This window comes from Salegentibacter haimaensis (assembly GCF_054121495.1).
The window spans coordinates 2,540-58,871 of record NZ_JBSYGH010000008.1 but is presented as its reverse complement, the minus strand read 5'-3'; the positions used below and the strand labels follow the sequence as shown (position 1 = coordinate 58,871).

The window sequence follows — 56,332 nt, the reverse complement described above, 5'->3', positions numbered from 1 at the left end:
TACCTTATGATACTCTATAACCTTCTGCATCATGAGTTCCAGCCAGGAGGGAATTCCGCTAAGGGCACCGATATCCCAATTTTTGGCATTTTCGGCAATGCGTTGAACTCGTTCATCCCATTCTTCAATTTTTGATATTTCTTCCCCGGGTTTGTAGTACCCCCTGAACCAAAACGGAATATTACTCGCACTTATCCCGCTAATCTCCCCTTCCTGGTGATCGCCTTCCTGATGCAAATCGGTAGAGCTGCCCAGCATCATGATCTCTTTTTCAAAGAAATCGGCCGGAAGATCGAAATTGCTCAGGGCACTCACCTGTTTTATCCCAGATTTGCGAATGGCTTCAACCATTTCATCGGTAACCGGAATTCGCTTACTGCTTTTCCCGGTGGTACCCGAACTCAAGGCAAAATAAGGGGGGCGCCCGGACCAGGTGATATCGCTTTCTCCTTCGTGTACTCTATGCCACCATTCTTTTTCAAGTTTATGATAATCGAAATAGGGTACTTTTTCAGCAAAACTTTTCTCCACATCATCGGCCTCCAGTATGGCTTCAAAATTATAATGCTTTCCAAAAGCAGTGTCTTTTGCTTTCTTCAAAAGTGAGATTAAAACCTGTTTTTGAGCATCTTTGGCTTCAGGATCTGAAGTAAGAGCACCGCCAAGGTCGATAAGGCTTTTTATAAGAGAACCTACTATGGGCATAGATTTAATTATTGATGGTTAGAATTAAAACCTGAAGATAGTCAATCCCAATCGCCAGAGATAATTGCTGCCGGGGATTATAAAATTTTTAACTAGCCCCAAAAGACAAGTTTTACTATTCCCAAAATTTCCTTAAAAAGCCTGCCATAAATTAATTGGGAATATATTTGTATTTTCCTACAAAATTAAACCCCATGTCACAAACTACCCCAAGCGCTACCACGGCTCGTTATCCTCTCGTTTCTTACCAGGAAGCCCAGCCCGAAGTAAAAGCTATCTACGATGATGCTATGCAAACCTTACAGCTTCCTTTCGTTCTTAACTGGTTTAAATGCCAGGGAAGCAATCCCACACTATTAAAAGGAAACTGGAGCAAGCTAAAACATACCCTTATGGAAGGCGATGTGCCAAATGTTTTAAAACAGCTTATAATTTACAATGTTTCCACTCAACGCGGTTGTGAATATTGCGCCCACGCCCACGGAATCTTTGCCGATAGTATGAGCTCCATGATTTCTGAAGAAGAAGGCTTCAAGGCTACCGAGCATATCGATTCTCCCTCGATGCCCGAAAGTTACAGGACAGCCCTGAAAATTGTAACCAAAGCAGCTCTAAATCATAAAAATATTAGCGATGAAGATTTTAAAGAGCTGGAAGATTCAGGCTTTACCAATGCTGAAATCCAGGAGCTAATGGCCCAGGCCGACCTGGTTAATATGCTCAACACCATCGCCGATGTCTCTGGGATAAAGATAGACAACGAGCTTATGGAAACGCCTGAATAAATGCAGGGCACTGCCAATCAAACCTATAGAATCACTTACGAAACCTATTCTAAATTTGCCAACAAATTAAATCGTTGTTCAAGTTTAGACGAGGTGGCTGCTGTTATGCAGCAATATTTAAAATATCTGCTGAATTTCCAGGTTTTACGCCTTGCAATTTGGCAGAATGAAACCTACCTGGTTTTTACAGCCTATCAGAATAAATTGGACTATTTCTCAATCCCTGCCGGGGAGTTATTCTCTTCGGAAAAAGATATCCTGGAAAAGCAAATTCCGGTAAAAACTTCAAAAATACCGCAGGAATTTTCAGAATATATTGATCTGAACCAGGCTAAAAATGCTGAATTATGGGCCTGGTTTTTCAGGAAAAAAGAAACCCATATTCTAACCAGTTTAGTTGCCGATGATCGCAAAAGTTTCAAAGCAGGAGATGTAGAAATCTTAAAACTTATCGTAGATTCGATCGAGACCAAAGCCAAAGAACTTTTCCTGAAAGAGGAACTTCATCATAAAAACCAGTCTTTGCTACAGGCACTTGATGTGATTCAAAATCAAAACAGGGAAATTAAAAACATCGTTGAAAATCAGCAGCAAATCATCGAAAAACGCACCAGGGAAGTCGTGGAAAAAAATGAAAAACTATTGCATATTTCGGCCTTAAATGCACATAATTTACGTGAACCTTTGTCGCGAATTCAGGGAATTATGCAGCTCATAGAAATTGTAGATGATAAAACTTGTAGGGAAGAATTAGTTCCTATGCTAAAAACTTCGGCTTCAGATATGGATGCTGTTTTAAAAGAAGTTATCGAAATGGCTTCTACCGAGTTGCTGGCGCTTAAAGCAAATGAGCTATGAGTAGAATCATTCTAATAGACGACCAGCCCATTGCGAATTTCATTACGCGAAAACTGCTAGAAATTGAAGGTTTTGATGACCGGGTTGAAGATTATACCGATGCCCGGCGGGCTCTGGAAAGTTTAAATTCAGAAGAGTTTAGTCTTATTTTCCTCGACCTTAATATGCCCGAAATGAACGGCTGGGAATTCCTGGATGCGTTAGAGCAGCATAGCCATAATGCAGAAGTTATCGTACTTACCTCAAGTACCAGCCAGGTCGACAAACAAAAAGCAAAAACCTACCCTGCGGTGATAGATTTCATCGAAAAACCGCTGAATAAGGCCAGGCTGGCCTCTCTTTCAGCCCTGCAAAATTTATAAGAATTTGAATCAGGAATTTCAGCAGAAAATATTGATCGAACTGGCTCACGCAAAAATGCCCTTCGGAAAATATAAAGATTATTACCTTAGTGATATCCCCGAATATTATATGGTGTGGTACCGGCAAAAAGGCTTCCCTGCAGGTAAGCTGGGAGACCAAATGCAACAGGTTTACGAATTAAAAGTAAACGGCCTGGAGCCTATGCTTAGAAAGCTAAGAAAGCTGTATCCCAAAGGCTGAAATATTCGATTCGAATTTCAGGCGGGTTTCTATTCTTCTTTGTATTTTAGCGCCCTGAATAAACAACGCAACAAATTCTTCTAAAATGGCCGAAACCAAGTACATTTTTGTCACCGGTGGCGTATCTTCTTCCCTTGGAAAGGGAATAATCGCCGCTTCGCTGGCAAAACTACTCCAAGCCCGCGGATTCAGGACAACTATTCAGAAATTAGATCCCTATATCAACGTAGATCCGGGTACCTTAAACCCTTACGAACATGGCGAGTGTTACGTAACCGAAGATGGGGCCGAAACCGATCTCGATTTAGGGCATTACGAACGTTTTTTGAATGTTAACACCTCCCAGGCCAACAACGTAACTACCGGAAGAATTTATCAAAGCGTTATCGAAAAGGAAAGACGCGGCGAATTTTTAGGAAAAACCGTACAGGTGGTGCCGCATATCACCAACGAGATTAAAGAAAGGATTCAAATTCTTGGCAAAAGCGGGGAATATGATATCATCATTACCGAAATTGGTGGTACTGTAGGTGATATTGAATCATTACCCTATATTGAAGCCGTTCGTCAATTAAAATGGGAACTGGGCGATAACAATGCCCTGGTGATTCACCTTACCCTGGTCCCTTATCTTGCAGCTGCAGGAGAGCTAAAAACCAAGCCTACCCAACACAGCGTAAAAACCCTGATGGAAAGCGGTATTAAAGCCGATATCCTGGTTTGCCGAACCGAGCACGAACTCTCAGACGATATTAGAAGAAAACTGGCTATATTTTGTAATGTGCGGCAGGAAGCGGTGATTCAAAGCATCGATGCCGATACGATTTATGATGTGCCCAATATGATGCTTAGGGAAGGCCTGGATGCTGTGACCCTGATAAAATTAAATTTACCCAACGACACCACGCCAAATTTAGATCACTGGAATCAATTTTTGCTTCGTCATAAAAATCCCAAAGCCGAGGTTAATATCGGTCTTATCGGGAAATATGTAGAATTGCAGGATTCTTACAAATCTATTCTTGAAGCCTTTATTCATGCAGGAGCCGCTAACGAGGTGAAAGTGAATATTGAAAGTATACATTCAGAATTTATCAATGAGAATACGATCAATCATAAAATTGCACATCTCGACGGAATTTTAGTTGCCCCCGGATTTGGGGAACGCGGAATAGAAGGAAAGATCGATGCAGTAAGGTTTGCCCGTGAAAAAAATATTCCGTTTTTAGGGATTTGCCTGGGAATGCAAATGGCTGTGATTGAATTTGCCCGCAATGTTCTTCAGCTTAAAGCTGCCAATTCTACCGAAATGGATGCAGGTACAAAATACCCGGTAATCGATATCATGGAAGAGCAAAAGGAAATCACCCACAAAGGTGGCACTATGCGTTTGGGATCCTGGGATTGCCATTTGGAAGAAGGAAGTCTAATTCATCAAATCTATGGTAAATCTGATATCAAAGAACGCCATAGACATCGCTACGAATATAACAACAAATACAAGGAACAGCTGGAAAAGGCCGGGATGATAAGTTCTGGAATTAACCCCGAAACCAAATTGGTAGAAGTTGTAGAATTAAAAGATCATCCCTGGTTTATCGGGGTGCAATACCATCCGGAATATAAAAGCACCGTGGCCAGCCCACATCCCCTGTTTGTAGCTTTTATAAAAGCCGCATACGATTATTCCAAAAAACCAAAGACTGCCAGCCTGGCACAAAAAAATTAATGGTCGGTTTTTTGACTAAAGCAAGATTAGAGTTTAAATAGTACAATGGAAGAAAAGAAATTTGACGTTCAATCCTTAATTGGATTTATACTTATTGGAGGAATTTTACTTTGGATGCTGTATAACAATACCCCATCTGAAGACGAAATCCAGGCAGAACAAAACAATACCGAACAGGTAGAAATCCCCGGAAATACCGATTCCAACACGCCCCCGCAAACTTCGGCTGAAGTAGACTCTACTGCCCTGGCAGCGGCGCAGCAGCAGCTGGGTGCCTTTGGTTATTCGGCAGGATTGGCTTCTGCAACAAATAATACCACGACCATTTCTAATGATGTACTGGAATTAAAAGTAGATAATAAGGGGGGCTACATTTCTGAAGCCCGAATGCTTAATTTCAAGACATTTGATAGCGTTCCTGTGTATCTTATCAAAGATGGAAACGCTTCCTTCAATATCAATTTCACCACTACCGATGGCAGAACGCTGGATACCGAAAATCTCTATTTTGAGCCGGAAGTAAGCCAAAATGGCGATAACCAGGTGCTTTCTATGAAACTTAAGGTTTCTGAAGATCAGTTTCTTGAATATCGTTATGTGCTGAAGCCGGGAGAATATATGCTCGATTTCAGTATACGTTCCCAGGGTCTTGCCAATGTGCTTAATGCCACCCGGGAGCCGGTGGTAGACTGGAAACTTAAAGGTTATCGTCACGCTAAAAGTATTTCATACGAAAATCGTTATACGGATCTTATATACGAATATGGCGGTGGTAAAGATGACAACTTAGGTCAAAGTGATTTTTCTGATGATGAAGAAGAAAACATCACCTACATTGCCTATAAACAACACTTCTTCACTTCAATTCTGTTAACCGATACCCCTTTTAAGCGAGGAAAATTTACTTCAGAAAACCTGGTGCAGGATGAAGATATAGATACGGTGTATACCAAGCGATTTACCTCTAGTTTTCCGCTGGAATTAAAAGGAGGCGAGTTGAACTATAATATGAACTGGTACTATGGGCCTTCAGATTATAAAATTCTAAATGACTATGACCGTAACCTGGATGAAATTATGCCACTGGGTTGGGGAATTTTTGGATGGATCAATAAATATGTATTCATCCCGTTTTTTAGCTTTTTAAGCGGTGTTCTTCCCAGCTACGGAATTGCGATTATCGTAATGACCATCGTAGTTCGAATTGTGCTTTCTCCGGTGACGTATAAGTCTTACCTCTCCCAGGCCAAAATGAAGGTATTAAGACCTGAAATTAACGAGCTTAACGAGAAGTACAAGGATAACCCTATGAAAAAGCAGCAGGAAACCATGAAGCTGTACAGCAAGGCAGGAGCCAGCCCTATGAGTGGTTGTTTACCGGCGTTGATGCAGATTCCTATTTTCTATGCGCTGTTCCAATTTTTCCCAAGTGCATTTCAGCTTAGACAAAAAAGTTTCCTTTGGGCCGATGATCTTTCGAGTTATGATACTATAGCCGAATTGCCTTTTAGAATTCCGTTTTATGGAGATCACGTGAGTTTATTCCCAATTTTGGCTTCTATCGCTATTTTCATTTATATGATGATGACGACAGGCCAAAGTATGCAACAGGCACAGCAACCCGGGATGCCAAATATGAAATTCATAATGTATCTCTCTCCCCTGCTTATGTTGTTCTTTTTTAACAATTACGCCAGCGGACTTTCACTGTATTACTTCACCTCAAACCTTATTACCATTGGGATTATGCTGGTGATTAAATATGTGATTATCGATGAAGATAAGATTCACGCCAAAATACAGGAGAATAAGAAAAAGCCTAAGAAGCAAAACAGGTTCACCCGTAAGATGCAGGAAATGATGGAGCAGGCTGAGCAGCAACAAAAACAGCAACAAAAGAAAAAGTAAGCCTCCAATAGGCAATTATACAAAACCCGGCTGAAGAGTTTCAGCCGGGTTTTTTTATGGTTTTAACTGAAGTAAATTAATGCTGAAGAAGTAATATCAGGGCCAACCAGCCAGCTTTGCATTCTTATCCAAAGACTGATATCTAAACCCCCAGGACTAAAAAAAGGCCCTAAGCGGGCCTTAATCAGTGTAAAAAATTATGAAAAACAAAGTCTATCTTTTTATGAAAATCTGGGTGAAATAATTGCGGCCCTCTTCGTCGATCTCTACGGCCACTCCAAAATGGGTATGAGCGCCTTCTATATTTTTTTTATGCCCTTCACTATTCATCCAGGCTTTCACAACAGCTTCGGCGGTGCGATACCCGTAGGCTACGTTTTCGCTCACTGCCTTCGCTCCCACTCCACTTACCAGGGCTGAATAGCGATTCCCAAAATTATCGTGATTAACGGTTTTATTTTCGGCCATATAGGCACTGTGCTCATAAGCTTCTACAGAAATTTCGGCCAAAGGTTTTAATTCTGTAAGGCCCTCTGAAACCCGGTGTGCATTTACTGCCGATAAGATTCCGGATTCAATTTCTGAATATTCGTAAGAAGAAGTCTCAACCGTATGGTCTATGCTTTTTAGCTCTTCGTCGATAGAATCGGCAGCACAGGAGCTCAGTAAAACTCCAAAAAACAGGGGTAAAATCAATCTAAATGTACCTTTTCTCATAAGCCAGATTTTAGCGAAACGAGATAAAAGTACATTTTTTATCGTCTAATTACACTGATAAACAGGTCATTCGTCGATTTTAAGATTTTTTTAACATAAAATGTAAGGCTAGTCCTACGTTATTGCCGAATGGCGTATTCCAGATGTAAGATTGTAAGAATTTTCGGAGGCACTAAATTATTTGAAGGAAAATACCTTCCCATCATCGGCCAACTGCACCTGGGGAAAGATTTCAGAAGCTTCTTCAGCAAATTTATCAATGCTGGAGTAGCGGGTAGAAAAATGGCCTAAGATTAATTCTTCTACGCCCGCAGCAAGTGCAATTTCTGCCGCCTGCTTTGCTGTGCTGTGTTTGGTGGGAAAGGCAAGCTCTTTATGTTCTTCCAGGAAAGTAGCTTCGTGGTATAATACACTTACTCCTTCTATCTGTGGTACTATGGCCGGGTCAAATACCGTATCACTGCAAAAAGCATAAGATTTTGGAGGCAGGGGATCGCTGGTAACCCACGAGTTAGGAATAAGTTCTCCGGTTTCAGAAATCACATCTTTTCCTTTTTTTAAACTTCGGTAGAGACTTATATCGATCTTATATTTGGCAACTTCAGAAATAATCAATTTCCGGTCTCCCGGCTTTTCCCGGAATAGAAATCCGTTGGTATAAACCCTGTGTTTTAGCGGAATACTTTCCACACTAAGCGACTCGTCCTCAAAAAGTATCTGCGGCTCCTTACTGCTTAATTCATGAAAATACAGCGGATAATTAGTCCAGGAGTTTGCGAGTTTTAATTGAAGTGTAATAATTTCTTTAATACCCTTTGGGCCATAGATATGCAGTTCGGTCTCCCGGTTTAAAAGCCTGAAGGTAGATACCAAACCCACCAGACCATAAAAATGATCTCCGTGAAGATGAGAAATAAAGATGTGCTTTATTTTTGAGAACTTAATTTTATTACGCCTAAGCTGCACCTGGGTGCCTTCACCGCAATCTATAAGAAATAAATGATTTCGCATCTGCAAAACCTGCGAAGTGGGATTCGTAAAAGAACGTGGAGTGGCTGCATAGCAACCCAAAATTGTAAGTTCCATTAAAATAGTATTCTTAAAATCCGAGATCCCGCTGAATATCATCCATCTGGATCATATCCTCTGCCTCCTGAAGGCTGGGCACCACAACAAGCTCTTCGGGTAATTCATCGATTTCCACACCCCGGCGCACAATCACAAATGACCTGCCTGCTTCTCTATACAGATTTGAAATCTCCATAAAGCCCAATAAATCCTCATTTTCCAACTGTCCGGCATCCTGCATATTGACTACGATATTTTGCTGCTTATATTTAGAATACGCCTGGGTTAAATGGGAAACAAACTGGGTTACCGACTCATTCCCCGGTTCAAAAAGGCTATAATTCTCTTTTTTTTCGATGTTCATAGCTGATGCTTTTTTAACTAATTACCCGATGATCGGGATTTTATGTTTTCAAACTTCACCCGAAGTTAAGGTATTATATTTAAATGCGGGTTGTGAGCTTAGACCTGGCTTATGGCTCAATCTATTGCTTAATTCGGGACGCCAGCAAATAAATTACTGCCATTCGTATAGCCACTCCATTTTGCACCTGGTCCAGGATAATTGCCTGTTTAGAATCGGCCACATCGCTGGTGATTTCAACTCCCCTGTTTATCGGGCCCGGGTGCATTACCACTATTTCCTTATCGAGATTGTCGAGTATTTTCTTATTTAAACCAAATTGTTTGGTGTACTCCCGGGTGCTGGGAAAATAGCTTATGTCCATACGTTCATTTTGAACTCTTAGCATATTGGCCACATCACACCAGTTTAAAGCCTTAATCAAATTGGGCTCCACCTCTACTCCAAGACTTTCAATATGTTTGGGAATTAGCGTTTTGGGGCCACACACCTTCACTTTCGCTCCAAGCTTCTGCAAAGCAAAAATATTTGAAAGGGCTACCCTGCTATGCAGGATATCCCCGACGATAACCACATTTTTACCGGCCACTTCGCCCAGTTTTTCTCTTATGGAATAGGTATCCAAAAGCGCCTGGGTGGGATGTTCGTGAGCGCCATCGCCCGCATTAATGATGCTTGCCTTTACGTGTTTTGAAAGAAAAATTCCAGCGCCGGGATTTGGGTGTCGCATCACCACCATATCTACTTTCATAGACAGGATGTTATTCACGGTATCGATAAGGGTTTCTCCCTTTTTTACTGAAGATGAAGCCGCCGAGAAATTAATCACATCGGCGCTAAGTCGTTTTTCTGCCAGTTCGAAAGAAAGTCGCGTTCGTGTAGAATTTTCAAAAAATAAATTAGCAATGGTGATATCTCTAAGGGAAGGGACTTTTTTAATAGGCCGGTTAATTACTTCCTTAAAATGATCGGCGGTTTTAAAAATAAGGTCAATATCTTCTGGCTTGAGATATTTTATACCTAATAAGTGGTCTACACTAAGTTCACTCATTATTTTTTGCTTTTTCTGTCTTTATTTTGAAACCAGGAAAACCACGTCTTCCCCTTCGTTTTCTTTCCAGCAAACTTTTACTTTTTCTTCATTAATCGCATCTACCTGCCGGCCATTATAATCTGGCTGAATGGGGAGGTGCCTGCTAAACCTGCGATCTATAAAGCTAAGCAATTCTATTTCCCTGGGCCTTCCAAATGATTGCACCGCGGTTAGCGCGGCTCTAATACTTCTTCCGGTATATAAAACATCGTCTATGAAAATCACCCGCTTATCTTCAACCACAAAATCAATATTGGTTTTATTAGCTTCCAGGGGCTTCTCACTTCTTCTAAAATCATCCCTGTAAAAGGTGATATCCAGCTTTCCATAGGGAATATTGCTTAAGCCATAATCCTGCTCTAAGATCTTCAGAATTCTATCGGCCAGGAAAACCCCTCTCGGCTGAATTCCTATGATCACAGAATCTTTAAAATTGGTATGGTTCTCTACGAGTTGACAGGCCAGGCGATGTAAAATGATCTCTATTTCTTTGCTGTGAAGCAAAACTTTCTGGCTCATAGGTTACAGGTAAGAAAAAGTTAGCTGCACAAAAGTAAGCTTTTTTATTTTTCTGAAAATGCTATCGCTTATTCAAACGGGAAAAATCTTTGGCTTTTTCGGCTTTCAATCTTTTATGAAGCCGCCTTAAAATCCTTATGATAATTTTAAAATCTTTTAGATTCTTATTGAGTAACTTCAGCAATAAAACCAAAAATTATGAGCTATTATTTCACCACCACGCTAAAAGATATTTCGTTTGACCAGGCCATCGAAAAAGTAACTGAAGAACTTAAAAAAGAAGGTTTTGGCGTACTTACTGAAATTGACGTCAAAGAAACCCTGAAGAAAAAAATCGATGTAGACTTTAGAAAATATAAAATTCTGGGAGCCTGCAATCCACATTTTGCCCATCAGGCTTTAAGCAAAGAGAAAAAGATAGGTGTTTTTCTTCCCTGCAATGTTGTGGTAGAGGAAAACGATAATAAGGAGATCGAAATCACCGCGGTAGATCCTATCGCATCGATGCAGGCGGCCGAAAATGATCAACTTGAGGGAATTGCTGAAGAGGTAAAGGAAAAACTTAAAAACGTGATTTCCAGACTCAACTAATTCTCTCCTTATATTTTAAAGGGCTTAACCCGTAATTTTAGGATTACAGGCTTAAGCTCTTTTTTTATTCACTCATTTAGAGTAAATTAACAGGTATATTCAATTGATGTCCTATGAGCGCACCAAAAAGTTACGATACCGCCAGTGAAGCCATAAACGACCTGATAAGACGTGGATACAATACCGACTTCAGAATACTAATTGAGGAAAATTGTATAATCTGTAATTCCAGTTCGCGCCAACTTGCTCCAGAAGAATTTGAAATCGATGAAATTTATCGATTTGAGGGACCCACAGACCCCGGTGATGAAATGATAGTTTTCGGAATTTCTTCCAGGGAAAACGACCTTAAAGGAGTTTTGGTCAATGCCTTCGGAATGTACTCTGACAGCAAAACTTCAAATATTACAGAACGATTATTCAAGCATCTTTAGAATTTAACTCACCGCTTTAAACAACTTTTAAATGTATGGCAAACAGGCTATATACATTCACTGGTTTAAATGCTACTCAGGTTGAGGAATCACGAACAAAATTTGGGTCTAATAAATTAGAGTTTAAAGAAGATACTGCTCTTTTAACAGCCTTAAAAAATGCTCTAAAGGAACCAATGATCCTGCTGCTTTTAGCAGCGGCTACCATCTACTTTATACTCGGGGAATTTGGCGACGGAATTTTTCTAAGCCTGGCTATAATTTTGGTGGCCACTATCTCGGTATTTCAGGATTTTCGAAGCAGGCGGGCTTTAAGCGAATTAAAGGAAATAAGCCAGGGATCGGCCCGGGTGATTCGGGAGGGAAAAGAAGTTTCTATTCCAGTAGACGAGATTGTAATTGGCGATCATATCCTGGTGGAAGAAGGTAGCCTAATCCCGGCCGATGCCCTTATTCTTCAATCCAACGATTTTTCTGTAAATGAAGCCTTATTGACGGGAGAATCTCTGCCGGTTTCAAAAGATGTAGAAAACGCTGAAATTTTTCGAGGCTCCCAGGTTACAGGCGGCCTCGCCATTGCCAGGGTTGTCGCCGTAGGCAACAAAACCAAACTCGGCAAAATAGGAAAGAGCATAGAAGACATCACCGCCGAACCCACTAATCTTGAAATTCAAATCAATGATTTCATCAAAAAGATGGTGTTGGCAGGAAGCTTGATTTTTATTTTGGTATGGATTTTAAATTTTCTGAAATCCCGCGACATTCTTGAAAGTTTGTTGTACGCGCTCACCCTGGCTATGAGTATACTTCCCGAAGAAATTCCCGTGGCATTCACCACTTTTATGGCGATGGGCGCCTGGCGATTAATGCGCGAGGGAGTTATAGTGAAACAAATAAAAACCGTGGAAAGCCTTGGGAGCGCAGGCATAATTTGCACCGATAAAACCGGAACACTCACCAAAAACAAGATGAGCCTTGCCGCTATTTACACTCCTGAAAATAAGGTGAGAAAGGAATTGAAGGCAGTTTTGGAAAATTCAGAAATTGAATTGCTCACCACCGCTATGTGGGCCAGTGAACCGGTACCCTTCGACCCTATGGAAATCGCTTTACACGATCAATATAGCCGCATTGCCGAAAAAGACAGGCGAGGTGATTTTAAAATGTATTTTGAATATCCGTTGGAAGGCAAGCCTCCTATGATGACTCATATTTTTGAAAATTCGGAAAAAGACCGAATCATTGCCGCCAAAGGTGCTCCCGAAGCCATCCTGAAGCTTTGTAAACCTGGCACCGCATTGCAGCAGGAAATAGAACAGGTATTAAATAGTTTGGCAGGCAAAGGTTACAGAATCCTGGGAGTGGCAACTTCAAACTTTTCAGAAGAGGAATTTCCTGAAAAACAACAGGAACTGCCTTTTGAATTTTGTGGACTAATCGCATTTTATGATCCGCCGAAAGAAAATATTGCCGAGGTACTTCAGCAACTTTATGGCGCCGGGATCGAGGTGAAAATCGTAACCGGCGACAATGAGCTTACCACCAGGGCCATCGCCGGTCAAATAGGCTTTAAAAATGCCGAAAGACATATTTCGGGGCAGCAATTGGTGAACCTGGAGGAGTCTAAAGTTTACGAAGCCGCCAGCGAAAATTATATCTTCACCCGTATGTATCCCGAAGCCAAATTAAAACTGATAAATGCGCTTAAAAAGCATAATGGAATTGTGGCCATGACAGGCGATGGGATTAACGATGCTCCCGCTTTAAAAGCGGCACATATCGGGATTGCGATGGGCAAAAGAGGTAGTGAAATTGCCAAAAATGCCGCCTCTCTGATTCTTGCTGAAGATGATTTAGGTAAAATGCTTACCGCAGTTAAGCTGGGACGCAGAATTTATACCAATTTAAAAAAAGCCATTAGGTATATTATTTCTATTCATATTCCCATCATCCTTATCGTTTTTCTACCATTGGCCCTGGGTTGGATCTATCCGAACATATTTTCTCCCATTCATATTATTTTCCTGGAACTTATTATGGGCCCCACCTGTTCGATCATTTTTGAGAACGAACCCGCCGAAAAAAATATTTTGCTAAAAAAACCCCGACCCTATCAGGATACATTTTTTAATAATAAAGAATTGGGCGTAAGTATTCTTCAGGGACTGGTTATTACCGCAGCCTGTTTGCTTGTTTACCAAATTTCAGTGAATTCGGGGGGCAGTGAAGCTTTAACCCGCACGCTTGTATTTAGCTGCCTTATTTCGGCCAATATTTTTCTTACCCTGGTAAACCGATCTTTTTATTTTTCGGCCTGGGAGAGTTTGAGATATAAAAACAGGCTAATTCCTCTAATTTTAGGAGTTACAGTATTTCTGCTATGGCTTTTACTGTATGTTGCTCCCATTACCGAATTTTTCGAATTTGAGACTCCTTCAGCGAAATATCTAAGCCTGGCTTTGCTGGCAGGATTTATATCGGTATTCTGGTATGAACTGGTAAAACTGTTTAAAAGATTTTCATCAAAACCGTAAACCAGGTTTTCTCCAAAATCTAATTTATAAAAGCTTTAACCCGGAGCAATCCAAATATTTTGTTTCTTATAAGTTTTAATTTCCTTGCTATGAAAAATAAAATTCTCGGGTTACATCACATTACAGCTATTGCCAGCGATGCACAAACCAATTATGATTTTTATACCAAAATTCTGGGCTTAAGAATGGTGAAAAAAACGGTGAATTTTGACGATCCGCAAACCTACCATTTTTACTTTGGCGATGAAATGGGAAGCCCAGGGACAATTCTAACCTTTTTTCCCTGGCCGGGAGTAAAACGAGGCAGACTTGGTGCCGGGATGGCCACCGAAATAGGTTATTCAATTCCCGAAGATAGTTTTGAATTCTGGCAAAATCGCTTTGATAAATACAATGTGACCTACGGAAGAATCAGAGAGGAATTTGGAGAAAAAGTAATGCCGTTTGAAGACCCCGATGGGTTAAAGTTAAAATTAATCGCTTCAGCCGGGAAAGACAGCCGGGAAGGTTGGGAAACTTCCGAAGTGAAAAAAGATAATGCCTTAAAAGGATTTCATAGCGTGAGCTTAACGCTATACAATCAGGGGCCCACTGCCGATATTTTAACTTCCATATTTGAATACGAACTCAGGGAAAAAGAAGGGAATAGGTATAGATATATCACCCAGGCCGTAGAAAGTGCAGCGATTGTTGATATAATCGAAGAACCCTCGGCCGAACGGGGCTTAAGTGCAGCCGGCACCAATCATCATATAGCGTTTAGAGTGAAAGATGAAGAAACTCAAATGGCCTTCAGAAAGAAAATTGTTGAGAAAGGTCATAATATTACCGAGAAAATAAACCGTGATTATTTCTATTCGTTGTACTTCAGAGAACCGGGCGGGGTACTTTTTGAAATAGCCACCGATAACCCCGGCTTTACCAGAGATGAGAAACTCGAAGACCTGGGTACCAGCTTAAAATTACCTGACCGTTACGAAAATGTACGGGATAAAATCGAACAGGTTTTGCCAAAAATTAAAGAATAGCTATGCATTCAAGAAATATCATCACCGCCGGCACCGAACTGCGGGACGCAAAAAAAGCCATTATTCTGTTACACGGCCGCGGGGCAAGCGCGCAGGATATCTTGAGTTTGGGAAATCATCTAAAAACTCAAAATTTTGCCCTGCTGGCACCTCAGGCCACTAATCATACCTGGTATCCCTATTCATTTCTGGCACCACGAAAAGAAAATGAGCCCTGGCTTGGCTCTGCACTAAACATCCTTGAAGAACTCGTACAGGAAGTCAAGGAAATAGGAATTTCTTCTGAAAATATTTATTTCGCAGGTTTTTCCCAGGGGGCCTGCCTATGCCTTGAATTTGTAGCCAGAAATGCTGAAAAATATGGAGGCGTGGTCGCTTTTACCGGCGGGCTCATTGGCGAAGAACTCAATTTAAAAGATTATCACGGAGATTTTAATAATTGCCCAATATTTATCTCTACCGGTGACCCCGATCCTCACGTGCCTGTAGAGCGGGTGCAGGAAAGTGTTTCAATCTTAAAAAATCATCATGCTCAGGTAGAACTCAAAATTTACCCGAACAGGCCCCATACGATAACAGCTGAAGAAATCGAACTGGCTAATAAGTTTGTCTTCGAATAAATTCTCAATCTTAGGAGATCAGCTTCATATTACTTTCTTACCGAAATGTAATCATAGTCACTTTTTAAGCCTTAAGAAGCCATTAAATTTGCTTAAGGTTTAAAAGGGATGATGTGGTTTAAAAAACAAAAATGGATTTTTTCGGGCTTAATTTTAGGAGCAATTGGGGGCTTTCTATACTACTCCTTTATAGGTTGTAATTCTTCCTGTTCTATTACTTCAGCCCAATAATTTCAGGTTTGTATGGTGCTTTTTTGGGCGGTATTCTTTTCAGCGATTTCAAGAAGAAACCTAATAAATAATGGCATATCTAGCTATAATTTCATCCTCAATCTACTAGCAGCTAATATGAATTATTAACGGGAAATTTTCCCAACTAAACTATCTATACTATGTCTAAACACTATTATAATGTAGACCTGGAATGGACAGGCGGCCGAAAAGGTCTAATGTCTTCCCCCGAATTAAATAATCAAATTGAGGTAGCCACTCCCCCCGAATTTCCCGGCGGGATCGAAGGAATCTGGTCACCCGAACATTTATTTACCAGCGCTGTTTTAAGTTGTTTTATGACCACTTTCCTGGCTATTGCCGAAAATTCAAAACTGGAATTTGGTGAGTTTAAATGCAAAGCCAGCGGAACCCTGGACCGGCCCGATAAAAAATTTGTAATGTCTGAAATCACCCTGAAACCAGAACTTGTGATATTCGATCAAAAAGATGAAGACCGGGCTTTGCGCATTATGGAAAAAGCCGAAGCTGCCTGCCTCATTACCAATTCAATCAATTCTACTGTACATTTAGAGGCGAAGGTAGTGCTGGCAGAAAGGGCCTAAAGCCACAGGCATAAAAAGAAAAACCCTCCGGAAATAGACTCCGGAGGGTTTTTTATTGATAATTGGAAAAGATTAAGGCTCCTGGCCTTCGTCTTATTTTCCTTCCATTTTATCTTTCAAAGCCTGAAGATCGGCATTAACATCACCAATTGTGGTTTTGTCGGCGTTTTGCGCAGCAGCTTTTTTAGCGGCCTGCTTAACGATTTGCTGTTCTTCTTCTTTGTGAATAGCTGTATGAGAAGCTACTACACGCTTAAATTCCTTATTGAATTCAATAATTTGGAATTCGGCGCTTTCACCTTTCTTAAGCTTGCTTCCATCTTCTTTCTCAAGATGTCTCTGCGGAATAAATGCAGTGATATCTTCATTAAATTCGATAGTTGCACCTTTGTCTACGATTTCAGAAATCTCGGCAGTATGGGTAGTCCCTACAGCAAATTCTGTTTCGTATTTATCCCAGGGGTTATCCTGAATTTGTTTGTGACCAAGGCTTAGTTTTCTACCTTCTACATCTAATTCAAGAACCACTACCTCAAGCTTGTCTCCTACATTGGTAAATTCAGATGGGTGCTTGATTTTCTTGGTCCAGGAAAGATCTGAGATATAGATAAGTCCGTCGATACCTTCTTCAAGTTCAACAAAAACTCCGAAGTTGGTAAAGTTACGTACAATACCTTCGTGGCGTGAACCAACAGGGTATTTAGAAGTAATATCAGTCCATGGATCTGGAGTTAATTGCTTAATTCCAAGAGACATTTTACGATCTTCGCGGTCTAAGGTTAAGATCTGAGCTTCAACCTCATCTCCAACATTCACGAAATCCTGAGCTGAACGCAGGTGCGTGCTCCAGGACATTTCAGAAACGTGGATAAGACCTTCAACACCATCGGCAACTTCGATAAACGCACCGTAATCTGCGATTACAACTACTTTACCTTTCACCTTGTCTCCAACCTTAAGGTTTTCGTCAAGAGCTTCCCAAGGGTGTTTGCTTAATTGCTTAAGACCTAATTGAATTCTTGTTTTAGCCTCATCAAAGTCAAGAATTACCACGTTTAGCTTTTGATCTAGCTCAACGATCTCATTTGGATGGTTGATACGAGACCAGCTAAGGTCGGTAATGTGAACAAGTCCGTCAACTCCTCCAAGGTCAACAAATACTCCGTAAGAAGTGATGTTTTTAACAGTACCTTCAAGTACCTGACCTTTTTCAAGCTGACCGATAATTTCTTTCTTCTGCTCTTCGATATCGGCTTCGATAAGCGCTTTGTGAGAAACCACAACGTTTTTGAATTCGTGGTTGATTTTCACCACTTTGAATTCCATCGTTTTCCCTACGTAAGCATCGTAATCGCGAATAGGCTTCACATCGATTTGAGAACCTGGCAGGAAAGCCTCGATTCCAAATACGTCTACGATCATACCACCTTTGGTACGACATTTAACGAAACCATTAACGATAAGACCCTCATCGTGTGCTTTGTTAACACGATCCCAGGCCTGGATTACACGAGCCTTACGGTGAGAAAGTACCAGTTGCCCGGTAGAATCTTCGCGAACGTCGATTAATACCTCAACCTCGTCACCTACTTTCAGGTCTGGGTTGTAACGAAATTCGTTAAGAGAAATTACACCTTCACTCTTCGCATTGATATCTATAATAGCATCACGATCGGTAATATTAATTACCTTTCCTTTTACTACCTCATCATCTAAAGTGTCAACGAAATTTTCTGAAACCAACTTCTCAAATTCCTCCAGCTTTGAATCATCGATAGGATCGATTCCCTCTTCGTAATTGTGCCAGTTGAAATCTTCCAGAAATTTCTCCGGATTTTGTTGTTGTTCTGAAACAGAAGGTTGTGAAGAATTATCCATTCCAGCTACTTTCTGAACTTCAGGAGCGTCCTGAACTTCTTGATTTTTTTTGTCTTCAGCCATTGCTGATAAATAAATTTGTATCCTGTGTTTTTCCGGAAAAATTAAGCAAAACAAACACAGAAGCGTTTATAAAATTGATTTTCAAGCCTTTTTGATCTTCCGGATCTTTGCCAAAAAGGAGTGCAAAAATACTACTTATATTTTTATTTTCAAAGCCTTAAGCCTTTACTTCTATCTTATCTTTGGCCAGTTTCAAAACCTTCTTAAACTGCTCTTCTAAATTCATCAAAGAATTATCGATTTCTATGGCATCATCGGCTTTTAATAAGGGAGAATCTTCCCGGGTGGTATCGAGATAATCTCTTTCTTTTACATTTTTAAGCACCTCTTCAAAACTAACCTCATCTCCCCTGCCCCGAAGTTCATCGTAACGTCTCTGGGCCCGTTTTTCGGTAGATGCGGTCATAAAGAGTTTTAAATCGGCATCGGGGAAAACCACTGTACCAATATCGCGGCCATCCATCACCACTCCTCTATCCCGGCCCATCTCCTGCTGAAGCTTAACCAGCTTTTTACGAACCTCGGGAATGGCAGCTACCTTGCTCACCTGTTGAGAAACTTCCAGCAAGCGAATTTCCTTTTCAACATTTTCATCATTAAGGTAAACTTCACCAAAGCCCTGTTCTTCGTCAAAAACAAATTTTATATTAATAAAGGGCAGATGTCTTAGCAAGGCTTCTTTATCAAAATTTGAATCGCTCACAAAGAGTTTGCGCATAGCAAAAAGTGTTACCGCCCTGTACATTGCGCCACTATCTACATAAATATATCCAAGTTCTTTAGCCAGTTGTTTTGCTACAGTACTTTTACCTGTAGACGAATGCCCATCTATAGCAATGGTGATTTTTTTGCTCATAATTCTTTAAATAAAATGCAGGGCAAAAGTACAGAATTGCCCGGGGAATTTTGAAAAGCAGCATTAAAAAAGCCTCCTTTCGGAGGCTTCCTATTTAGAGTTGCTTCGGATTCTTCACTTTTTGTTTGGTGATGGCAATGTCTATTACCTCGCTCATCTCATTAACATAGTGAAAAGTAAGACCTTTTAGATAATCTTCTTTTATCTCTTTTATATCTCTTTCATTTTCTTTACAGAGAATGATTTCCTTGATTCTCGCACGCTTGGCCGCCAGAATTTTCTCTTTAATTCCTCCTACCGGAAGTACTTTTCCCCTTAGGGTGATTTCCCCTGTCATAGCGATACTTTTCTTAACTTTTCGCTGAGTAAATAAGGAAACCAAAGAAGTTAACATGGTAATCCCTGCACTGGGCCCGTCTTTTGGCGTAGCCCCTTCGGGTACATGTATGTGTACGTTATACTTTTCGAAAACGCCGGGATCCAGTCCCAGGGCATCGGCATTGGCTTTGATGTATTCCATCGCAATAGTAGCCGATTCTTTCATCACCTTCCCAAGGTTTCCGGTGATATTGAGATTGCCCTTACCTTTAGAGAGTATAGATTCTATAAAGAGAATATCACCTCCTACCTGAGTCCAGGCAAGACCTGTTACAACTCCGGCTACTTCATTATTCTCGTATTTATCGCGCTCCAGCTTAGGGCTGCCTAGCACATCCAGAATATCATCGTTTGTAACCTTGATATTATAGTCCTCTTCCATCGCGATATTTTTGGCTGCGTGGCGCACCATCTTTGCGATTTGCTTTTCAAGACCTCTAACCCCCGACTCGCGGGTATAGCCTTCCACAATTTTTTCCAATTGAGGCTTTGCAATTTTAAGTTGGTCTTTAGACATCCCGTGCTCCTTTAATTGCTTCGGAAGCAAATGTTGCCTGGCTATTTCAACTTTTTCTTCTATAGTATATCCAGTCACATTGATGATCTCCATACGATCGCGTAAGGCCGGCTGAATCGTACTTAAACTATTGGCCGTTGCGATAAACATCACTTTAGAAAGATCGAAGCCCAGCTCCAGGAAGTTATCATGAAACTCACTGTTTTGCTCAGGATCCAGTACTTCAAGCAATGCAGAAGAAGGGTCTCCCGCATTTCCTATACTCAATTTATCGATTTCATCGAGCACAAATACCGGGTTACTGGTCCCGGCCTTTTTAAGACTCTGGATAATACGCCCGGGCATTGCACCTATATAAGTTTTTCTATGTCCCCTTATCTCGGCCTCGTCGCGCAAACCGCCCAGAGAAATTCTCACATATTCTCTTCCAAGGGCCTCTGCGATTGAACGTCCCAAAGAAGTTTTACCAACTCCCGGAGGCCCGTAAAGGCAGAGGATTGGCGACTTCATATCATTTCTAAGTTTTAAAACGGCCAGGTATTCAATAATACGGCGTTTTACATCCTCCAGGCCATAATGATCCCTGTCAAGGATCTTTTTAGCCCGTTTCAAATCGAATTTATCCTTGCTGAATTCATTCCACGGTAAATCCAGAAACAAATCCAGGTAATTGCGTTGAATGGAATACTCGGCCACCTGCGGATTCATTCGCTGCATTTTGGAAAGCTCCTTGTCAAAATGTTTTTTAACCGGCTCATCCCAGCTTTTCTTTTTAGCCCTTTGCCGCATTTCCTCGATTTCATCCTCATGCGAAACTCCGCCCAATTCTTCCTGAATGGTCTTCATTTGCTGATGCAGAAAATACTCCCGTTGTTGCTGGCTCATATCGCTTTGAACCCGCGATTGAATGTCGTTCTTCAGTTCCAGTTTTTGGAATTCAACATTAAGATGTCTTAATGTCGCCAGGGCTCTTTCTTTAAGATCATTAGTTTCCAGTAAGCTTTGTTTATCCTCTACAGGCAAGCTCATATTTGAGGATACAAAATTGATTAGGAAAGAAGAACTTTCTATGTTTTTAATAGCAAAGGAAGCTTCACTGGGAATGTTGGGACTGCCTTTTATGATTTGCAGGGCAAGGTCTTTTATAGATTCGATGATGGTCGCAAATTCGGCATTACCGGCCTCGGGACGTACTTCAGATAAATCTTTTACACTTGCGGTAAGATAAGGTTCTTCAGAAATGATTTCATCTATCTCAAATCTCTTTTTACCCTGAATAATCACGGTGGTATTCCCATCGGGCATTTTTAAAACCCTTAAAATTCGCGCAACCACACCTATGCGGTTGATGTCTTTTGCCTTCGGATTTTCTACTTCTTCATCCTTTTGGGAAACTACTCCTATAATTTTTGAACCATTATTCGCCTGGTTGATGAGTTTAATAGACGCATCCCTCCCGGCGGTAATTGGAATTACCACGCCCGGAAAAAGCACAGTATTTCTAAGGGGTAAAATAGGTAGTGTTTCGGGTAGTTCTTCCCGGTTTATTTCCTCTTCATCTTCAGGAGTCATTAAGGGAATTAAATCGGCATCCTGATCTATATCCTGCAATGACAAACTGTCAAAATTGGTGATTTTTGTTTTAGCCATAAGTCTTATTGAGTCAAACTGTCACAAACAGTTGTTCTACTATTTATTTTTCTTTTAATATGCAAGGCCTGCAAGCTCTTCTAACAGGCAATTAGCTGCAATTTTACATGGCTATAGTCAATTCTTATGCCAGCTGGTTGATTTTTTTTCTGCAAAACTGTAACAAATTAAAATGCGACCTATCTTTAAGGTACATACAAGATAGTTTTTTTGACACCAACCATCACACATATCAACGATCTTGTTGCCCGTTGCCGAAAAGGAGATCAGAGAGCTCAAATGCAAATTTATGATCGCTACTATAAGGCAATGTACAACACCGCCTTTCGCATTGTAAATGACACTGCGGAAGCTGAAGACATAATGCAGGAAGCCTTTTTAAAGGCCTTTACCAAAATTGAGAGTTTTCAAGGCACCTCAACTTTTGGGGCCTGGCTAAAGCGAATCGTGGTGAACCTTAGTATTAATGCCTTCAATAAAAATTCGAGGTATACTGAAGTGAGCTATAATGATGAGCTTAAAAATGAAACCGAAGAGGATCCTGGAATAGCCCTTACCGAAAGCGGGGAAAATGAAAAGGTAAAGCAGGTGCTTTGGGCCCTGAACAGCCTTAAAGAAAACTATAAAATAGCGCTTAACCTGCATTTGATTGAAGGTTATGATTATGAAGAAATAAGTGAAATTCTGAATATTTCTTATGCAAACTGTAGGACTATGATCTCCAGGGCAAAAGAAAGCCTCAGAAAAAAATTAGAAAAAGATGAAGGATAAAGATTTCGAAAAGGTTTTTGAAGATCTGAATTTCGATATTCAGGAACCTTCTGCCGGGCACAGAGAGCGGTTTTTCGAAAAACTGGAAAAACAGGCTCCCCCTAAAAAAACAAGCAACACCAGGGTACGAAATCTTTGGGGGCCCTTGCTGGGAATTCCTGCCGGATTTGCACTGGCCATTTTGCTCACAGGTATTTATTTGAAGCCTCAAAGCAATTATGGAGAACTGGCAAGCGTATCTCCAGAGATGAAAGAAACTCAGCTTTTTTATACCTCTCTTATAGAAAGGGAATTAAAAAATCTTGAGGAAGAAAAAAGCCCGGAGACTCAGGCCATTGTTACCGATGCTATGGTACAGATGGAAAAACTTGAAACCCGCTATGAACAATTAAAGAAGGATTTGGTAAGCAGCGGAAATGATAACCGGGTTATTTATGCGATGATCAATAACTTTCAACAAAGAATAGATTTATTAACCCAGGTTCTTGAACAAATAGAAGAGATAAAAACCCTAAAAAATCAAAATCATGAAGCCAATATTATATAAAATTTTACTTCTTGCTCTAATCGTTCCCGGAGTAAGTTTTTGTTCGGGTAATCCCAACGATGATTTCTTTGGAAAGCATACCCGGGAGAAAAAGATTAAAAAGGAGTTTGAGGTTTCGGCCAATTCAAACCTTAAGATTGAAAACAGCTATGGAAATGTAGATATTTCTACCTGGGATCAAAACCGGGTGGTAATTGAGGTAAATATTAAAACCAATGGAAGCGATGCCGAAAAGGTAGAGCGAAAACTTGAGGAGATACACATAGAATTTAATCAATCTGCTTCAGGGGTGAGCGCCAAAACACATTTATCCAGAGAGAATCGCAGCTGGTGGGATATGCTTTTTGGTGGCGGAAGTAATATCAATATGGAGATCAACTATACCGTAAGAGCACCGGCCACCAACAATCTCGACCTCAGCAACGATTACGGCGGAATTTTCATCGATAAACTTTTGGGAAATTCAAGGATTTCCTGTGACTACGGAAGGTTTGATATTGGTGAATTACGAGGTGATTCCAATATTCTGGAATTCGACTATACCAGGAACTCTCATATTGGGTATGTAAAAAACGCCCGAATAGATGCCGATTACAGCGATTACACTATAGAAGATGCAGGCAACCTTAAAGTGAATGCCGATTATACTTCCGGGAAAATTCTAAAGGTAGAAAACCTGGAATTTAATTGTGACTACGGTAGTATTGCTGTAGATAAGGTAAGAAGGCTTAAAGGAAACGGGGATTACCTGAGCACTAAGATAGGCCGCATTTTTGGCAGCGCAGATCTTGAACTGGATTACGGCCGGGCCGAGATAGAGAAAATAGTAAAAGGCGCAGGAAATATTCGAATCAACACCGATTATGCCGGCGTGAAAATTGGGTACGATCCTGCCCACGCCTTCAGGTTCAATATCAATGCCAGCTATGGAAGTGTAAAAGGTCTCGAGGATTTCAATATTGAGAAAAGAAAAGAAGAGAATACCAGAAAATCATTTTCAGGATATAATTTAAATGAAACCTCTGGCTCTAATGTAGAGATTACTTCGAGTTATGCGGGTATAGAATTCATAAGCAAATAAATGCAAAATAATTACATCAATCATAAATCAAAAATCATGAAAAAATCAATTTTAATCCTGGCAGCAGTACTGTTTGGTTTCAATTCGTCTAACGCCCAATTCTGGAAAGACGAAAGCGTAAAAGGTAATGGAAAAGTCACTACCGAAAATCGCAATACCGGCGATTACGATGAGGTAAAACTCACAGGCTTTATGGATGTTGAATTAACTGCCGGTACCGAAGGTCGTTTAATAATTGAAGGAGAAAGCAATTTGCTGGAACATGTTATTACTGAAGTTGAAAATGGTAGTTTAAAGATTTATACCGAAAAAGGCTATAGCTTAAAACCTTCTAAAGGCAAAGGCATAAAAATCACCGTTCCTTTTAAAGATCTCAATGCAGTATCCCTAACAGGTTCTGGGGATATTTGGAATACCTCGGTGATCAGGGCTCAGGATTTTGAAACCAGCCTAACCGGTTCAGGAGATATAAACCTGCATCTGGAAGTTAAAAACCTGAAGGGACTCATCACCGGTTCGGGAGATACCTCGGTAAAAGGTAAGGCTGAAAATTTTGAAATTTCGGTGACTGGTTCCGGAGATTTTAAAGCTTTCAACTTAGAGGCAAAAGATGTAAAAGCCAAAATCATGGGATCGGGTGATATAGAACTCACAGCCTTAAATTCACTGGAAGCAAAGGTAATGGGATCGGGTGATATCACTTATGACGGCAAACCTAAAAAAGAAGATTTGCGGGCTATGGGAAGTGGGTCTATAAGTTCACGATAGGGGAAAAAAATGCAATGAAAATCAAACCCGGGGATCTAGATTCCCGGGTTTATTTTTTGGTACCCGCATCAGTAAAACCACCCCTGCGATAAAAAATACCACTAAAAATAATATCGAATAACGAACACTTCCGGTGAGTTGAGCTATTATTCCGTATAATAACATTCCTATAACGATTCCTATTTTTTCAGAAACATCATAAAAACTAAAATAACTTGCCGTGTCTTTAGTATTCAAAGGCAGCATTTTTGAATAAGTACTTCGGGAAAGACTTTGAATTCCTCCCATCACTAAACCTACTGCCCCGGCAGCAAAATAGAATTGAATCGGACTCACGATAAAATATGCATATCCGCAGATTACTATCCAGATAAGATTTATGAAAATAAGAATTTTGAGGTTTCCGAACTTTATTGCCAGTTTAGAGGTTATCGTAGCCCCCGCAATAGCTACCAGCTGAATTAATAAAATGCTTACGATCAAGCCGGTGGTGGCATCGGTCTCTCCCCAAACCACCTCTTCTATCCCAAAATAGGTTGCGATAAGCATGATGGTTTGCACTGCCATACTGTAAATAAAAAAAGCACCCAGGTAGCGTTTTAGCTGTATGTCATTTTTCAGGGCTGTCCATATAGATTTTAGTTCCCTAAAACCATTAAAAAGGATATCCCTGGCCTTCCCGGCACGGCGATTCCCCAGGGGGAGATATTTATAGGTATACTGGCTGAAGCCTATCCACCACAGTCCTGTAAGTATAAAAGAGAATCGGGTGGGAAAACCTGCATCTTCAAACCCAAACCGCTCATAATTGAGTATCATTATTAGACAAATCACCAAAAGAATAACACTCCCAATGTAACCCAGAGAAAAGCCCTTAGCACTTACTTGGTCCTGTTGATCGGGATAGGCAATATCTGGCAGGTAAGAGTTATAAAAAACCAGGCTTCCCCAAAAACCTATAAGCGCGAGAAAATAACACAGCAAACCAAACCACAGAAACTCCAGTGAAAACCAAAACAGACCTATGCAGGAAAGGGCTCCCAAATAGCAGAAGAATTGAAGAAAAAACTTTTTATTTCCCACGTAATCGGCAACTCCCGAAAGCAGCGGACTAATTAAACTTACCACCAAGAATGCCAGGGCTGTTACGTAACTAATAAGCGAGTCATTATTAATGCTAAAACCCAAAAAATCTACAGTATCATCGATTATGGTCCCATCTGCATCTTTTACTATGGTCAAGGCTCCATAAAATATAGGAAAAACCGCCGAAGCGATTACCAGGCTATAAACCGAATTTGCCCAATCGTAAAATGCCCAGGCGTGGAGTAGTTTTTTGTGACCTTTTGGAAGTTTAGGCATATAAGTGCTTCGCTATTTACAGCACCTAAAATAGAAAAAGCCGCCCGTAAAGGCAGCTTTTCCTGAAAATTATTTTTTAAATGAGAATTAATTGAAGTTAGTTACTCCATATTTTCGGGCTTCAGCTTTGGCTTCTGGAGCCCATTTTTGAAGGTTATTAATACGGGTTTGGTTTGCAGGGTGGGTACTTAAAAACTCAGGTGGTGCCTGCCCGCTGCTTTGTGCAGCCATTCTTTGCCATAATCTGGCAGCTTCATCGGGATTGTAACCTGCAATAGCCATTAGGGTTAATCCTATTCTATCGGCTTCGCTTTCGTGCTTACGGCTAAAGGGAAGCATTACCCCTACTGTGGTGCCTAGACCATAGGCCTGGGCAAAAATTTGCTGGGTTTGCTGACTTCTTCCACTCACGGCGACACTTCCGGCAACTGCACCTAATTGTTGTAACTGGGCGGCACTTAATCGTTGCGCACCGTGATCGGCTAAAGCGTGAGCAATCTCGTGAGCCATAACCGTGGCGATTCCGTCTTCATTTTCGGCTACTGGTAATATTCCGGTAAAGAAAACAATTTTACCCCCCGGCATTGCAAAGGCGTTTACTGCATCATCGCGAACCAGGTTATATTCCCATCGAAAGTCTTCCAGAAACCCCTGATATCCATTGGCGTTAAGATAACGCTCGGCTGCGGTTTCTATCTTTCTACCTACATTCTTAATCATATTGGCTTCGGCAGTCCCTGTAATCACATCATTTTCCTGAAGAAACTGATTATATTGTTGAAAGGATGCTGGAAATAACTGATCGTTAGATACAAAATTCAGGTTTCTTTCACCGGTAAAAGGGTTCGTCTTACAGGCTACTGCCAGTAAGATCACACTAAGCCATATAAAAGGTGTTTTAAGTTTCATAGTTATTGGTTTTAGTTTGATTAAAATTACAAAAGCACCAATATTCACCTTTGCAGTTTAAACAAGATTTAACATAACAACTAAATTTCAAAAACGATACCAATTTCTTTTACGACCTATTTTCACTGAGGTTGGCTAATCAATTATGTGTAAATTGCGGGCTATATGACAGCAGAAAAAAAAGAAAAAATACCGGTTCAAAGATTATTAATTCCCACCTATATTCTGGTGACCGCAAGAATTTTATCAAGTCTCTCCACAACACTCGCAAGCCGGTTTGCAGCCTGGCTGTTTTTGAAACCATTCCGTTATAAACTTCCTGAGCGGGAAAAGGAAATGGATGAACAGGCGATACAAACCAGGCTTAACGTACCTGCAATAGAAAGAGAGATTGTAGTATATGAATATGGACAGGCTCCTGAGAAAATTCTATTGGTTCACGGCTGGAGTGGTCGCGGTACACAATTGGCAAAAATCGCCAAAGCTCTGCTCAAAAATGGCTATTCCACGATTAGTTTCGATGCTCCCGCACATGGGAAGGCACCCGGCAACATGAGTATGATGCCGCATTTTATTGAATGTATACATTATTTAGAAAAAGAGTACGGACCATTCACTGCTGCTATTGGCCATTCCCTGGGAGGTATGTCTTCGCTACGGGCAGTAAAAGAAGGCCTGCAATTACAAAAACTGGTCATTATAGGTACCGCGAATAGTATTACCCATATTACCCGTGAATTTACGGCCAACCTCGAGATGAATGAGGCTGTAGCAAAAAAAATGAAAGCCTATTTCGATGAAAAATTCGGAGAAGACATGGATACCTATTCGGGGGCAGTTTCTGCAAGCGCAGTAAAAATCCCTACCCTGGTTATTCACGACGAACAGGATGTAGATGTACACATAAGCTCGGCCTATGAGATTAGAGATGTACTTGAAAATGGAGAATTAATGATTACCGAGGGCCTTGGACACAGGCGCATTCTGGGTGATAAAGACGTAATTAACAAAATCACAACTTTCCTTAGAGCCTAAACTTTGTACCTTTAAAAGAAAAAATGAAAAGGATAGTATTTCTATTGCTTTCCCTGCTTCTTTTAAGCTGTAACGGCAATGCCCAAAAAAATAAATCTGAACAAAGCTATGAGGTTTCAAAATCTGAAGCTGAATGGAAACAGGAATTAAGCCCTGAAGCCTTTAGGGTACTGCGCCAGGGAGCTACCGAACGGGCTTTTACAAGTCCTCTGAATGATATTAAAGAACCGGGAACTTTTATTTGCGCCGGCTGCGGAAACCCTCTCTACAAAACCAAACATAAATTTGACAGTGGCACCGGCTGGCCAAGCTTTGACCGGTCCATAGAGGGCGCCGTTGCCTATGGAAGGGACAATAAACTGGGTTATGAAAGAAATGAAGTGCATTGTGCAAAATGTGGGGGTCACCTGGGCCACGTGTTTGAGGACGGCCCGAGAAACACTACCGGAAAGCGGCATTGTATAAATGGAGTTGCTATGGAATTTGTTCCGGAAAGAGAATAAGACTTAGGCTACAGGTTTTCCTGGTGGCAAGGAAAAGAAAAAATTTAGATACCCGCCTTTGCGGAAATGACAAAAAACTTAAGATGAAAAAATACAGCATAGATAAACCTGAAGAAGACTGGAAAAAAGAGCTCTCTCCTGAAGCTTACAGGATTTTGAGAGAAAAAGGTACAGAAGCACCCCACAGCGGGAAGTATAATCTCCACTTTGAAAAGGGAGAATATTTTTGTGCTGCCTGCAATACGAAATTATTTGAAAGTGAATCCAAATTTGAAAGTGGCTGCGGATGGCCCAGTTTTGACCGCGCCATAGAAGGAAAAATAGAATATGTGCAGGATCGTAGCTTTGGAATGTTACGCACCGAAATACTCTGCGCTACCTGCGGAAGTCATCTTGGCCACGTTTTTGATGATGGACCTACAGAGACCGGCCAACGTTATTGTGTAAACTCTGCCAGTCTCGATTTTAAATCATAAAATATACCCCCAGGCAGGGGGTCTTGTTTCACCTAAAACCTAAAACAATGAAGAAAATTTTATCACTCTTAAGTTTTGTAGTAGTACTCTCGGCCTGTACAGGAGATACCGGCCCTGCAGGACCTCCCGGACCTCAAGGCCCTCCCGGTGACGGAGAATCTATAATAGGTAGTGTATTTGAAGCCGAAGTAAATTTCACCTCGCCAGATTATTCGGTGTTTGTGGAAATTCCCTCCAGCATCGAAGTTTTTGAGTCTGATGTAATTATGGTGTATTTGCTGGAAACCGTAGATGAAGATTCAGGAGCCGACGTTTGGAGCCCGCTGCCTCAAACCTTTTTCCTTGAAGACGGCCAGTTGCAATATAATTTTAATCACACCGATTTTGATGTAAACATTTATTTGCAGGGAAATGTTAACCTGGATAACCTGGGAACAGAATTCACCAATAATCAAATTTTTAGAATTGCTGTTCTTCCTGCCGATTTTGCTGAAAACACAGGTATAGACATCGGCAATCTCAATGCGGTAATGAATGCTCTTGAAATGAGCTCTAAAGATGTGGAGCCCGCAGCCAGGATTCAATAGATTTTAAATAAAATGAAATAAGAAAGACCCTGAAAAAGGGTCTTTTTTTATGGGCTAATGCCTGGCTACAAAACTTTCAGTTTATGGTATTATTCCTTAAATTCGCAACATTTATAAGCCTTTAAAAAAATTCCGAATATGAGTAAATACGATATTATTGTTTTAGGAAGTGGCCCGGGAGGTTATGTAACCGCCATTAGAGCTTCTCAACTTGGTTTTAAAACCGCGGTGATTGAAAAAGAAAATCTTGGTGGTGTTTGTCTTAACTGGGGTTGTATTCCAACCAAAGCCCTTCTAAAAAGCGCCGAGGTTTTCGACTACCTGAAACACGCCGAAGATTACGGACTAAAACTGGAGAATGCAGATAAGGATTTTTCAGCGGTGATAAAAAGAAGCCGTAATGTAGCAGAGGGAATGAGCAAAGGAGTTCAATTCCTGATGAAAAAGAACAAGATTGACGTAATCGAAGGATTCGGAAAATTAAAAAAAGGCAAAAAGGTTGAAGTTACCGACGCCAAAAAGAACAAGAAAGAATATTCTGCAGATCATATAATCGTTGCTACCGGGGCCCGCTCCCGTGAACTTCCTAATCTAAAACAGGACGGGAAAAAAGTTATTGGTTACCGCGAAGCGATGAGCCTGGAAAAACAGCCGGAATCTATGATCGTTGTGGGATCGGGTGCTATTGGAGTTGAATTCGCTCATTTTTATAATGCTATGGGAACCGAGGTGACCGTAGTAGAGTTTTTACCAAACCTGGTGCCGCTTGAAGATGAAGATGTTTCCAAACAATTTGAGCGCAGCGTGAAAAAATCGGGAATTAAGGTTATGACCAATTCTTCGGTTGAAAGCGTGGATACTTCAGGTAATAAAGTAAAAGCAAAGGTTAAGACCAAAAAAGGAGAAGAAACTCTAGAGGCCGATATCGTACTTTCAGCTGTGGGGATTAAAACCAATATTGAAAACATAGGCCTTGAAGATCTGGGTATCAAAACCGATAAGGATAAAATTGTCGTAGACGATTTTTATAAAACCAATGTTGATGGCGTGTATGCCATTGGTGATGTAGTTCACGGTCCAGCCCTGGCCCACGTGGCTTCAGCTGAAGGTATTCTTTGTGTTGAAAAAATAAAAGGGATGAAAGTAGAAGCCCTGGATTATGGCAATATCCCTGCCTGTACCTATGCCACTCCAGAAATTGCTTCAGTAGGTTTAACAGAAAAACAGGCCAAAGAAGCTGGCTATGAACTAAAGGTTGGAAAATTCCCGTTTTCAGCATCTGGAAAAGCTAAAGCCGCCGGAAAATCTGACGGATTCGTAAAAGTTATCTTCGATGCTAAATATGGAGAATGGTTAGGTTGCCATATGATTGGCGCCGGGGTTACCGATATGATCGCCGAAGCGGTTTTAGGTCGCAAACTCGAAACTACAGGTCACGAAGTGCTTAAAGCGGTACACCCTCACCCAACAATGAGCGAAGCCGTGATGGAAGCTGTGGCAGCTGCTTATGACGAAGTAATTCATATTTAAAGTTAGAAGTACGAGGTTAGAGATTAGAAGAGCCTTACGTACTTATTTTTTAATTTTTAAAATGGTTATTCGGAAGATGGAGATCTTTTGGATAACCATTTTTTTTAGAAAAAAATTATTTGGAAGGCAAAAGATCGCAATAAAAAAATCGGGTATCCCAGGATTTTTGTTCATCGCTGAAGCAATTATCATCTTCTCCTTTTGCAGGAACATAGCTTTTTTCAACAATTTCGGCTTTTGAGAACTTAACCGGATTTTTAAAAATCGGCCCATCAAAAACGAATGTATGAAACTCCCCATTCTCCCCGCAGGGATCGACATTAGGTGGCAAGTCGCTTAGGAAGGATTGGTCGAGAATTCTCCCGCAGAAAGATTTATCGAGCAGGGAAGCATTCACCGAGACTGTAATCGCTTTAAAACCTGCCGCAAGAAACTCCTGCATAAGTTCTGAGGTGTGGCGTCCCCATAGAGGAAAACGTGCCTTTACTCCTAATTGATTAAGCTGGTTTTCCCTGTACTCTTTTAGATCTTCCAGGAAAATATCTCCAAAAATGCTTTGAGTAAATCCTTCCTGCTTTAATTTTTGCAGATTTTCAGCCATTATCCTGCTATACTCCTCCATCCCAATATTTCCATCGAGGGCAATTAATTGAAGTGGAATGCCGATTTTTTCAGCCTGTTGTTTTAAAAGTTCAATTCTAAGCCCGTGCATAGATACCCTGTTGGTTTGAGAATTAACTGTGGTAACCAGCCTGTGGACCTCAAATTCTTTTATCTGCTGAATTTTATAAAGACTAAACGCAGCGTCTTTACCACTACTCCAATTGAGAAAAGCTTTAGACATTTCAATCGATTTTAGTTCAAAACCTGGGTTAGTTTTATTAGATAAAATACAGCATTGGCCTTGCTTAACCGATAGAATTCTATTTATCGATCAGAAAACTTTGAATGGCCAGGTCATAACTTTGTAAACCAAAACCTGTAATCACCCCTTTGGCCGCAGGGGCAATATAAGATGTATGACGGAAATCCTCGCGTGAATGAGTATTGGAAATATGAACCTCAACCACCGGAACCTCTATACCTTTAACGGCATCTCCAATGCCCACAGAGGTATGGGTATAAGCCGCGGCATTTAACACTACGCCATCGAATGCTGCAGAGGCCCTATGAAGTTCATCTATAATTTCCCCTTCAATATTGGATTGAAAATAAGATAGTTCCACATCTCTAAAACGGAACTGTAGCTCAGAAAAATAATCTTCAAAACTTTTATTGCCGTAGGTTTCGGGCTCCCGGGTTCCCAGCAAATTTAGATTAGGACCATTGAGGATAAGTATTTTCATAAATTAAAGGTATCAAATTTTTGAAGCATTCGTACTTTTGGTTTAAAACCTAAAGCCGACGCCAATAGTAAAAGTCTGGAAAAAATAGCTGTCACCTTCATCTACGGGTGCATCAGATTTATATCGATTAAGAAATCCTCTCGAAAATCTTCCTTCTAAATAAAACCTGGAGCTCAGGTCTACCCCAATACCCCCGGTTAGTTCAAATCCCGCACGTTTATATAATTCAGATTCCCTTCCATTCAAAATATTAACCTGTGGCCCTGCCAAAAGATTAAGGCTGGTTGAAGGCACTCTATATTCTACCAGTGATGCTGCGCGATAGTGGCTGGATTGTTTTGTGGAGAGAAAACTGATCTCAGGAATTACAGACCAGTTTGAGTTTAGCTCGTGATTATAATTAAACCCGATAAACGCTCCGCCTGAAGCTTCAATATTACTGCTTCCCAAATTAGCGTAAAAAGTAGTATAAGCCGGATTAGTAGCTGCATAACCTGCATTTACTGAAAATTTCTTGGGAGTAAATTTTTTGGATTGCGCAGAAGCAGAAAATCCTGCAAGAATTAGCAGGATTAGTAAAACAGATTTTTTAATCATGGATAGATTACATTTTTTCAGGATTGCATTCAAATATACCAAACTGTAGGAACAATCTCCAATAAATACTGCAGTCATCAATAGAGAAATGATGACCGCAGTATTACATCAAAATTTGTATCCAATTGAAAGTTGAAGTACACGATTTCGAATATCTGAATCCTCATATACATCTGTAAACCCCATAATATACCTACCCTGAAAAAATAATCCCATTGGCAGGTTGTAACTAAGCCCTACAGCTCCTGAAAAATCGAAAGAATTGGTTTCGTCTTTTATATCCACACTAAAGTTTTCTCCTTGAACATCGGCTTCAGCTTCACTATCTACCAAAAATGAAAGTTGTGGACCAAGCTCTAAACTTAGACCTTCAATAGGAAAAAATTTCAGCATTAAAGGTACACTTATATAATCCAGCTTCAGTTTTACATCGACGTTCATGTTGCCAAAATCCTCATCAAAGAAAGATTCGCTTACTTTAGCACCCTGGCTGGAATACAGCACTTCAGGTTGGAAGGCGAATTTTTCACTAAATTTCCATAATGCAAGAAGCCCCAAATGGAAACCTGTAAGACTTTCTGTATTGATCTCATCGGCATCATCACCGCCAAAATTTGCAAAATTCACCCCTCCCTTGGCTCCAAAGGAAATTTCCTGAGCCAGCATTCCTCCACTTATCCAGAGAAAAAGAATGCATATTAGACCAAATTTCATAATTAATTGCCTAAACCAATTTCAAACCCCAGGTTTACCGAAGAAAAAGTTCCCCCGTCTACACTAATTCCCTGATAGGAACCTATTAGAGAAAAAGCGGCAAAGCCTATTCCCACTTTAGGACGCCAAAAGAATCCTCCTTCTCCTCCATCGTTAAGGCTAACGGCATACCCAAGATCGGCTCCAACAAACACAAGGCCAAGGCCCAGCCTGCCAGAAGCAGCAATTGGCAGGTAACTGATATCTTCAGTATCAAATTCGCCAAAAGGCGTATCTACATCTTCCACGAAAAAACGGGAATAACCCAGCAATGGGCCAATTTCCAATACATTAGCTACACCAAACATATAGGAAGCATCGGCTCCCAGTTGAAAATTAGATACATCATCTATATCACCCACCGGTAAACCTGCATTTACTCCAAGTCTAAAAGTTCCCTGTGCCATCGCCAACTGCCCTGCGAATAGGAAAATGGCAACTAAAAGTAATTTTTTCATCATAATGAATTTTATAGGTTGAACATATAAATTTACGATCGACAAATCGTTCTGCCTATATGCATTGAATTACACTGGAAAACCAGCATAAAAAAAGCGGAAATCTCTCGATTTCCGCCTTTCTCATTGGTGTTATTAATCAATTTAGAACATTAGTCCAACTCCAAGTTGGAATCCATTGTTTTTAATGGCGTCGTCACCCCATTCGTTACTATCAAATACATCGGTGAATCCCTGAGTATAACGGGCAGATGCAAAGAACCCATTGTTAAATTTGTATGAGGCACCAAGAGCTCCACCAAATTCGAAAGTACTTCCCATATCGGTATCCCATTCGGCGTTTAGAGCTGTACTTTCAAAATCATACTCCTCATTAACAAGGAAGTTAAATGATGGTCCTACTTCCAGAGACAGTCCTTCGATAAGGTAAATTTTGGCTAAAACCGGCACCTGGATATAATCTAATTCATACTCTCCGGTTACGGTGCTTCCGGCAAAATTTCTTCTGGCCTCGGTTCCCTGGGTAGAATACAATACCTCAGGCTGAACAGAAAAACGGCTACCTACAGGAATTTCAGAAAGCAATCCCAGGTGAAACCCGGTACGGGATTGATTATCTGTAAAAGCATCGCTGGACATCCCGGTGAAGTTAACTCCACCTTTTACTCCAAAATAAACAAATTCCTGAGCGCTTGCTGCAGTGGTAAATCCGAATACGGCTAATACTGCAATTAAAATCGACTTTTTCATAGTTTTCGTGTTTAAGTGTTAGGTGGGCAAATTTATAGGCTGCCTTGTTAAGAAAATGTTACCCAAGGCTAAAGTATTACCAAAACATTCCCGCAATTGTTTATATCTTTAACAGATGAAATGGGAGGCCGCACTTAGAGATTACAAGCACTACTTACGCTTAGAGCGCGGGCTCTCAGAGAATTCGGTCGAAAATTATGCTCTGGATGTTTCAAAACTTATCAACTTTTTGAGTCTTAATAAAATTCAGGAAAATCCTACTCAAATTCCGGCAGAAACCCTACAAAAATTCATTTATGACTCGGCCCGAAGTCTAAATCCAAGGTCGCAGGCGCGGCTTATTTCAGGCCTTCGAAGCTTTTTTACCTATCTGATTTTTGAAGATTACCGAAAAGACGATCCTACTCAACACATAGAATCACCAAAAACCGGCAGAAAATTACCTGATAGTTTAAGCCTGAAGGAAATCGATAAACTTATCGCGGCTATAGATTTGACCAAAGCAGAAGGGGAACGCAACCGGGCAATCATCGAAACTCTTTATGGTTGCGGCCTTCGGGTTTCTGAATTGTTAGAGTTAAAAATCTCAGACCTTTATTTTGACGAGGGTTTTATCAAAGTTACCGGGAAAGGCGATAAACAGCGTTTGGTGCCAATCTCACAGTATACTCAAAAATATATTGAGATTTACCTGAATGAGGTAAGGCCATTGCAAGCTATTCAAAAATCGGCCTCAGACCACGTATTTCTAAACAGACGGGGAAATAAACTCACCCGGGCGATGATTTTTACCATAGTTAAGAATCTTTCCCAGGCCGCCGGAATTACCAAAAAGATAAGTCCGCATAGTTTCAGGCATTCCTTTGCCACGCATTTGCTGGAGAACGGCGCCGATTTACGGGCTATTCAACAAATGCTGGGACATGAAAGCATCACGACTACCGAAATTTACATGCATTTAGACCGCAGCCACCTGCGCGAGGTGATGGATAATTATCACCCGAGAAACGAGTATTAAATTCCTGCTAAAGCGAGGCTATAGTTTTCACCGCCGCGGTATTCTGCGTAAATTCCTGCTACAAAAAATTAAATGATATGAAAACTTTGAAATTTAATAATGGAGATGAAATGCCGGCCATTGGCCTGGGCACCTGGAAATCGGGTAAAGGCGAAGTGGGAAATGCGGTAAAAATTGCGCTAAACTCCGGTTACAGGCACATAGATTGCGCGGCGGTTTATAATAATGAAGCTGAAATTGGTAAGGCCTTCTCTGAAGTATTTTCAGAAGGAAAAATTAAAAGAGAAGAGGTTTGGATCACCTCAAAACTGTGGAATGATTCTCATAAGAAAGAGGATGTGATTCCGGCTTTAAAACAAAGCTTAAAAGATTTACAGCTGGATTACCTGGACCTGTATCTAATGCACTGGCCTGTTGCCTTTAAGAAAGGCGTTGGTTTTCCCGAAAAAGATGAAGATTATCTTTCCTTAGAGGAAGTTCCTTTATCTGAAACCTGGGAGGCTATGCTTGAAGCTAAAAAATTAGGTTTGGTAAAACATATAGGGGTTTCAAACTTCAGCAGCAAAAAACTGAAGCAGCTGATGAGTGAAGTAGCAGAAAAACCTGAAATGAATCAGGTAGAATTGCATCCCTATCTTCAGCAAAAAGACTTACTGGATTTTTGTAAAAAAGAAGGAATTCACCTAACTGCCTATTCTCCACTTGGAAGTGGTGACCGTGCCGAAGAGATGAAGGCGAAGAATGAACCTTCTTTACTGGAAAATGAAACCATCAAGGAAATTGCAGAAAATCACAATGTTAGTGCGGGGCAGGTTTTGATCAACTGGAGCGTGGAGCGCGGCACCGCGGTTATTCCAAAGTCAACCAATGAGAACCGGATTAAGGAAAATCTAAATAGCGCCGACTTTAACCTTTCTGAAGATGATATGAAAAAAATCGAAAAACTCGATAAACATTTCAGGTATGTAACCGGCGAGTTTTTTGTGACTGAAGGGAATTCATATGAAGACATCTATGATGAAAAGTAAGCGATAAACTCTAATAGAATAGCCCTTCCGATAGGTTTCGGAAGGGCTTTTTTAATGATAAATTTTCGAAATTTACTTGGCGATATTTACCGCCCTGGTTTCCCGAATAACAGTAACCTTCACCTGACCCGGATAGGTCATATCGGTTTGAATTTTCTGAGATATTTCAAAACTCAGGTTAGCTGCTTTCTCATCGTTTACTTTTTCACTTTCAACAATTACCCGTAATTCTCTACCTGCCTGAATGGCGTAGGCTTTCTTCACCCCGCCAAATCCAAAGGCGATTTCTTCAAGATCTTTTAGACGCTGAATATAAGAATCCAGCACCTGTCTTCTAGCACCCGGTCTGGCGCCGCTAATAGCATCGCAAACCTGTACTATAGGTGATAAAAGCGAAGTCATTTCTACCTCATCGTGGTGAGCTCCAATGGCATTGCAAACCTCCGGCTTTTCACCATATTTCTCGGCCCATTGCATTCCTAAAATAGCGTGAGGCACTTCGGTTTCGGTATCTGGAACTTTCCCGATATCGTGAAGCAGCCCGGCGCGTTTGGCCAGTTTGGGGTTGATACCCAGTTCGGCAGCCATTACTCCACAAAGCTTGGCCACTTCTCTTGAGTGTTGCAGCAGGTTCTGCCCATAAGATGAACGATACTTCATTCTACCCACCGTTTTGATCAATTCGGGATGCAGACCGTGAATTCCAAGATCTATTACCGTTCTCTTTCCTATATCGATGATTTCTTCTTCGATTTGTTTGGTGGTTTTCTTAACCACTTCTTCAATTCGGGCAGGATGTATACGACCATCGGTTACCAGTTTATGCAAAGAAAGCCTTGCAACCTCGCGGCGAACAGAATCGAAGCAGGACAGGATAATCGCTTCCGGCGTATCATCTACGATAATTTCTACCCCGGTTGCAGCCTCCAAAGCCCTGATATTTCGCCCTTCTCTACCAATAATTCTACCTTTTACATCATCGCTTTCCAGGTTAAATACCGAAACACAGTTTTCTACTGCCTCCTCGGTTCCTATACGCTGAATGGTATTTATAATAATCTTTTTGGCTTCCTGTTGCGCGGTAAGCTTAGCCTCTTCTACGGTATCCTGAATAAGAGCCATAGCATCGGCTCTTGCGTTATCCTTAAGTGCTTCGGTTAGCTGGGATTTGGCTTCATCGGCAGATAAACCTGAGATTACCTCTAACTGCTGAATTTGGCTGTTATGCAGCTTATCGATTTCTTCCTGTTTCTTCTCCAGGTATTCGGTGCGATAGTTATAATCTTTAAGCTTCTCTTCTAATTCTTTATTGAGCTTTTTGTTTTTACTCAATTCGTTTGATACCTGAGATTCTTTATCGCGTATACGCTTTTCGGCGTCATTAATCTTTTTATCTCTGCTCAAAATCACTTTCTCGTGCTCAGATTTAAGCTCGATAAATTTCTCTTTAGCCTGAAGGATTTTATCTTTTTTGATGCTTTCTCCTTCATTCCGGGCATCTTTAATAATATTCGATGCCGTCTTTTTAGCGTTTTTAATAGTTTGGGAAGCGCGTTTTCGTTCCAGGAATTTTGCGATTCCAAACCCTATCGCGATCCCAGGAATCGCAGCAATTATAGTAATAGTAGTCAAATCCATATTTAGTATTTATATAAAAAAAGCCTGTATTAGATTGGTTTTGGTAAAACTCCTTAAAAACAGGTTTAGGGCTAACAAACTGCTCGAAAATCCGCTCTCCCAATGGGATGCGGCACGCTCTTACAGCTTAAACTCACCCTCCTTAAGAAATTTCTGTTGAGTTTCTCAAAAAATCACTAATACAGGCAGTAAACTTAGTTTTATGTAAAGAACTTATGACGCCAGGTGCTTCTGCAAGAGCTCATTAAGCGACCTTAACTTATCTTCTGCTTCCAGAACTTCACCGGCTTTATCTATATTTTGTTGTTCGGTTTGAGCGGCAAACTGTAAGGCACACATCGCCAATACATCCTGCTTATCCCGAACCGCATAACTTTGCTCAAACTGCTTGATCATGGCTTCAATTTTCTTGGCAGCCTTTCGCAATCCCTCTTCCTGTTTAGGCTGAATGGTAAGCGGGTAAACCCTGTCTGCTATCGAAATCTTTATTTTAAGCTGATCGCTCATTTACTTTATTATTCTGATAGTTGAATGATACATTGATCAATCTCCCTTATCAAGCTGTTTATTTTAAGCTTAGTTTCTTTTTTGTAATCTTTACTGCCCAACATCGCATTGGCCGCTTTGAGAGTCTGGATCTCATCATTTGAGGTTTCTACCGATTCCAGCAAACGCTTATTTTCCAATTGCACAGAAGTCAATTCCTCTTTCGTAGAAGTGTGAGCCTGCTTTAATGCTTCATACTTATGAAGCAGCTTACTCACCCTATTTTCAAGAGTATCAACTATTTCTGTGAGGTCACTCATAAAAGCCCATTGAGATGCTTATCCCTACAAAGTTAACATACGGGTTGAAATATCCCAATACTTTTTAATGCTATTTTTAAAATAACCTTAACTATTGCTTAGCTTATTCGCCTACAGCCTTTTAGCGGTTTAAAGAACTTTGATTAAATTTATCGCAAAAAATTTGCTAAACCTACTTTCATGAAGTTTCATTCAACACTCCTGCTAATTTTATGCAGTTTTCAGCTTTTTGCACAGCCACAGGTGCCACAGGAATATTTTGAAAGTCCGCTGGAGGTGCCCCTGGTCCTCTCCGGTACTTTTGGTGAGCTGCGTTCCAATCATTTTCACAGTGGCCTGGACATTAAAACGCAGCAGCGGGAAGGCTTGAACATTCTGGCCTCGGCTCAGGGTTATGTAAGCCGCATTAATGTACAACATTATGGTTACGGAAAAGCTCTCTATATTCAGCATCCAAATGGATATACCACTGTGTATGGGCACCTTCAGAAATTTTCCCCGGAAATTGAAGCCTATGTAAAAAAACATCAGTATCAAAAAGAATCTTACGAAATTGAACTTTTCCCCGAAGCCGGAGTTTTATCGGTAAATCAGGGAGATTTGGTTGCATTGAGTGGAAACACCGGCGGCAGCGGCGGCCCGCATCTGCATTTCGAAATAAGGGATGGCAATCAGCGACCGATGAACCCAAAACTCTTCGGGATAAATGTGAGCGATAAACGGCCACCCATCATCAACAGCCTTTTTGCTTATCCTCTGGACGAGGAATCACACGTGAATAATTCAGCGGAAAGACAGCAGATCAAACTCATCCCTCTACAGGATGGCAGTTATACTACCAATAAAATCGATGCCTGCGGAAATATCGGCTTCGGAATTTCTACCGTAGACCAGCAGGATATGGCGCCTAACAAAAACGGAGTTTACCGCATTGAAACCAAATTGAACGGTGAAAAGATCTTTAGTTTGCCTTTCAATAGATTTTCATTTGCTGAAACCAGACATCTCAACCAGCTTATTGATTATCAATATTACAGCAAAAGCCGAAGCAGGGTTCAAAAGCTATTTGTAGAACCCTCAAACCCATTAAGCCTCTACGAAAATGTGGTAGCCGAAGGGAAATTAAACATAAAAGACAGCCTGGATTACAATTATGTGATTAGCGTAAGCGATTTTTCAGGAAATGAGCGTATTATCAGGATACCGATACAGGGGAAAAATTCTTCGGAAATCAAACCAAAGCAAGACCTGCAAACCGATTATTTCGTGCAGGCAAATCAGGCGTTTCAGGTGGAAGAAAATGGAATTGATGTATATATTCCAAAAAACAGCCTGTACCAGGATGCCTACCTCGACATAAATTTTAATGGAGACACGGTGAGCCTGCATAAAGATGAAATTCCTATTCATAGCAATATTACTATAGGTTTTGACGCTTCCAAATATAAACCTGAAGAGCGGGAGAAATTATTTGTGGCCCGATTGGGTTATGGTGGCAGGCCTAACTACTCCAGCACCTATCGTAAGGGGAATAGAATTACTACCGGCACACGAACTTTTGGCGAGTACACCCTGGTGGCCGATATCACTCCTCCTAAAATTAATCCTGTCAATTTCGCCGATGGCCAATGGATTTCAAGTAACCGGGATCTGCGAATAAAAATTAGCGATGACCTTTCGGGCATTAAAAATTACCGGGCTACGGTAAATGGGAAATTTATTTTGATGGAGTATGAATACAAAAACAATACTCTTACCCACGATTTTAGTGACGGGGTAGTGACCGAAACTGAAAACGACTTCAAATTAATCGTCACCGATAATGTTGGAAACAGCAGCACTTACGAAGCAAAATTTTTCCGAAAAAACTAAAATTTAACTTCCATAAATTAAAAATGCCTCAAGAAATTAATTTTTTGAGGCATTTTTGATTGAATATCTATCCTTCTAAGATTGAATAAAATCTTTAAGAGATTTTACTACATAATCGATTTCTTCTTTGGTATTGAATCTGGAGAAGGAGAACCGTAAAGATGGTTTTTTAAGATCTTCTTCGGGCAAAAATGCACTTAATACGTGCGAACCTTTATCGCTTCCGCTTTGACAGGCGCTGCCTTTGGAGCAGGCAATGCCTTTGAGGTCGAGTTGAAACAGCAACATAAGAGCTTTTTCAGCTGAAACCGGCAAACATACATTGATTAGCGTATAGGTGCTTTTTTCAGCGTCTTCACAATAGCCATTAAATTTTACCCCGGGAATGGCATTTTTAAGTTCCTCGATGAAATAATTTTTCAAGTCCTGGATATACGCCTTTTCTTCTTCTAATTTTTCATAGGCCAGTTTTAAGGCTTCCTCAAGACCTACGATATTATGAACACCTTCGGTACCTGCCCGGTGGCCACGCTCCTGCTCCCCGCCAAAAATTAGAGGTTTTAAGCCACTGTTTTTTCTAACATAGGCAAAACCCACTCCTTTTGGCCCGTGAAATTTATGGGCGCTTACCGCCGTAAAATCGACAGGGATTTCACTTAAATTCAACTCAAAATGTCCAACCGACTGCACCATATCTGAATGAAATAGGGCATTGTATTTCTTACATAGCTCCCCGGTCTTTTGAATATCGATCATATTTCCAATCTCGTTATTCACGTGCATTAAACTTACCAGCGTTTTTACATCGCTCTCGGCCAGCAAAGTTTCCAGGTGCTCTAGATCTGGACTTCCCTTTTCATCGAGATTCACATATACCAATTCTATATCGTGACATTGTCTTAACTGCTCTACGGTATAAAGTACAGCGTGATGTTCGGTTTTGGAAGTGATAATGCGTTTCGCACCAAGGTCACGAACTGCAGAATTCAATGCAAGATTATCGGCTTCTGTACCTCCTGAAGTGAAAACAATCTCAGAGGCATTTACATGTAGGGTTTTTGCAACAGTTTTTCGTGCCTGCTCGATTAAGGTTTTGGCCGTTCTTCCAAAGCTATGGGTAGACGAGGGATTCCCGTAAACCTCTTTCATCACCCCGGTAATTCTATCTATTACTTCGTCACGCATTTGCGTGGTCGCTGCTGAATCGAAATATACTTTTTCCATTACCTGCAAAAGTAAGCGGAATTTAAAATATTTTAAAGAAGCTTCCTTAAAAATCTATATTTCGGCTATTTTTGTTGAAAAGTCCGGCAATGAAGAAGATTCTTTCAATTCTCAGTCTCTGTTATATCCTGTTTTCATGCGATAATGGCGATATAACCGTAACCAATTTTGAGGGATTGCAGGAAAGCAATTTAAGGATGTGCAGTATTGGAGGTAAAAGAGTTTTATATGCTTTCAATAGCAATCAGGTCTTTGAATCTATGTCTTTAGAGCTTAGCGATAACCGGTTTATGGATAGCCTTTCGGGAGTTCTACGGCGTGAACCGGGAGAAATCGAGCTCGAATTAAACGATAATAACCGTTTAGTCTACCGGGTTTATGACGGCGAAATTTCTCAAAACTACTTTTGCCAACCCGTACCCCCCAGGCAGCCGCAGGTTATAGACGAATATATTTCACGCGGGGGACGTGTTTTTGTAATCACCCGGTATAATGATGAAGGTCCCAACGGCGACGCCGATGGAGACGGAGTGTCAAATGCCGATGAAGGTATGGATCTGGAGGGAAATAATCATCTCGATACCGATGGTGATGGCATCCCTGATTATCTTGACCCAGATGATGATAACGATAATGTGCCCACCCGGCAGGAAGCTGTTAATGATCCCGAAACAGGAGAATACATTCTTTCGGCCAACGGGATACCACGTTACCTGGACCCAGACGATGATAACGATGGAACTCCTACCCGGTACGAGGTAGATCCCAATGAACCCGAAACCTGGTTAAACCCTGCAACCTACATAGTTCTCGAAGATGGAACTCCTAATTATTTAACCCCCGAACTTTGGGAGAGGTACGAACCAAGTCCCGAGGTGTATGCAGATCATAATATCACCAGGCAATTGGTAACCAGTATAGTAATTCGAAATTTTAGTTTCGTGCGAACCGATGGCTCAGAAGAACTTAAATTTGATGAATTCGTATTAGGTAATTTCACCAATACCACGGGAATTATACAGCGACAAACTCCCTTTGAAAACTCCCCGGGAAATTCTAATCCCGACGAAGAAGATGAAGATGAATCTGAAAGAGGAAATTAATCAGGAGTTTTGAAAAATATAAACTTCAGTAGCGCCCAGCCCATATTTCTGATAATCGGCATCGTAGAATTTTAAATTTTCATAGCGACCAAGAAGAAAGTCTAATTCGGCTTTAAGCACGCCCTCACCTACCCCGTGAATAAAAACAACTTTCTGGATTCTTTTGCTCATTGCAAATTCCAATTGTCGGCGGGCGGTTTCCATTTGAAGCGTTAGAATATCGTGATTGCTCATGCTTTTGTAGGAGCGCACCAGCTTTTCGATATGCAGATCGACCTCCATGGGAGGGGCTACCCCCTTTTTAGATTTTATTCTATGAGATTTCTGCGATTTTGGTTTATCCAACTTTTGCTTTAAAAGCTCAAAATTCTCCTCAAGGCTTAGGTTTTCAATAGGAGTTTCAATTTTAACCAGCTCAGATTTGGGAAGTTCCATTATAAAACCTTCCGAAGTTTCAAATGAAACCATTTCGCCCGAAATTTGAGTTACTACTCCATCCAGGTCATCATCGAGGGCGGCAACTTTATCTCCGGGCTTAAGATTTTCCATTCTCTTCATTTTCCTGCTCGTGGTCATCTTTGGTAGCTACCCAAAAATTAGTAGCCTTGAACAGGCCCAGCATAATAATTACCAATCCTGAAATTTTAATCCAGGCGGGAGCATTTTCGGCGGCGATAGCATATAGCAATAGAGCTCCTCCTGTTACAATTAAAATGGTATTGATGAGTTGTGAATTTTTCGTGTTCATATTTACAAGTTATCCCCCAGAGAGTTTTTAAGCTGAAAAGTCGTTATTGTTTGGTCTTGCAAAGGTATGTAATTATGAAGCTTTTCATTCTTTTCGTAATTTTTTTCTCTCCCAACCTTTGGGCGCAATTATATGTTCAGCCATCAGGCCGGGAAGACACTTTCCTGTATGTTAAGGATAGGCTGCTATACGTTGAAAAAGAGATTGGGCTAATAAAAAATGAACATTCAATTGCTGAAGCCAGTATTTACCTTCGAAAAGAAGCTCAGCTAATACAGGGAGATAAGTCTCAGAATGCAAATTATGGCTCCGGACAAATTTCGGTATATCAGGAGGGCACCTCAAATGCTTTTGATTATAATTTCTGGAGTTTACCCGTTAGGAATTCGACGCAAAAATTTCAGGAAATCATATACGGCCCAAAAACCGCCGTTTTTAGTCATCCGGCTCAATTCACTCCCGATTTAAACGGGAGCAGCAATCCGCTAAAAATATCCCGGAGATGGCTTTACAAATACAACGGAACCTCCTACGATGACTGGGATTATATTGGAAACAATTTTGACCTTAAACCCGGGGAAGGCTTTAGTATGAAAGGCGTAAACGGAACGGATTTAACCCAAATTGAAGGCGTTTTCACCAATCCGGGGAATTCGCAGCGCTATGATTTTAGAGGGCTTCCCAATGATGGTAATATCAATCTACCCCTTCAAAAAGATAAACTTTTGCTTACCGGCAATCCCTATCCCTCGGCCCTGAATCTTCGAAAATTTTTATTGGAAAATCCGGCAACTACCGGGCTGGCCTATTTCTGGGATTCAAAAGAAAACGGCCAATCCCATTATTTGCGGGAGTATGAAGGTGGCTATGGAGTTTATTCCCCCGGCGCTAATGCTTATGCACCTCCAGTTTTTCGAAAATATAGTGGCAGTGGAGAAGCCCTGGAAGAAACCGGAAATACCGGTGAATTCTACGGAAGGGAATTTAGCCCCATCGCCCAGGGTTTTATGATTCAGGCCCGGGAAAGCGGGAGTCTAAATTTTAAAAATTCCCATCGCATTTATAAAACAGAAAATCTGGAAAACTCCTGGTTTAAATCGGAAGAAAAGAAGATTCCTTTACTCAAGGTAGATATTGAATTTAAAGATCTTTATGTAAGACAATTGCTTTTGGCTTTAGACCCCTATGCCTCCACAGGAGAAGACTGGGCCAAAGATGCTGAGTTAATGGGGCAGTTAAAGAATGATGCAGGCTGGAAAATTGAGGATAAGTTATACGTTATACATGTAAGACCTTATTCAAAAAACACCAAAATCCCCCTTCAAATCGAAATTGCAGAACCTATGCAAATTCATTTCAGCGCAGAATTTATTAGAGCCGGGATGGATCTTATTCCTGCGATTTGGGATGATATTAATAAAAGTTTTCATCAACTTCAAATTCCATATCGGGTACACCTGGAACCGGGTAGCTATGGTAACCGATTTTTTCTTAGCTTTATAGAACCGACTGACGACCAGAGTGGTGATGAAGTAAGTTTTATAGACGATACCTCCTCGGAGGTTATGATCATTCCCCGTGAGGAATTTCTGGAATTAAATTTTACTGAAAGAAGTATTCCGAAGCATATAAGATTATATAGCCTTAACGGAAGTTTGATTTACGACGGGCTGGATCATATTTCCGGGTCTAATTACAGGGTTCCCAGCGGGGGTTTGAGCAATGCGGTCTATATCATAAAAATACAAACCGAAAGCGGAGAAATTATTAATCAAAAACTAAGAATTAAAAGATAGCGCTATGGAAGATTTACTGCTTCCCTGTCTAAATAAAAGTCTCTTTGGAATTGAGTGTCACGGTTGTGGCTTACAGCGTTCTGTACTTCTTTTTTTTAGCGGAAATTTTAAAGCTGCTTTTTTGATGTTCCCGGCGATTTATCCTATTCTGGCCTTACTGCTTTTTCTCATTTTCAACCTTTTTTATAAATTTAAAAATGACCATAAATACAAATTGGGACTAATATTGGGAACTGCGATGGTTCTTGCCATTAGTTACAGCATAAAAATGATGAGCTTGCTTATAAACTAACCAACCAAAAATAATTATGGAAAGACAACAACTACCCAACTCCACGCTAATTCTCGTATTCGGAATTTTAAGTATCATTGGCTGCTGCTGTTACGGTGTTTTAGGTTTAATTTTCGGTATAATCACCCTTGTGATGGCAAAAAAAGCTACTGAAATTTACCAGGCAGCTCCAGAACATTATTATGGTTTCGATAACGTAAAAACCGGAAGAATTCTTGCAATTATCGGTTTAGTGCTAAGTGCCCTTTATTTTATAGTAGTGATAATAATGTTTATCATCTACGGCGGCATTGAAGGCATACAAAGAGCCCAGGAAGAAGTTTGGAGAACTTACGGGGGCTAATTATATTCAGTTGAAAAACAAAAACCTCACTGAAGTTAATCGGTGAGGTTTTTTTGTAAAAGCAAGATCCACTTATTTTTCAAACTCCTTAAGAGTACTGGTAATAATATTTACACAATCTTCTAACTGCTCCTGGTTCATCACCAATGGTGGCGCAAATCTTATAATGTTACCGTGAGTAGGTTTGGCCAAAAGTCCGTTTTCCTTTAAAGCCATACAAATATTCCAGGCGGTATCTCCTTCGGGGGAATCATTAATCACGATGGCGTTAAGAAGACCTTTTCCGCGAACCAACTCAACAATGTTGGAGCTGCGTATATAATCATTCAACAATCTTCTGAAAAGATTCCCCAGTTTCTCGGCATTTTCGGCCAGGTTTTCTTCCTGAATTACCTCAAGAGCCGCAGTGGCTACCACTCCTGCCAGAGGATTTCCTCCAAAGGTAGAGCCGTGTTGACCCGGCTTAATTACACCCATAACGTCATCATTAGCCAAAACTGCTGAAACAGGGTACACCCCTCCAGAAATGGCTTTCCCTAGAATTAACATATCGGGCTTTACCTCTTCGTGGTCTACTGCTAAAAGTTTTCCTGTTCGTGCGATTCCGGTTTGGACTTCATCGGCAATGAAAAGCACATTATATTTTTGGCAAATTTCTTTAGCTCTTTTCAAAAATCCTTCAGAAGGAACATATACCCCGGCTTCTCCCTGGATTGGTTCTACCAGGAATCCAGCGATATTGTCATTGTTTTTTAAGGTTTCTTCCAGGGCTTCAAGATTGTCATAAGGGATCTTTAAAAATCCGGGAGTATAGGGCCCAAAGTTGCGACGGGCCTCCTCATCGTTAGAGAATGAGATAATGGTGGTTGTTCTTCCGTGAAAGTTATTTTCACAAACCACTATTTGAGCTTCAGTCTCTCTAACGCCTTTTTTCTCATAAGCCCACTTTCTTGCAATTTTAATGGCGGTTTCAACAGCTTCTGCGCCTGTATTCATAGGAAGAAGCTTATCGAAATTAAAATATTTAGTAGCGAATTGTTCGTATGCACCCAACACATCATTATGAAATGCCCTGGAAGTTAGGGTGAGCTTTGCAGCTTGCTGGCATAAAGCGTCTACGATCTTAGGGTGGCAATGTCCCTGGTTCACCGCTGAATATGCTGAAAGAAAATCGTAATATTTTTTGCCTTCTACGTCCCAAACGTGCACGCCCTCTCCTTTGCTTATTACTACAGGTAGCGGGTGGTAATTATGTGCGCCGTGTTTATCTTCGAGTTCAATGGCTTCTTTTGATGATTTAATTTGTGGTAATGACATTTTTTAAATTTTTTAAGTCTTTAAATCGTCTATTCCTTCTTTACGGCAGCCGGCCGCACCGGAGAGAAATCATCCTGAAATTCAATTCCTGCAAATTACTAAATGTTTCCTGAATTTTTCAAGCTCACGGCCTTTAAATCCTAGCTTTTATTCTATTTTTGCGCTATGGCAAGAAGGAATAAAAACAAGCTTTTTGAAGCTGTTGAAGTAATAGACGCCGGAGCAAAAGGCAAGAGTATCGCAAAATCTCCTGAAGGAAAAGTAATTTTTATAAACAATGCAGTTCCCGGGGATATCGTAGATGTACAAACCACCAAAAAACGCAAGGCGTGGTATCAGGGTACAGCAGTTAATTTCCATAAATTATCGAACAAACGGGTAGAGCCGGTTTGCCAGCATTTTGGCACCTGCGGGGGTTGCAAATGGCAGTTTATGGATTATCGGTATCAACTGGAATATAAACAAAGAGAAGTAGAAAATAATCTTCGAAGATTGGGAGATTTAGAGCTTCCGGAGGTGAATTCAATTTTAGGCAGTGAAGAGATCTATTTTTATCGCAATAAAATGGAATTTTCTTTTAGCGATAGCCGCTGGCTTACGATAGATGAAATTCAAAGCGGGCAGGATATAGAAAATAAAAATGCTCTTGGTTTTCACATTCCCGGGATGTGGGATAAAATTCTCGACATTAAGAAATGTCATCTTCAGGAGGATCCCAGCAATGCAATTAGAAATTTTGTAAAGGAGTTTGCGGTTAAGAATGAACTGGATTTTTTCAATGCCCGCTCTCAAAAGGGTCTTCTTCGTACGCTAATGATTCGTACCTCTTCTACCGGAGAAATAATGGTTTTGGTGCAATTTTTCAGGGAAGAAACTCAAAACCGCGAATTACTTTTAAATGCGATTGCAGAAGAGTTTCCTGAAATTACTTCTTTACAGTATGTGATCAATTCAAAAGCCAATGATACCATTTACGATCAGGAAGTGATATGCTTTAAGGGCAGAGATCACATTTTTGAAGAAATGGAGGGCCTGAAATTCAAGATCAATGCCAAATCTTTTTACCAGACCAATTCGGCACAGGCCTATGAATTATATAAGGTAACCCGCGATTTCGCTCAGCTTACCGGTGATGAACTGGTTTTCGATTTATATACCGGAACTGGCACTATTGCCCAGTTTGTCTCTAAAAATGCCGGAAAGGTTATTGGAGTTGAAGCCGTTCCTGAAGCCATCGAAGACGCCAGGGAAAATGCTAAAAGAAATGGCATAACCAATACTGAATTTTATGTGGGCGATATGCGCAAGGTCTTTAATGCTAACTTTATCAAGACCCACGGTATTCCCGACGTATTAATCACCGATCCGCCGCGGGATGGGATGCATAAGGATGTGGTAGCACAAATTATTGCTATCTTGCCCAAACGAATTGTTTACGTAAGCTGTAATTCGGCTACGCAGGCCAGGGATTTGGCACTTTTAGATGAACATTACAAAATTTCAAAGGTTCAACCTGTAGATATGTTTCCACAAACCCATCACGTAGAAAATGTGGTTTGTTTAGAAAAACGATAAATGAAAAAAAGCGGTAAAATTATATTAGGCTGTCTTGGCCTGTTTCTACTCTTTACGGCCTGCCAAAAGGATGATATATGTCCCGAAAGCACCCAGGCCACTCCCCTTTTGATCATTAAATTTTTTGATGCTACCGATAGGGTTTCTCCCCGGTCTCCTGCGAATTTACAGGTAAAGTATGATACCACCTTTTATTTTTCTGAAAGACAAAACAGGGATAGTATCGCAATTCCGCTGCGCACCTCGGCCGATAATACGCAATATGAATTTATTTTGAATGCTTCCGCAGCACAGGATAGCACCGGTAACCCCAATACCAATACCGATATCATCACTTTTTCCTACGGAAGAAATGAAGTATATCTTAACCGCGGCTGTGCTTTTAAAATGGAATATACCGGATTACGATTAAGTATAAATCCGGGTGAAGATGGCAGATGGATTCAAAATTTCGCCATAGATCAAACCGATGTAACCGATGAGACAAACCGCCATATTTCTATTTTTTATTAGCTTTTTCCTTTCGGGAAATCTGGCCGTTTTTGCTCAAAATTCGGCTAATTCGCAGGATACTACTGCGTACCGGGAGAAATTCGGGATTCGGGTTGGCGTAGATATCAGCAAACCACTTAGAACCCTACTCGAAGAAGATTATCGGGGCCTGGAAATACTTGGAGACTACCGCGTTTATAAAGACTATTACGCCGCCATTGAACTGGGGAATGAGCAGCTTCCGTTTAAGGGAGATAATATAAGCGTGATTTCCAGAGGTAGCTACGCCAAACTGGGAGTAGATTATAACGCATATGATAACTGGGATGGAATGCAAAATATGATATTTGCCGGCCTGCGTTATGGTTTTTCTACGTTTTCACAGGAGGTGACCGATTATCAGGTTTATACCACCTCACAATTCTTTGGAAGAGAAGTTAGAGAAGGTTTTGAGAGTTCGGGTCTTAACGCTAACTGGGTAGAACTTATGGTAGGTATAAAGGTTGAATTGTTAAACAACCTCTTCCTTTCTGCCAATGTTCAGCTTAAAAGAATGCTATTTCAAACCTCTCCCGAAGGCCTGGATAATTTAACCATTCCCGGCTTTAATCGAACAAACGACTTTAGCAGTTTTGGAGTAGGTTACGGTTATTCAATCTCTTATATGATTCCGTTTTATAAAAAAGTTAAATCTGGAGATTAATCCATATACTTAGCCTTGCGGCTTCCGGCATAGATCTGGAATTTCAAAAATTTAGATTCCAGTGCTCCGTTGTACAGCTTAATTTTCTTGGAAGGCCTTAAGCCGATATGTTTAATCGACTCGAGGTTGGAGGTTATAAACCAGGCATCGGTTCCCGGGTAATTTTGTTTTAGGGTATCCCCAATTCTTTTATAAAAAGAAGGCATATCTATCTCCAGCCGCTCCCCGTAAGGCGGATTGAAAACCATATGTAAATGCCGCTCTCCCTCCTTTTGAGATTCAAAGAAATCCTGGCGTTCCACGCTTATAAATTCTGAAAGATTTGCGTTTTCTACGTTATCCTTCGCTTTTTCTACTGCTGAAGGTGCCTTATCATAACCTTTAATTGTGAAATGGAAGTCTCTGATTTTTTTAATAACCGATTCTTCTATTTTTGCAAACAAATCTTCATCCCAGTCTTTCCATTTTTCGAAGGCAAACTCTTTTCGGTTTAGGTTTGGAGGAATGTTACAGGCGATCATGGCAGCTTCGATGAGAATAGTTCCACTACCACACATAGGGTCAAGAAAATCACTTTGTCCGTCCCAACCCGACAGCAATAACATCCCGGCCGCGAGCACTTCATTGATAGGGGCTATATTAGTAGCAGTCTTATAGCCGCGTTTATGCAAGCTCTGCCCTGAACTATCAAAAGACACATTACAGAAATTCTTTTCGATATGAATGTTAATTCGCAATGTAGGGTGATCTAAATCTACACTGGGCCGTTCCCCGAATTTATCACGAAATCTATCTACAATCGCATCTTTAGTTTTTAAGGAAATATATTTTGAATGGGTAAAGGTTTCTGAATGCACCGTAGCATCTACCGCAAGAGTGTCATCTACATTGAGAAAATCTTCCCAGGGTAATTGGTAAATGCTTTTGTAAAGATCATCTTCAGAATAAATTTTAAAACTTTTATAGGGTTTTAGAATTTTAATAGCGGTACGAAGACACAGGTTAGCTTTATACATAAACCCATTATCCCCATAAAAACTTACATTTCGGGTACCTTCCTTAATATCCATCGCACCTAAAGCCAATAATTCTTTTGCCAGCACAGGTTCAAAGCCATACATGGTTTTGGCTATCATCTTAAAATTATTTCCCATAACACCTTTTTAGAGAACGGCAAAAATACGTTAATTTTGGCCGATATAATAATGCAATCCCTTTAGCTAAGCCATAATTATGTTTCGGGTTAAAACGGGCGGGGCGCATTTCCAATCCAACCTATGATTTATTTATTACCATTTTTAGCTGTTTTTGCTGGATATGTTATTTCAAAGTTTCTAAATCCCGCCAATTCCCAGGCTTTTAAACTTCTACTGTCTTTTAGCGGGGCTTATTTACTCTCGGTTACCGTTTTCGAACTGCTTCCAGAAGTCTATGCAAGCAATGGAAATGGAATTGGGATCTTTATAATGGCCGGCCTATTGCTGCAAATCGTTTTAGAATTTATCTCTAAAGGGGTTGAGCACGGGCATTTGCATTATTCAGATTCAAGTGGGAAATTTCCGTTAATGCTATTAATTAGTTTAAGCATTCACGCTTTTTTTGAAGGTTTCCCTTTAGATGAGAGTGGACATTTATTACACGGGGTGGTAATTCATAAAATACCTGTAGCTGCGATACTCTCTGTTTTCCTGATAAACTCCAAATTGGGTAATTTTAAAACCTTTTTATTTCTTGGCCTTTTTGCGCTTATGACTCCGCTGGGTAGTTTTGTAAAAGAATCTTTCCCTGCAATGAATGCCTATTCGGTATATTTTCACGCCCTGGTAATTGGAATTTTTCTCCACGTTTCAACCACCATTTTGTTTGAGGCCTCAAAAAATCACAAGTTTAATGCTTCAAAATTGGCTGTGATTATCGTTGGTATTTTACTGGCTTATTTTTTATAGAAATGTTTAGCAGAGAAGAAAGCAAAAAATTACGACAGCAATTCTGGACCAGCTTCGGACTGGTTTATCGCAGAAAGTGGATCTTATATGACACGAAAATAAAAGAGATACAGCTTAAATTTAGTTTTGACAGAAAACAGGCCATAGTGTCTATAGATGTGGTGGCAGATGATGAATTAATTCGTGCGTATTTCTTCGAAAAACTGCTTTCTCTTAGAAAAATATTACAAAGGGAATATTTGCCAGAGGTAATTTTTGATGAGAATTTTGAACTCCCTGAAGGAAAAATAATTTCAAGGGCCTATGTTCAAAAATCAGGTTTGAGTATTCATAACCGAAATGACTGGCCAGCTGCTATGTCATTTTTAGCTGAAAATATGGCTAAACTGGAAGAGTTTTTTCAGGAATATCGGGATATGCTTGAAGAATAGGCCAGACTATTATAGAAAAAAGGGCACCAACTGACGCCCTCTTTATAGCATAAAAATTATTTGATTAAAGATTTAACCAACCCAGCAAAACTATTTGCAGGTCTACTTCAGAATTGGCGTCAACAGAGAATCCACCAAGATCAATTTCAGTAGCCGAAGTAGCTTCAACCTCTCCTTTAACCTCCAGGCTTCCATCGGCATCGGTATCTTCGAAAGCTACAAAATGAAGTTCGTAATCTCCGTTTTCAACAAAGTGCAATTCAAAATCTCCATTGGTTTCATTTACCAGAGAACTGGTCACGGCATTTGAAAAAGTGATACCCTCATCATCTGCTTCAGCCTCACTTTCAGAATAAGCACCTGCCTCGTAAGCAAATACTACCAACGCATCAGAGTTTACCGATCCAAAATCGGTTACGGTCCCGGTAATTGTTCCGGTTTCCAAAGTATTTACCGCACGAATGCTGTTGGCTAATTTTGAATCGCTTACAAAACGATATTCGCCTGAAGCATCGGCGGCAATAAGTTTTCTCAGGTCGAAATCAAGAACGATTTGATTGTCGGAACTTTCGTGGATATTTACATTATCTGAAACATTAATTTCTCCTGAAGTGCTAACCAGAGCCTTTTTCTCCCCGCTTGTGGTGAGAATATAATTTCCGGGGGCCTCTCCCGAAGCATCGGTTTCATTATCAATCATCAGTACAATTTCTGAAGTTGTACCGGCTTCCAGGTCCAGATCTCCCAGCAATTGAGTTTCTCCATTTTGAAGGGCGCTAAGGTTTATGGTGGTTTTTTCAAATGCATCTATCGTCTCACCATTAATTTTAACTCCGGTAATGGTAACAAAAGCAGCATCTACTTCAGCATTATCTATAGGCGCATCGGTTACATACACTTCAGTATTATACGTTTCCTGATTAGGTTCTCCCGGTCCAAGATCGTCTTCATCGTCTGAACAGGCGATAAAAAGGCTGAGACATACAACCAGTAATGTTGGTTTAAACAAATTCTTCAAATTCATAATGTTTAGGTTTTGCTGCATTTGCAGCGGTTATTAATTGATTTGGGTTTGGCGCCCCAGGGCGCAGGTAATTGTTCTCCTAAAAATTGAATTTATCTGATTTGTGTAAGGGAAAACGGCCTAAGTTTGGGCATATTTTATATAGAAGCTATTTTAGTTTGAGTTTAACAATATTTAAGAACCTGTTAAATAATCAGGGCCGGCTCCATTTGGAAACCGGCCCTGAATTTTAGGTTGGTTAAAAATTATCTTGAAGAAATGATCTTTTTCACGTATGACGCGCGATCGGTTTCTACTCTAACAATGTAAACTGCATTATTTTTTACTCTAAAGCTTACATTAAAAGTACTTACAACTCCCGGTCCTGCGTTGGCTTCAATAAATTGTTCAAGTAATTGTCCATTAAGATCGAAAATTTGAATCTTAGCAGATGATTGATACTCAAAGCTATATTGAACATTTAAGGTTTCCTGGAATGGTACTGGGTAAACATTGAATCCGTCTTGAGCTTGTCGCTCAGAAGACTTTTCAATCACCTCAATTTGATTTACATTAAAGGCCTGCTCGCCGTTTACACAATCTGGACTAGGTGCGGTAGTAGCCGGGCTTCCACCAAGTGGACAATATGCATTATTTAGCCTATCTAATTCCATTGCAAAACTATTTTGAGTTTTAGGATTAGCTTCCCAGGCAAGATTAACTGCCTGTATCAATTTGTAAACGCTGGAATAAGCAAAGCCAACTTCAGATGAACAGGTATTCAATAAAGCTGCTACAGATTGTCTGGCAAGATTTTCACCATTACTATTCCCCTCAAGGTTTATAGCCTCTAATAAGGTTAAACCAGCTATTCCTAATTTTCCATTTGTTGGAGCTGATGTAAATACATCTCCATATAAGGTACAGGTTAAAATTGTAACCTCTTCTTCATCTATAGTATAAGTATTCTCGCACCATCTATCGGTGTGATTTTTCCAGTAACCCAGAGTACAACCTTCATCAAATACGCAGATTATAACTGAAACTACTATGCTATCCAAACTATAACAGGTGTCATCCAGAGTATTTTCAGCTCTTACATAATAAGTAGTATCTCCCAATCCTGGACTAACAATTGAACTCAACAAGAAATTTTCTCCATTTTCTGCATCAGTCATATCCAGATAATAGGAGAGATTTCCTCCATCGGGATTCGATACGTAATTAGCTAAGTCTACAGAATCACCCTCGCAAATTGGCTCTGGATTAGAGGTAAAAATTTTTGGAGTTTCATTAATAGTAACTTCAAAACTAATCTCATCGAAACAATTAGGATCTGTTCCAGTCTCGTCATAAACCCATACTGTTTGGCTACTGGTAAGGGTCAAATCTGTAATCTCCTCCCCACCGTTTGCCTGACTATTATCATAATACTTAGGAGACACTAAATTGGTTCCACTGATATCACCTACTACAGGTAGATCATAACTATCACAGGCGGTAACATCCTGGATAGGATCAAGCTCCGGTGTGTCATTAATCGTTACTGTAAAGCTAGTCTCATCAAAACAGTTTGGATCTGTTCCGGTCTCGTCATAAACCCAGATAGTCTGAGTGCTGGTAATGGTAAGATCCGTGATCTCCTGACCTTCATTGGCCTGGCTGTCATCATAATACTTAGGAGACACCAAATTGGTTCCACTGATATCACCCACTACAGGTAGATCATAACTATCACAGGCGGTAACATCCTGGATAGGATCAAGCTCCGGTGTGTCATTAATCGTTAC

Annotated in this window: 60 protein-coding genes and 1 other RNA gene (1 of these 61 only partly in view); 33 read left to right on the top strand and 28 right to left on the bottom strand. The window is 40.6% G+C overall.

Annotated elements, in window-relative coordinates; all coding sequences use genetic code 11:
* A protein-coding gene (locus ACW6QP_RS09150) for a GH3 family domain-containing protein (RefSeq protein ID WP_457910569.1) crosses the window boundary here: on the bottom strand, positions 1-705 show its 5' portion. It extends 819 nt beyond the left edge of the window; the window shows 705 of its 1,524 coding nt (coding positions 1-705); the start codon lies at positions 703-705; its stop codon lies beyond the left edge, outside the window.
* A gap of 194 nt (positions 706-899) precedes the next feature.
* Here ACW6QP_RS09150 and ACW6QP_RS09145 point away from each other — a divergent pair, with 194 nt between their 5' ends.
* The 6 genes from ACW6QP_RS09145 to yidC all read left to right on the top strand — a co-directional run bounded on the left by ACW6QP_RS09145 (position 900) and on the right by yidC (position 6,588).
* On the top strand, positions 900-1,490 hold the full coding sequence (locus tag ACW6QP_RS09145) for a carboxymuconolactone decarboxylase family protein (RefSeq protein ID WP_457910568.1): 591 nt from the start codon (positions 900-902) through the stop codon (positions 1,488-1,490).
* Positions 1,491-2,348 (top strand): histidine kinase, encoded by an 858-nt coding sequence (locus ACW6QP_RS09140; protein ID WP_457910567.1) that lies wholly within the window; start codon positions 1,491-1,493, stop codon positions 2,346-2,348.
* Positions 2,345-2,710, top strand: a complete 366-nt coding sequence (locus tag ACW6QP_RS09135; protein WP_457910566.1) for a response regulator — start codon at positions 2,345-2,347, stop codon at positions 2,708-2,710. Before ACW6QP_RS09140 ends, ACW6QP_RS09135 begins: the two co-directional genes overlap by 4 nt.
* Positions 2,711-2,714: 4 nt before the next feature.
* Entirely contained in the window at positions 2,715-2,951 is a 237-nt protein-coding gene (locus ACW6QP_RS09130) for a DUF3820 family protein (protein ID WP_457910565.1), read from the top strand.
* An 85-nt stretch (positions 2,952-3,036) separates the two neighbouring features.
* Positions 3,037-4,680 (top strand): CTP synthase, encoded by a 1,644-nt coding sequence (locus ACW6QP_RS09125; protein ID WP_457910564.1) that lies wholly within the window; start codon positions 3,037-3,039, stop codon positions 4,678-4,680.
* Between the two features lie 45 nt (positions 4,681-4,725).
* Positions 4,726-6,588 carry a membrane protein insertase YidC gene (gene yidC / locus ACW6QP_RS09120; RefSeq protein WP_457910563.1) on the top strand — a complete coding sequence of 621 codons (1,863 nt, stop codon included), beginning with the start codon at positions 4,726-4,728 and terminating at the stop codon, positions 6,586-6,588.
* 213 nt (positions 6,589-6,801) lie between these two features.
* Here the strand turns inward: yidC and ACW6QP_RS09115 are convergent, their stop codons facing one another.
* The 5 genes from ACW6QP_RS09115 to pyrR form a co-directional block, all read right to left on the bottom strand.
* Positions 6,802-7,305: a CAP domain-containing protein gene (locus ACW6QP_RS09115; protein ID WP_457910562.1), complete on the bottom strand. Its 504-nt coding sequence runs from the start codon at positions 7,303-7,305 to the stop codon at positions 6,802-6,804.
* A 177-nt stretch (positions 7,306-7,482) separates the two neighbouring features.
* Positions 7,483-8,391 carry a ribonuclease Z gene (locus ACW6QP_RS09110; RefSeq protein ID WP_457910561.1) on the bottom strand — a complete coding sequence of 303 codons (909 nt, stop codon included), beginning with the start codon at positions 8,389-8,391 and terminating at the stop codon, positions 7,483-7,485.
* Positions 8,392-8,404: 13 nt separating this feature from the next.
* On the bottom strand, positions 8,405-8,737 hold the full coding sequence (locus ACW6QP_RS09105; protein ID WP_457910560.1) for a ribonuclease Z: 333 nt from the start codon (positions 8,735-8,737) through the stop codon (positions 8,405-8,407).
* A 121-nt stretch (positions 8,738-8,858) separates the two neighbouring features.
* The gene (locus ACW6QP_RS09100; RefSeq protein WP_457910559.1) at positions 8,859-9,788 is read right to left on the bottom strand and encodes an aspartate carbamoyltransferase catalytic subunit; all 930 of its coding nucleotides are present in this window, start codon (positions 9,786-9,788) and stop codon (positions 8,859-8,861) included.
* A gap of 21 nt (positions 9,789-9,809) precedes the next feature.
* Positions 9,810-10,349: a bifunctional pyr operon transcriptional regulator/uracil phosphoribosyltransferase PyrR gene (gene pyrR, locus ACW6QP_RS09095; protein ID WP_457910558.1), complete on the bottom strand. Its 540-nt coding sequence runs from the start codon at positions 10,347-10,349 to the stop codon at positions 9,810-9,812.
* Positions 10,350-10,547: 198 nt separating this feature from the next.
* On the opposite strand from pyrR, the gene ACW6QP_RS09090 reads away from it, so the two are divergent.
* From ACW6QP_RS09090 to ACW6QP_RS09065, 6 genes are all read left to right on the top strand, one after another.
* Complete coding sequence (locus ACW6QP_RS09090) at positions 10,548-10,940, top strand: DUF302 domain-containing protein (protein WP_457910557.1); 393 nt, start codon at positions 10,548-10,550, stop codon at positions 10,938-10,940.
* Between the two features lie 113 nt (positions 10,941-11,053).
* The gene (locus ACW6QP_RS09085) at positions 11,054-11,374 is read left to right on the top strand and encodes a phosphoribosylpyrophosphate synthetase (RefSeq protein WP_457910556.1); all 321 of its coding nucleotides are present in this window, start codon (positions 11,054-11,056) and stop codon (positions 11,372-11,374) included.
* Between the two features lie 35 nt (positions 11,375-11,409).
* Positions 11,410-13,908, top strand: a complete 2,499-nt coding sequence (locus ACW6QP_RS09080) for a cation-translocating P-type ATPase (protein WP_457910555.1) — start codon at positions 11,410-11,412, stop codon at positions 13,906-13,908.
* Between the two features lie 89 nt (positions 13,909-13,997).
* Positions 13,998-14,936 carry a ring-cleaving dioxygenase gene (locus ACW6QP_RS09075; RefSeq protein WP_457910554.1) on the top strand — a complete coding sequence of 313 codons (939 nt, stop codon included), beginning with the start codon at positions 13,998-14,000 and terminating at the stop codon, positions 14,934-14,936.
* 2 nt (positions 14,937-14,938) lie between these two features.
* Positions 14,939-15,556 carry an alpha/beta hydrolase gene (locus tag ACW6QP_RS09070; RefSeq protein ID WP_457910553.1) on the top strand — a complete coding sequence of 206 codons (618 nt, stop codon included), beginning with the start codon at positions 14,939-14,941 and terminating at the stop codon, positions 15,554-15,556.
* Between the two features lie 392 nt (positions 15,557-15,948).
* Positions 15,949-16,392: an OsmC family protein gene (locus tag ACW6QP_RS09065; protein ID WP_457910552.1), complete on the top strand. Its 444-nt coding sequence runs from the start codon at positions 15,949-15,951 to the stop codon at positions 16,390-16,392.
* A 93-nt stretch (positions 16,393-16,485) separates the two neighbouring features.
* On the opposite strand, the gene rpsA is transcribed toward ACW6QP_RS09065, so the two are convergent.
* The 3 genes from rpsA to lon all read right to left on the bottom strand — a co-directional run bounded on the left by rpsA (position 16,486) and on the right by lon (position 21,734).
* On the bottom strand, positions 16,486-18,333 hold the full coding sequence (gene rpsA / locus ACW6QP_RS09060; protein WP_457910551.1) for a 30S ribosomal protein S1: 1,848 nt from the start codon (positions 18,331-18,333) through the stop codon (positions 16,486-16,488).
* A gap of 157 nt (positions 18,334-18,490) precedes the next feature.
* Positions 18,491-19,189, bottom strand: coding sequence for a (d)CMP kinase (gene cmk, locus ACW6QP_RS09055; protein WP_457910550.1), 699 nt, complete (start codon positions 19,187-19,189; stop codon positions 18,491-18,493).
* Positions 19,190-19,283: 94 nt separating this feature from the next.
* Entirely contained in the window at positions 19,284-21,734 is a 2,451-nt protein-coding gene (lon, locus tag ACW6QP_RS09050) for an endopeptidase La (protein ID WP_457910549.1), read from the bottom strand.
* 210 nt (positions 21,735-21,944) lie between these two features.
* On the opposite strand from lon, the gene ACW6QP_RS09045 reads away from it, so the two are divergent.
* From ACW6QP_RS09045 to ACW6QP_RS09030, 4 genes are read left to right on the top strand one after another with little or no spacing between them, the layout of a single operon-like run.
* Positions 21,945-22,505, top strand: a complete 561-nt coding sequence (locus ACW6QP_RS09045) for an RNA polymerase sigma factor (protein ID WP_457910548.1) — start codon at positions 21,945-21,947, stop codon at positions 22,503-22,505.
* The gene (locus ACW6QP_RS09040) at positions 22,495-23,052 is read left to right on the top strand and encodes a DUF4179 domain-containing protein (protein WP_457910547.1); all 558 of its coding nucleotides are present in this window, start codon (positions 22,495-22,497) and stop codon (positions 23,050-23,052) included. The genes ACW6QP_RS09045 and ACW6QP_RS09040 overlap by 11 nt, the downstream gene beginning before the upstream one ends.
* The gene (locus ACW6QP_RS09035; RefSeq protein ID WP_457910546.1) at positions 23,033-24,133 is read left to right on the top strand and encodes a hypothetical protein; all 1,101 of its coding nucleotides are present in this window, start codon (positions 23,033-23,035) and stop codon (positions 24,131-24,133) included. The genes ACW6QP_RS09040 and ACW6QP_RS09035 overlap by 20 nt, the downstream gene beginning before the upstream one ends.
* Before the next feature lie 36 nt (positions 24,134-24,169).
* The gene (locus ACW6QP_RS09030; protein ID WP_457910545.1) at positions 24,170-24,901 is read left to right on the top strand and encodes a head GIN domain-containing protein; all 732 of its coding nucleotides are present in this window, start codon (positions 24,170-24,172) and stop codon (positions 24,899-24,901) included.
* Between the two features lie 21 nt (positions 24,902-24,922).
* Here the strand turns inward: ACW6QP_RS09030 and ACW6QP_RS09025 are convergent, their stop codons facing one another.
* Both ACW6QP_RS09025 and ACW6QP_RS09020 read right to left on the bottom strand, forming a co-directional pair.
* Positions 24,923-26,263, bottom strand: coding sequence for an MFS transporter (locus tag ACW6QP_RS09025; RefSeq protein WP_457910544.1), 1,341 nt, complete (start codon positions 26,261-26,263; stop codon positions 24,923-24,925).
* 87 nt (positions 26,264-26,350) lie between these two features.
* A complete protein-coding gene (locus tag ACW6QP_RS09020) occupies positions 26,351-27,172 on the bottom strand; it encodes a M48 family metallopeptidase (RefSeq protein WP_457910543.1) in 822 nt (273 codons plus the stop codon).
* A gap of 165 nt (positions 27,173-27,337) precedes the next feature.
* Between ACW6QP_RS09020 and ACW6QP_RS09015 the strand changes: the two genes are divergently transcribed.
* From ACW6QP_RS09015 to lpdA, 5 genes are all read left to right on the top strand, one after another.
* Entirely contained in the window at positions 27,338-28,207 is an 870-nt protein-coding gene (locus ACW6QP_RS09015; RefSeq protein WP_457910542.1) for an alpha/beta fold hydrolase, read from the top strand.
* A 23-nt stretch (positions 28,208-28,230) separates the two neighbouring features.
* Positions 28,231-28,710 (top strand): peptide-methionine (R)-S-oxide reductase MsrB, encoded by a 480-nt coding sequence (gene msrB, locus ACW6QP_RS09010; protein ID WP_457910541.1) that lies wholly within the window; start codon positions 28,231-28,233, stop codon positions 28,708-28,710.
* Between the two features lie 83 nt (positions 28,711-28,793).
* Positions 28,794-29,186, top strand: a complete 393-nt coding sequence (msrB, locus tag ACW6QP_RS09005) for a peptide-methionine (R)-S-oxide reductase MsrB (protein ID WP_457910540.1) — start codon at positions 28,794-28,796, stop codon at positions 29,184-29,186.
* 47 nt (positions 29,187-29,233) lie between these two features.
* Positions 29,234-29,773 carry a lipoprotein gene (locus tag ACW6QP_RS09000; RefSeq protein WP_457910539.1) on the top strand — a complete coding sequence of 180 codons (540 nt, stop codon included), beginning with the start codon at positions 29,234-29,236 and terminating at the stop codon, positions 29,771-29,773.
* A gap of 138 nt (positions 29,774-29,911) precedes the next feature.
* Positions 29,912-31,303: a dihydrolipoyl dehydrogenase gene (gene lpdA / locus ACW6QP_RS08995; protein ID WP_457910538.1), complete on the top strand. Its 1,392-nt coding sequence runs from the start codon at positions 29,912-29,914 to the stop codon at positions 31,301-31,303.
* A 115-nt stretch (positions 31,304-31,418) separates the two neighbouring features.
* Here the strand turns inward: lpdA and ACW6QP_RS08990 are convergent, their stop codons facing one another.
* The 6 genes from ACW6QP_RS08990 to ACW6QP_RS08965 form a co-directional block, all read right to left on the bottom strand.
* A complete protein-coding gene (locus ACW6QP_RS08990; protein WP_457910537.1) occupies positions 31,419-32,147 on the bottom strand; it encodes a Dph6-related ATP pyrophosphatase in 729 nt (242 codons plus the stop codon).
* A gap of 79 nt (positions 32,148-32,226) precedes the next feature.
* On the bottom strand, positions 32,227-32,649 hold the full coding sequence (aroQ, locus tag ACW6QP_RS08985) for a type II 3-dehydroquinate dehydratase (protein ID WP_457910536.1): 423 nt from the start codon (positions 32,647-32,649) through the stop codon (positions 32,227-32,229).
* A 42-nt stretch (positions 32,650-32,691) separates the two neighbouring features.
* Positions 32,692-33,246 carry an outer membrane beta-barrel protein gene (locus ACW6QP_RS08980; protein ID WP_457910535.1) on the bottom strand — a complete coding sequence of 185 codons (555 nt, stop codon included), beginning with the start codon at positions 33,244-33,246 and terminating at the stop codon, positions 32,692-32,694.
* Between the two features lie 108 nt (positions 33,247-33,354).
* On the bottom strand, positions 33,355-33,960 hold the full coding sequence (locus ACW6QP_RS08975) for a porin family protein (RefSeq protein WP_457910534.1): 606 nt from the start codon (positions 33,958-33,960) through the stop codon (positions 33,355-33,357).
* A 2-nt stretch (positions 33,961-33,962) separates the two neighbouring features.
* Complete coding sequence (locus tag ACW6QP_RS08970; RefSeq protein ID WP_457910533.1) at positions 33,963-34,460, bottom strand: hypothetical protein; 498 nt, start codon at positions 34,458-34,460, stop codon at positions 33,963-33,965.
* Positions 34,461-34,601: 141 nt separating this feature from the next.
* Positions 34,602-35,207 (bottom strand): porin family protein, encoded by a 606-nt coding sequence (locus tag ACW6QP_RS08965; protein WP_457910532.1) that lies wholly within the window; start codon positions 35,205-35,207, stop codon positions 34,602-34,604.
* 115 nt (positions 35,208-35,322) lie between these two features.
* Here ACW6QP_RS08965 and xerD point away from each other — a divergent pair, with 115 nt between their 5' ends.
* Positions 35,323-36,225 carry a site-specific tyrosine recombinase XerD gene (xerD, locus tag ACW6QP_RS08960; protein ID WP_457910531.1) on the top strand — a complete coding sequence of 301 codons (903 nt, stop codon included), beginning with the start codon at positions 35,323-35,325 and terminating at the stop codon, positions 36,223-36,225.
* Between the two features lie 77 nt (positions 36,226-36,302).
* Positions 36,303-37,253: an aldo/keto reductase gene (locus ACW6QP_RS08955; RefSeq protein WP_457910530.1), complete on the top strand. Its 951-nt coding sequence runs from the start codon at positions 36,303-36,305 to the stop codon at positions 37,251-37,253.
* A gap of 72 nt (positions 37,254-37,325) precedes the next feature.
* Here ACW6QP_RS08955 and rny read toward each other — a convergent pair whose 3' ends face one another.
* From rny to ACW6QP_RS08935, 4 genes are all read right to left on the bottom strand, one after another.
* Positions 37,326-38,891 (bottom strand): ribonuclease Y, encoded by a 1,566-nt coding sequence (gene rny / locus ACW6QP_RS08950; protein ID WP_457910529.1) that lies wholly within the window; start codon positions 38,889-38,891, stop codon positions 37,326-37,328.
* A gap of 46 nt (positions 38,892-38,937) precedes the next feature.
* A non-coding RNA gene (gene ssrS / locus ACW6QP_RS08945) (6S RNA) lies at positions 38,938-39,053 on the bottom strand.
* 51 nt (positions 39,054-39,104) lie between these two features.
* Positions 39,105-39,398 (bottom strand): cell division protein ZapA, encoded by a 294-nt coding sequence (locus ACW6QP_RS08940; protein WP_457910528.1) that lies wholly within the window; start codon positions 39,396-39,398, stop codon positions 39,105-39,107.
* An 8-nt stretch (positions 39,399-39,406) separates the two neighbouring features.
* Positions 39,407-39,697, bottom strand: a complete 291-nt coding sequence (locus ACW6QP_RS08935; protein WP_457910527.1) for a hypothetical protein — start codon at positions 39,695-39,697, stop codon at positions 39,407-39,409.
* A gap of 180 nt (positions 39,698-39,877) precedes the next feature.
* On the opposite strand from ACW6QP_RS08935, the gene ACW6QP_RS08930 reads away from it, so the two are divergent.
* The gene (locus tag ACW6QP_RS08930; RefSeq protein ID WP_457910526.1) at positions 39,878-41,569 is read left to right on the top strand and encodes a M23 family metallopeptidase; all 1,692 of its coding nucleotides are present in this window, start codon (positions 39,878-39,880) and stop codon (positions 41,567-41,569) included.
* 75 nt (positions 41,570-41,644) lie between these two features.
* On the opposite strand, the gene ACW6QP_RS08925 is transcribed toward ACW6QP_RS08930, so the two are convergent.
* Positions 41,645-42,793, bottom strand: coding sequence for a cysteine desulfurase family protein (locus ACW6QP_RS08925; RefSeq protein ID WP_457910525.1), 1,149 nt, complete (start codon positions 42,791-42,793; stop codon positions 41,645-41,647).
* Positions 42,794-42,882: 89 nt separating this feature from the next.
* Between ACW6QP_RS08925 and ACW6QP_RS08920 the strand changes: the two genes are divergently transcribed.
* Positions 42,883-43,896: a hypothetical protein gene (locus tag ACW6QP_RS08920; protein WP_457910524.1), complete on the top strand. Its 1,014-nt coding sequence runs from the start codon at positions 42,883-42,885 to the stop codon at positions 43,894-43,896.
* Here ACW6QP_RS08920 and ACW6QP_RS08915 read toward each other — a convergent pair whose 3' ends face one another.
* Both ACW6QP_RS08915 and ACW6QP_RS08910 read right to left on the bottom strand, forming a co-directional pair.
* Entirely contained in the window at positions 43,897-44,445 is a 549-nt protein-coding gene (locus ACW6QP_RS08915) for a Smr/MutS family protein (RefSeq protein ID WP_457910523.1), read from the bottom strand.
* A complete protein-coding gene (locus ACW6QP_RS08910) occupies positions 44,432-44,644 on the bottom strand; it encodes a hypothetical protein (RefSeq protein WP_457910522.1) in 213 nt (70 codons plus the stop codon). The genes ACW6QP_RS08915 and ACW6QP_RS08910 overlap by 14 nt, the downstream gene beginning before the upstream one ends.
* A 74-nt stretch (positions 44,645-44,718) precedes the next feature.
* Here ACW6QP_RS08910 and ACW6QP_RS08905 point away from each other — a divergent pair, with 74 nt between their 5' ends.
* Genes ACW6QP_RS08905 through ACW6QP_RS08895 form a run of 3 tightly spaced genes read left to right on the top strand, consistent with a single transcriptional unit; the run spans position 44,719 to position 47,075 of the window.
* Complete coding sequence (locus ACW6QP_RS08905) at positions 44,719-46,440, top strand: hypothetical protein (RefSeq protein WP_457910521.1); 1,722 nt, start codon at positions 44,719-44,721, stop codon at positions 46,438-46,440.
* A 4-nt stretch (positions 46,441-46,444) separates the two neighbouring features.
* On the top strand, positions 46,445-46,732 hold the full coding sequence (locus ACW6QP_RS08900; protein ID WP_457910520.1) for a DUF2752 domain-containing protein: 288 nt from the start codon (positions 46,445-46,447) through the stop codon (positions 46,730-46,732).
* Positions 46,733-46,748: 16 nt separating this feature from the next.
* Positions 46,749-47,075 carry a CCC motif membrane protein gene (locus ACW6QP_RS08895; RefSeq protein ID WP_457910519.1) on the top strand — a complete coding sequence of 109 codons (327 nt, stop codon included), beginning with the start codon at positions 46,749-46,751 and terminating at the stop codon, positions 47,073-47,075.
* 72 nt (positions 47,076-47,147) lie between these two features.
* On the opposite strand, the gene rocD is transcribed toward ACW6QP_RS08895, so the two are convergent.
* Complete coding sequence (rocD, locus tag ACW6QP_RS08890) at positions 47,148-48,392, bottom strand: ornithine--oxo-acid transaminase (protein ID WP_457910518.1); 1,245 nt, start codon at positions 48,390-48,392, stop codon at positions 47,148-47,150.
* Between the two features lie 165 nt (positions 48,393-48,557).
* Between rocD and rlmD the strand changes: the two genes are divergently transcribed.
* Genes rlmD through ACW6QP_RS08875 form a run of 3 tightly spaced genes read left to right on the top strand, consistent with a single transcriptional unit; the run spans position 48,558 to position 51,162 of the window.
* On the top strand, positions 48,558-49,967 hold the full coding sequence (gene rlmD, locus ACW6QP_RS08885; protein ID WP_457910517.1) for a 23S rRNA (uracil(1939)-C(5))-methyltransferase RlmD: 1,410 nt from the start codon (positions 48,558-48,560) through the stop codon (positions 49,965-49,967).
* Complete coding sequence (locus tag ACW6QP_RS08880) at positions 49,968-50,480, top strand: DUF6452 family protein (RefSeq protein WP_457910516.1); 513 nt, start codon at positions 49,968-49,970, stop codon at positions 50,478-50,480.
* A complete protein-coding gene (locus tag ACW6QP_RS08875; RefSeq protein WP_457910515.1) occupies positions 50,446-51,162 on the top strand; it encodes a DUF6048 family protein in 717 nt (238 codons plus the stop codon). Before ACW6QP_RS08880 ends, ACW6QP_RS08875 begins: the two co-directional genes overlap by 35 nt.
* On the opposite strand, the gene ACW6QP_RS08870 is transcribed toward ACW6QP_RS08875, so the two are convergent.
* Complete coding sequence (locus tag ACW6QP_RS08870; protein ID WP_457910514.1) at positions 51,159-52,316, bottom strand: THUMP domain-containing class I SAM-dependent RNA methyltransferase; 1,158 nt, start codon at positions 52,314-52,316, stop codon at positions 51,159-51,161. The two genes, ACW6QP_RS08875 and ACW6QP_RS08870, sit on opposite strands and share 4 nt — an antisense overlap.
* A 123-nt stretch (positions 52,317-52,439) precedes the next feature.
* Between ACW6QP_RS08870 and ACW6QP_RS08865 the strand changes: the two genes are divergently transcribed.
* Together ACW6QP_RS08865 and ACW6QP_RS08860 are read left to right on the top strand one after the other, a co-directional pair.
* On the top strand, positions 52,440-53,108 hold the full coding sequence (locus ACW6QP_RS08865) for a ZIP family metal transporter (RefSeq protein ID WP_457910513.1): 669 nt from the start codon (positions 52,440-52,442) through the stop codon (positions 53,106-53,108).
* Positions 53,109-53,110: 2 nt separating this feature from the next.
* Positions 53,111-53,539: a DUF4268 domain-containing protein gene (locus tag ACW6QP_RS08860; RefSeq protein WP_457910512.1), complete on the top strand. Its 429-nt coding sequence runs from the start codon at positions 53,111-53,113 to the stop codon at positions 53,537-53,539.
* A 64-nt stretch (positions 53,540-53,603) separates the two neighbouring features.
* On the opposite strand, the gene ACW6QP_RS08855 is transcribed toward ACW6QP_RS08860, so the two are convergent.
* Both ACW6QP_RS08855 and ACW6QP_RS08850 read right to left on the bottom strand, forming a co-directional pair.
* A complete protein-coding gene (locus tag ACW6QP_RS08855) occupies positions 53,604-54,563 on the bottom strand; it encodes a DUF4382 domain-containing protein (RefSeq protein ID WP_457910511.1) in 960 nt (319 codons plus the stop codon).
* A gap of 245 nt (positions 54,564-54,808) precedes the next feature.
* A partial coding sequence (locus tag ACW6QP_RS08850) for a T9SS type A sorting domain-containing protein (protein WP_457910510.1) occupies positions 54,809-56,332 on the bottom strand: 1,524 nt, incomplete at its 5' end.

Excerpts from the sequence above, each read along its gene's own strand:
- ACW6QP_RS09145 (WP_457910568.1), top strand. The coding sequence starts at position 900 with ATGTCACAAACTACCCCAAGCGCTACCACGGCTCGTTATCCTCTCGTT.
- ACW6QP_RS09140 (WP_457910567.1), top strand. The coding sequence starts at position 1,491 with ATGCAGGGCACTGCCAATCAAACCTATAGAATCACTTACGAAACCTAT.
- ACW6QP_RS09135 (WP_457910566.1), top strand. The coding sequence starts at position 2,345 with ATGAGTAGAATCATTCTAATAGACGACCAGCCCATTGCGAATTTCATT.
- ACW6QP_RS09125 (WP_457910564.1), top strand. The coding sequence starts at position 3,037 with ATGGCCGAAACCAAGTACATTTTTGTCACCGGTGGCGTATCTTCTTCC.
- yidC (WP_457910563.1), top strand. The coding sequence starts at position 4,726 with ATGGAAGAAAAGAAATTTGACGTTCAATCCTTAATTGGATTTATACTT.
- ACW6QP_RS09115 (WP_457910562.1), bottom strand. The coding sequence starts at position 7,305 with ATGAGAAAAGGTACATTTAGATTGATTTTACCCCTGTTTTTTGGAGTT.
- ACW6QP_RS09110 (WP_457910561.1), bottom strand. The coding sequence starts at position 8,391 with ATGGAACTTACAATTTTGGGTTGCTATGCAGCCACTCCACGTTCTTTT.
- ACW6QP_RS09105 (WP_457910560.1), bottom strand. The coding sequence starts at position 8,737 with ATGAACATCGAAAAAAAAGAGAATTATAGCCTTTTTGAACCGGGGAAT.
- ACW6QP_RS09100 (WP_457910559.1), bottom strand. The coding sequence starts at position 9,788 with ATGAGTGAACTTAGTGTAGACCACTTATTAGGTATAAAATATCTCAAG.
- pyrR (WP_457910558.1), bottom strand. The coding sequence starts at position 10,349 with ATGAGCCAGAAAGTTTTGCTTCACAGCAAAGAAATAGAGATCATTTTA.
- ACW6QP_RS09090 (WP_457910557.1), top strand. The coding sequence starts at position 10,548 with ATGAGCTATTATTTCACCACCACGCTAAAAGATATTTCGTTTGACCAG.
- ACW6QP_RS09085 (WP_457910556.1), top strand. The coding sequence starts at position 11,054 with ATGAGCGCACCAAAAAGTTACGATACCGCCAGTGAAGCCATAAACGAC.
- ACW6QP_RS09080 (WP_457910555.1), top strand. The coding sequence starts at position 11,410 with ATGGCAAACAGGCTATATACATTCACTGGTTTAAATGCTACTCAGGTT.
- ACW6QP_RS09075 (WP_457910554.1), top strand. The coding sequence starts at position 13,998 with ATGAAAAATAAAATTCTCGGGTTACATCACATTACAGCTATTGCCAGC.
- ACW6QP_RS09070 (WP_457910553.1), top strand. The coding sequence starts at position 14,939 with ATGCATTCAAGAAATATCATCACCGCCGGCACCGAACTGCGGGACGCA.
- ACW6QP_RS09065 (WP_457910552.1), top strand. The coding sequence starts at position 15,949 with ATGTCTAAACACTATTATAATGTAGACCTGGAATGGACAGGCGGCCGA.
- rpsA (WP_457910551.1), bottom strand. The coding sequence starts at position 18,333 with ATGGCTGAAGACAAAAAAAATCAAGAAGTTCAGGACGCTCCTGAAGTT.
- cmk (WP_457910550.1), bottom strand. The coding sequence starts at position 19,189 with ATGAGCAAAAAAATCACCATTGCTATAGATGGGCATTCGTCTACAGGT.
- lon (WP_457910549.1), bottom strand. The coding sequence starts at position 21,734 with ATGGCTAAAACAAAAATCACCAATTTTGACAGTTTGTCATTGCAGGAT.
- ACW6QP_RS09040 (WP_457910547.1), top strand. The coding sequence starts at position 22,495 with ATGAAGGATAAAGATTTCGAAAAGGTTTTTGAAGATCTGAATTTCGAT.
- ACW6QP_RS09035 (WP_457910546.1), top strand. The coding sequence starts at position 23,033 with ATGAAGCCAATATTATATAAAATTTTACTTCTTGCTCTAATCGTTCCC.
- ACW6QP_RS09030 (WP_457910545.1), top strand. The coding sequence starts at position 24,170 with ATGAAAAAATCAATTTTAATCCTGGCAGCAGTACTGTTTGGTTTCAAT.
- ACW6QP_RS09025 (WP_457910544.1), bottom strand. The coding sequence starts at position 26,263 with ATGCCTAAACTTCCAAAAGGTCACAAAAAACTACTCCACGCCTGGGCA.
- ACW6QP_RS09020 (WP_457910543.1), bottom strand. The coding sequence starts at position 27,172 with ATGAAACTTAAAACACCTTTTATATGGCTTAGTGTGATCTTACTGGCA.
- ACW6QP_RS09015 (WP_457910542.1), top strand. The coding sequence starts at position 27,338 with ATGACAGCAGAAAAAAAAGAAAAAATACCGGTTCAAAGATTATTAATT.
- msrB (WP_457910541.1), top strand. The coding sequence starts at position 28,231 with ATGAAAAGGATAGTATTTCTATTGCTTTCCCTGCTTCTTTTAAGCTGT.
- msrB (WP_457910540.1), top strand. The coding sequence starts at position 28,794 with ATGAAAAAATACAGCATAGATAAACCTGAAGAAGACTGGAAAAAAGAG.
- ACW6QP_RS09000 (WP_457910539.1), top strand. The coding sequence starts at position 29,234 with ATGAAGAAAATTTTATCACTCTTAAGTTTTGTAGTAGTACTCTCGGCC.
- lpdA (WP_457910538.1), top strand. The coding sequence starts at position 29,912 with ATGAGTAAATACGATATTATTGTTTTAGGAAGTGGCCCGGGAGGTTAT.
- ACW6QP_RS08990 (WP_457910537.1), bottom strand. The coding sequence starts at position 32,147 with ATGTCTAAAGCTTTTCTCAATTGGAGTAGTGGTAAAGACGCTGCGTTT.
- aroQ (WP_457910536.1), bottom strand. The coding sequence starts at position 32,649 with ATGAAAATACTTATCCTCAATGGTCCTAATCTAAATTTGCTGGGAACC.
- ACW6QP_RS08980 (WP_457910535.1), bottom strand. The coding sequence starts at position 33,246 with ATGATTAAAAAATCTGTTTTACTAATCCTGCTAATTCTTGCAGGATTT.
- ACW6QP_RS08975 (WP_457910534.1), bottom strand. The coding sequence starts at position 33,960 with ATGAAATTTGGTCTAATATGCATTCTTTTTCTCTGGATAAGTGGAGGA.
- ACW6QP_RS08970 (WP_457910533.1), bottom strand. The coding sequence starts at position 34,460 with ATGATGAAAAAATTACTTTTAGTTGCCATTTTCCTATTCGCAGGGCAG.
- ACW6QP_RS08965 (WP_457910532.1), bottom strand. The coding sequence starts at position 35,207 with ATGAAAAAGTCGATTTTAATTGCAGTATTAGCCGTATTCGGATTTACC.
- xerD (WP_457910531.1), top strand. The coding sequence starts at position 35,323 with ATGAAATGGGAGGCCGCACTTAGAGATTACAAGCACTACTTACGCTTA.
- ACW6QP_RS08955 (WP_457910530.1), top strand. The coding sequence starts at position 36,303 with ATGAAAACTTTGAAATTTAATAATGGAGATGAAATGCCGGCCATTGGC.
- rny (WP_457910529.1), bottom strand. The coding sequence starts at position 38,891 with ATGGATTTGACTACTATTACTATAATTGCTGCGATTCCTGGGATCGCG.
- ACW6QP_RS08940 (WP_457910528.1), bottom strand. The coding sequence starts at position 39,398 with ATGAGCGATCAGCTTAAAATAAAGATTTCGATAGCAGACAGGGTTTAC.
- ACW6QP_RS08935 (WP_457910527.1), bottom strand. The coding sequence starts at position 39,697 with ATGAGTGACCTCACAGAAATAGTTGATACTCTTGAAAATAGGGTGAGT.
- ACW6QP_RS08930 (WP_457910526.1), top strand. The coding sequence starts at position 39,878 with ATGAAGTTTCATTCAACACTCCTGCTAATTTTATGCAGTTTTCAGCTT.
- ACW6QP_RS08925 (WP_457910525.1), bottom strand. The coding sequence starts at position 42,793 with ATGGAAAAAGTATATTTCGATTCAGCAGCGACCACGCAAATGCGTGAC.
- ACW6QP_RS08920 (WP_457910524.1), top strand. The coding sequence starts at position 42,883 with ATGAAGAAGATTCTTTCAATTCTCAGTCTCTGTTATATCCTGTTTTCA.
- ACW6QP_RS08915 (WP_457910523.1), bottom strand. The coding sequence starts at position 44,445 with ATGGAAAATCTTAAGCCCGGAGATAAAGTTGCCGCCCTCGATGATGAC.
- ACW6QP_RS08910 (WP_457910522.1), bottom strand. The coding sequence starts at position 44,644 with ATGAACACGAAAAATTCACAACTCATCAATACCATTTTAATTGTAACA.
- ACW6QP_RS08905 (WP_457910521.1), top strand. The coding sequence starts at position 44,719 with ATGAAGCTTTTCATTCTTTTCGTAATTTTTTTCTCTCCCAACCTTTGG.
- ACW6QP_RS08900 (WP_457910520.1), top strand. The coding sequence starts at position 46,445 with ATGGAAGATTTACTGCTTCCCTGTCTAAATAAAAGTCTCTTTGGAATT.
- ACW6QP_RS08895 (WP_457910519.1), top strand. The coding sequence starts at position 46,749 with ATGGAAAGACAACAACTACCCAACTCCACGCTAATTCTCGTATTCGGA.
- rocD (WP_457910518.1), bottom strand. The coding sequence starts at position 48,392 with ATGTCATTACCACAAATTAAATCATCAAAAGAAGCCATTGAACTCGAA.
- rlmD (WP_457910517.1), top strand. The coding sequence starts at position 48,558 with ATGGCAAGAAGGAATAAAAACAAGCTTTTTGAAGCTGTTGAAGTAATA.
- ACW6QP_RS08880 (WP_457910516.1), top strand. The coding sequence starts at position 49,968 with ATGAAAAAAAGCGGTAAAATTATATTAGGCTGTCTTGGCCTGTTTCTA.
- ACW6QP_RS08875 (WP_457910515.1), top strand. The coding sequence starts at position 50,446 with ATGAGACAAACCGCCATATTTCTATTTTTTATTAGCTTTTTCCTTTCG.
- ACW6QP_RS08870 (WP_457910514.1), bottom strand. The coding sequence starts at position 52,316 with ATGGGAAATAATTTTAAGATGATAGCCAAAACCATGTATGGCTTTGAA.
- ACW6QP_RS08865 (WP_457910513.1), top strand. The coding sequence starts at position 52,440 with ATGATTTATTTATTACCATTTTTAGCTGTTTTTGCTGGATATGTTATT.
- ACW6QP_RS08860 (WP_457910512.1), top strand. The coding sequence starts at position 53,111 with ATGTTTAGCAGAGAAGAAAGCAAAAAATTACGACAGCAATTCTGGACC.
- ACW6QP_RS08855 (WP_457910511.1), bottom strand. The coding sequence starts at position 54,563 with ATGAATTTGAAGAATTTGTTTAAACCAACATTACTGGTTGTATGTCTC.